Origin of the sequence: Anabaena azotica FACHB-119, from assembly GCF_014697625.1 — a bacterium.
Lineage (GTDB): Bacteria > Cyanobacteriota > Cyanobacteriia > Cyanobacteriales > Nostocaceae > Trichormus > Trichormus azoticus_A.
In genome coordinates, this window is sequence record NZ_JACJSG010000031.1 from 1 (window position 1) to 57,671 (window position 57,671).

At 41.7% G+C, this 57,671-nt stretch carries 62 protein-coding genes and 2 pseudogenes (1 of these 64 running past the window's edge); 28 read left to right on the forward strand and 36 right to left on the reverse strand.

Going from position 1 to position 57,671, the window contains the following annotated elements; genetic code table 11:
- From H6G83_RS21235 to H6G83_RS21245, 3 genes and pseudogenes are all read right to left on the reverse strand, one after another.
- A partial coding sequence (locus tag H6G83_RS21235) for a M10 family metallopeptidase C-terminal domain-containing protein (RefSeq protein ID WP_190475960.1) occupies positions 1–815 on the reverse strand: 815 nt, incomplete at its 3' end.
- A gap of 724 nt (positions 816–1,539) precedes the next feature.
- Positions 1,540–1,699 (reverse strand): annotated as a pseudogene (locus H6G83_RS21240) (transposase); the annotation flags it as partial.
- Between the two features lie 11 nt (positions 1,700–1,710).
- Positions 1,711–2,256, reverse strand: coding sequence for a PadR family transcriptional regulator (locus H6G83_RS21245; RefSeq protein ID WP_190475961.1), 546 nt, complete (start codon positions 2,254–2,256; stop codon positions 1,711–1,713).
- 322 nt (positions 2,257–2,578) lie between these two features.
- Here H6G83_RS21245 and H6G83_RS21250 point away from each other — a divergent pair, with 322 nt between their 5' ends.
- Complete coding sequence (locus H6G83_RS21250) at positions 2,579–2,983, forward strand: hypothetical protein (protein WP_190475962.1); 405 nt, start codon at positions 2,579–2,581, stop codon at positions 2,981–2,983.
- Between the two features lie 165 nt (positions 2,984–3,148).
- Here H6G83_RS21250 and H6G83_RS21255 read toward each other — a convergent pair whose 3' ends face one another.
- The 4 genes from H6G83_RS21255 to H6G83_RS21270 all read right to left on the reverse strand — a co-directional run bounded on the left by H6G83_RS21255 (position 3,149) and on the right by H6G83_RS21270 (position 5,730).
- Positions 3,149–3,442, reverse strand: coding sequence for a hypothetical protein (locus tag H6G83_RS21255; RefSeq protein ID WP_190475963.1), 294 nt, complete (start codon positions 3,440–3,442; stop codon positions 3,149–3,151).
- Between the two features lie 325 nt (positions 3,443–3,767).
- Positions 3,768–4,199 carry an NUDIX hydrolase gene (locus H6G83_RS21260; protein ID WP_190475964.1) on the reverse strand — a complete coding sequence of 144 codons (432 nt, stop codon included), beginning with the start codon at positions 4,197–4,199 and terminating at the stop codon, positions 3,768–3,770.
- 7 nt (positions 4,200–4,206) lie between these two features.
- The gene (locus H6G83_RS21265) at positions 4,207–4,659 is read right to left on the reverse strand and encodes a DUF3531 family protein (RefSeq protein WP_190475965.1); all 453 of its coding nucleotides are present in this window, start codon (positions 4,657–4,659) and stop codon (positions 4,207–4,209) included.
- 114 nt (positions 4,660–4,773) lie between these two features.
- Positions 4,774–5,730, reverse strand: coding sequence for a Sll0314/Alr1548 family TPR repeat-containing protein (locus tag H6G83_RS21270; RefSeq protein WP_190475966.1), 957 nt, complete (start codon positions 5,728–5,730; stop codon positions 4,774–4,776).
- Positions 5,731–6,124: 394 nt separating this feature from the next.
- Between H6G83_RS21270 and H6G83_RS21275 the strand changes: the two genes are divergently transcribed.
- Together H6G83_RS21275 and rsmG are read left to right on the forward strand one after the other, a co-directional pair.
- Entirely contained in the window at positions 6,125–6,799 is a 675-nt protein-coding gene (locus H6G83_RS21275; protein WP_190475967.1) for an ABC transporter ATP-binding protein, read from the forward strand.
- A gap of 328 nt (positions 6,800–7,127) precedes the next feature.
- A complete protein-coding gene (rsmG, locus tag H6G83_RS21280) occupies positions 7,128–7,865 on the forward strand; it encodes a 16S rRNA (guanine(527)-N(7))-methyltransferase RsmG (RefSeq protein ID WP_190475968.1) in 738 nt (245 codons plus the stop codon).
- A 538-nt stretch (positions 7,866–8,403) separates the two neighbouring features.
- Here the strand turns inward: rsmG and H6G83_RS21285 are convergent.
- Entirely contained in the window at positions 8,404–11,019 is a 2,616-nt protein-coding gene (locus H6G83_RS21285; protein ID WP_190475969.1) for a PAS domain S-box protein, read from the reverse strand.
- A gap of 402 nt (positions 11,020–11,421) precedes the next feature.
- Complete coding sequence (gene bchB / locus H6G83_RS21290; RefSeq protein ID WP_190475970.1) at positions 11,422–12,948, reverse strand: ferredoxin:protochlorophyllide reductase (ATP-dependent) subunit B; 1,527 nt, start codon at positions 12,946–12,948, stop codon at positions 11,422–11,424.
- A gap of 443 nt (positions 12,949–13,391) precedes the next feature.
- Here bchB and H6G83_RS21295 point away from each other — a divergent pair, with 443 nt between their 5' ends.
- Together H6G83_RS21295 and H6G83_RS21300 are read left to right on the forward strand one after the other, a co-directional pair.
- Entirely contained in the window at positions 13,392–13,772 is a 381-nt protein-coding gene (locus H6G83_RS21295) for a hypothetical protein (RefSeq protein ID WP_190475971.1), read from the forward strand.
- Positions 13,773–14,016: 244 nt separating this feature from the next.
- On the forward strand, positions 14,017–14,349 hold the full coding sequence (locus H6G83_RS21300; RefSeq protein ID WP_190476043.1) for a hypothetical protein: 333 nt from the start codon (positions 14,017–14,019) through the stop codon (positions 14,347–14,349).
- A 250-nt stretch (positions 14,350–14,599) separates the two neighbouring features.
- Here H6G83_RS21300 and H6G83_RS21305 read toward each other — a convergent pair whose 3' ends face one another.
- The 3 genes from H6G83_RS21305 to sat form a co-directional block, all read right to left on the reverse strand.
- Positions 14,600–19,810 carry a PAS domain S-box protein gene (locus tag H6G83_RS21305; protein WP_190475972.1) on the reverse strand — a complete coding sequence of 1,737 codons (5,211 nt, stop codon included), beginning with the start codon at positions 19,808–19,810 and terminating at the stop codon, positions 14,600–14,602.
- A 640-nt stretch (positions 19,811–20,450) separates the two neighbouring features.
- Positions 20,451–22,571: a caspase family protein gene (locus H6G83_RS21310; RefSeq protein WP_190475973.1), complete on the reverse strand. Its 2,121-nt coding sequence runs from the start codon at positions 22,569–22,571 to the stop codon at positions 20,451–20,453.
- A gap of 206 nt (positions 22,572–22,777) precedes the next feature.
- On the reverse strand, positions 22,778–23,956 hold the full coding sequence (gene sat / locus H6G83_RS21315; RefSeq protein ID WP_190475974.1) for a sulfate adenylyltransferase: 1,179 nt from the start codon (positions 23,954–23,956) through the stop codon (positions 22,778–22,780).
- 466 nt (positions 23,957–24,422) lie between these two features.
- On the opposite strand from sat, the gene H6G83_RS21320 reads away from it, so the two are divergent.
- The 6 genes from H6G83_RS21320 (at position 24,423) to H6G83_RS21345 (ending at position 29,851) form a co-directional block, all read left to right on the forward strand.
- Positions 24,423–24,659: a hypothetical protein gene (locus H6G83_RS21320; RefSeq protein ID WP_190475975.1), complete on the forward strand. Its 237-nt coding sequence runs from the start codon at positions 24,423–24,425 to the stop codon at positions 24,657–24,659.
- Positions 24,660–24,879: 220 nt separating this feature from the next.
- On the forward strand, positions 24,880–25,077 hold the full coding sequence (locus H6G83_RS21325; protein ID WP_190475976.1) for a hypothetical protein: 198 nt from the start codon (positions 24,880–24,882) through the stop codon (positions 25,075–25,077).
- A 333-nt stretch (positions 25,078–25,410) separates the two neighbouring features.
- Positions 25,411–25,653 carry a hypothetical protein gene (locus tag H6G83_RS21330; protein WP_190475977.1) on the forward strand — a complete coding sequence of 81 codons (243 nt, stop codon included), beginning with the start codon at positions 25,411–25,413 and terminating at the stop codon, positions 25,651–25,653.
- 287 nt (positions 25,654–25,940) lie between these two features.
- Positions 25,941–26,198 carry a hypothetical protein gene (locus H6G83_RS21335; RefSeq protein ID WP_190475978.1) on the forward strand — a complete coding sequence of 86 codons (258 nt, stop codon included), beginning with the start codon at positions 25,941–25,943 and terminating at the stop codon, positions 26,196–26,198.
- Positions 26,199–26,230: 32 nt separating this feature from the next.
- Entirely contained in the window at positions 26,231–28,381 is a 2,151-nt protein-coding gene (locus H6G83_RS21340; protein ID WP_190475979.1) for a peptidase domain-containing ABC transporter, read from the forward strand.
- Between the two features lie 78 nt (positions 28,382–28,459).
- The gene (locus H6G83_RS21345; protein WP_190475980.1) at positions 28,460–29,851 is read left to right on the forward strand and encodes an HlyD family secretion protein; all 1,392 of its coding nucleotides are present in this window, start codon (positions 28,460–28,462) and stop codon (positions 29,849–29,851) included.
- 12 nt (positions 29,852–29,863) lie between these two features.
- On the opposite strand, the gene H6G83_RS36005 is transcribed toward H6G83_RS21345, so the two are convergent.
- A complete protein-coding gene (locus H6G83_RS36005) occupies positions 29,864–29,989 on the reverse strand; it encodes a hypothetical protein (protein WP_277876391.1) in 126 nt (41 codons plus the stop codon).
- A 504-nt stretch (positions 29,990–30,493) separates the two neighbouring features.
- On the opposite strand from H6G83_RS36005, the gene H6G83_RS21350 reads away from it, so the two are divergent.
- The 3 genes and pseudogenes from H6G83_RS21350 to H6G83_RS21360 all read left to right on the forward strand — a co-directional run.
- Positions 30,494–31,153 carry a hypothetical protein gene (locus H6G83_RS21350; RefSeq protein WP_190475981.1) on the forward strand — a complete coding sequence of 220 codons (660 nt, stop codon included), beginning with the start codon at positions 30,494–30,496 and terminating at the stop codon, positions 31,151–31,153.
- A gap of 112 nt (positions 31,154–31,265) precedes the next feature.
- Complete coding sequence (locus tag H6G83_RS21355) at positions 31,266–31,943, forward strand: response regulator transcription factor (protein WP_190475982.1); 678 nt, start codon at positions 31,266–31,268, stop codon at positions 31,941–31,943.
- A gap of 173 nt (positions 31,944–32,116) precedes the next feature.
- Positions 32,117–32,992 (forward strand): annotated as a pseudogene (locus H6G83_RS21360) (CHASE2 domain-containing protein); the annotation flags it as partial.
- Positions 32,993–33,266: 274 nt separating this feature from the next.
- On the opposite strand, the gene H6G83_RS21365 reads toward H6G83_RS21360, so the two are convergent.
- Positions 33,267–33,452: a hypothetical protein gene (locus H6G83_RS21365; protein ID WP_190475983.1), complete on the reverse strand. Its 186-nt coding sequence runs from the start codon at positions 33,450–33,452 to the stop codon at positions 33,267–33,269.
- A 126-nt stretch (positions 33,453–33,578) separates the two neighbouring features.
- Here H6G83_RS21365 and H6G83_RS21370 point away from each other — a divergent pair, with 126 nt between their 5' ends.
- Both H6G83_RS21370 and H6G83_RS21375 read left to right on the forward strand, forming a co-directional pair.
- Entirely contained in the window at positions 33,579–34,532 is a 954-nt protein-coding gene (locus H6G83_RS21370; RefSeq protein WP_190475984.1) for a ribonuclease Z, read from the forward strand.
- Positions 34,533–34,606: 74 nt separating this feature from the next.
- On the forward strand, positions 34,607–34,888 hold the full coding sequence (locus H6G83_RS21375; RefSeq protein ID WP_190475985.1) for a DUF433 domain-containing protein: 282 nt from the start codon (positions 34,607–34,609) through the stop codon (positions 34,886–34,888).
- Positions 34,889–34,921: 33 nt separating this feature from the next.
- Here the strand turns inward: H6G83_RS21375 and H6G83_RS21380 are convergent, their stop codons facing one another.
- The 12 genes from H6G83_RS21380 to H6G83_RS21440 all read right to left on the reverse strand — a co-directional run bounded on the left by H6G83_RS21380 (position 34,922) and on the right by H6G83_RS21440 (position 44,173).
- The gene (locus H6G83_RS21380) at positions 34,922–35,326 is read right to left on the reverse strand and encodes a type II toxin-antitoxin system VapC family toxin (protein ID WP_190475986.1); all 405 of its coding nucleotides are present in this window, start codon (positions 35,324–35,326) and stop codon (positions 34,922–34,924) included.
- Positions 35,327–35,335: 9 nt separating this feature from the next.
- Positions 35,336–35,620, reverse strand: coding sequence for a hypothetical protein (locus tag H6G83_RS21385; protein ID WP_190475987.1), 285 nt, complete (start codon positions 35,618–35,620; stop codon positions 35,336–35,338).
- Between the two features lie 206 nt (positions 35,621–35,826).
- Positions 35,827–36,453, reverse strand: coding sequence for a hypothetical protein (locus H6G83_RS21390; protein WP_190475988.1), 627 nt, complete (start codon positions 36,451–36,453; stop codon positions 35,827–35,829).
- 772 nt (positions 36,454–37,225) lie between these two features.
- Positions 37,226–37,462 (reverse strand): hypothetical protein, encoded by a 237-nt coding sequence (locus tag H6G83_RS21400; RefSeq protein ID WP_190475990.1) that lies wholly within the window; start codon positions 37,460–37,462, stop codon positions 37,226–37,228.
- Positions 37,459–37,920 carry a hypothetical protein gene (locus H6G83_RS21405; RefSeq protein WP_190475991.1) on the reverse strand — a complete coding sequence of 154 codons (462 nt, stop codon included), beginning with the start codon at positions 37,918–37,920 and terminating at the stop codon, positions 37,459–37,461. Before H6G83_RS21405 ends, H6G83_RS21400 begins: the two co-directional genes overlap by 4 nt.
- On the reverse strand, positions 37,917–38,165 hold the full coding sequence (locus H6G83_RS21410; RefSeq protein WP_190475992.1) for a hypothetical protein: 249 nt from the start codon (positions 38,163–38,165) through the stop codon (positions 37,917–37,919). Before H6G83_RS21410 ends, H6G83_RS21405 begins: the two co-directional genes overlap by 4 nt.
- Positions 38,166–38,244: 79 nt before the next feature.
- Positions 38,245–38,829 (reverse strand): hypothetical protein, encoded by a 585-nt coding sequence (locus H6G83_RS21415; RefSeq protein ID WP_190475993.1) that lies wholly within the window; start codon positions 38,827–38,829, stop codon positions 38,245–38,247.
- A 125-nt stretch (positions 38,830–38,954) separates the two neighbouring features.
- The gene (locus H6G83_RS21420; protein WP_190475994.1) at positions 38,955–39,755 is read right to left on the reverse strand and encodes a hypothetical protein; all 801 of its coding nucleotides are present in this window, start codon (positions 39,753–39,755) and stop codon (positions 38,955–38,957) included.
- Positions 39,755–42,265 carry a hypothetical protein gene (locus H6G83_RS21425; RefSeq protein ID WP_190475995.1) on the reverse strand — a complete coding sequence of 837 codons (2,511 nt, stop codon included), beginning with the start codon at positions 42,263–42,265 and terminating at the stop codon, positions 39,755–39,757. Before H6G83_RS21425 ends, H6G83_RS21420 begins: the two co-directional genes overlap by 1 nt.
- Positions 42,258–42,869, reverse strand: a complete 612-nt coding sequence (locus H6G83_RS21430; RefSeq protein ID WP_190475996.1) for a hypothetical protein — start codon at positions 42,867–42,869, stop codon at positions 42,258–42,260. Before H6G83_RS21430 ends, H6G83_RS21425 begins: the two co-directional genes overlap by 8 nt.
- A 6-nt stretch (positions 42,870–42,875) precedes the next feature.
- On the reverse strand, positions 42,876–43,388 hold the full coding sequence (locus H6G83_RS21435) for a hypothetical protein (protein WP_190475997.1): 513 nt from the start codon (positions 43,386–43,388) through the stop codon (positions 42,876–42,878).
- Complete coding sequence (locus H6G83_RS21440) at positions 43,385–44,173, reverse strand: hypothetical protein (RefSeq protein WP_190475998.1); 789 nt, start codon at positions 44,171–44,173, stop codon at positions 43,385–43,387. The genes H6G83_RS21435 and H6G83_RS21440 overlap by 4 nt, the downstream gene beginning before the upstream one ends.
- Here H6G83_RS21440 and H6G83_RS21445 point away from each other — a divergent pair, their 5' ends adjacent.
- The gene (locus H6G83_RS21445; RefSeq protein WP_190475999.1) at positions 44,174–44,518 is read left to right on the forward strand and encodes a hypothetical protein; all 345 of its coding nucleotides are present in this window, start codon (positions 44,174–44,176) and stop codon (positions 44,516–44,518) included.
- On the opposite strand, the gene H6G83_RS21450 is transcribed toward H6G83_RS21445, so the two are convergent.
- A complete protein-coding gene (locus H6G83_RS21450) occupies positions 44,500–44,871 on the reverse strand; it encodes a hypothetical protein (protein WP_190476000.1) in 372 nt (123 codons plus the stop codon). The two genes, H6G83_RS21445 and H6G83_RS21450, sit on opposite strands and share 19 nt — an antisense overlap.
- A 195-nt stretch (positions 44,872–45,066) precedes the next feature.
- Between H6G83_RS21450 and H6G83_RS21455 the strand changes: the two genes are divergently transcribed.
- The gene (locus H6G83_RS21455; RefSeq protein ID WP_190476001.1) at positions 45,067–45,645 is read left to right on the forward strand and encodes a tyrosine-type recombinase/integrase; all 579 of its coding nucleotides are present in this window, start codon (positions 45,067–45,069) and stop codon (positions 45,643–45,645) included.
- A 135-nt stretch (positions 45,646–45,780) separates the two neighbouring features.
- Here H6G83_RS21455 and H6G83_RS21460 read toward each other — a convergent pair whose 3' ends face one another.
- From H6G83_RS21460 to H6G83_RS21495, 8 genes are all read right to left on the reverse strand, one after another.
- Positions 45,781–45,957 carry a hypothetical protein gene (locus tag H6G83_RS21460; protein ID WP_190476002.1) on the reverse strand — a complete coding sequence of 59 codons (177 nt, stop codon included), beginning with the start codon at positions 45,955–45,957 and terminating at the stop codon, positions 45,781–45,783.
- Positions 45,958–46,234: 277 nt separating this feature from the next.
- Complete coding sequence (locus H6G83_RS21465) at positions 46,235–46,924, reverse strand: hypothetical protein (RefSeq protein ID WP_190476003.1); 690 nt, start codon at positions 46,922–46,924, stop codon at positions 46,235–46,237.
- Complete coding sequence (locus H6G83_RS21470) at positions 46,921–47,718, reverse strand: hypothetical protein (protein WP_190476004.1); 798 nt, start codon at positions 47,716–47,718, stop codon at positions 46,921–46,923. The genes H6G83_RS21465 and H6G83_RS21470 overlap by 4 nt, the downstream gene beginning before the upstream one ends.
- A 197-nt stretch (positions 47,719–47,915) precedes the next feature.
- Positions 47,916–48,158 (reverse strand): hypothetical protein, encoded by a 243-nt coding sequence (locus H6G83_RS21475; protein WP_190476005.1) that lies wholly within the window; start codon positions 48,156–48,158, stop codon positions 47,916–47,918.
- Between the two features lie 49 nt (positions 48,159–48,207).
- Positions 48,208–48,456 carry a hypothetical protein gene (locus H6G83_RS21480; RefSeq protein WP_190476006.1) on the reverse strand — a complete coding sequence of 83 codons (249 nt, stop codon included), beginning with the start codon at positions 48,454–48,456 and terminating at the stop codon, positions 48,208–48,210.
- Positions 48,457–48,476: 20 nt separating this feature from the next.
- Positions 48,477–48,794 (reverse strand): hypothetical protein, encoded by a 318-nt coding sequence (locus tag H6G83_RS21485; RefSeq protein WP_190476007.1) that lies wholly within the window; start codon positions 48,792–48,794, stop codon positions 48,477–48,479.
- A 144-nt stretch (positions 48,795–48,938) separates the two neighbouring features.
- Positions 48,939–49,154 (reverse strand): hypothetical protein, encoded by a 216-nt coding sequence (locus tag H6G83_RS21490; RefSeq protein ID WP_190476008.1) that lies wholly within the window; start codon positions 49,152–49,154, stop codon positions 48,939–48,941.
- Between the two features lie 132 nt (positions 49,155–49,286).
- Positions 49,287–49,697: a hypothetical protein gene (locus tag H6G83_RS21495; protein ID WP_190476009.1), complete on the reverse strand. Its 411-nt coding sequence runs from the start codon at positions 49,695–49,697 to the stop codon at positions 49,287–49,289.
- Positions 49,698–50,260: 563 nt separating this feature from the next.
- On the opposite strand from H6G83_RS21495, the gene H6G83_RS21500 reads away from it, so the two are divergent.
- From H6G83_RS21500 to H6G83_RS36280, 10 genes are all read left to right on the forward strand, one after another.
- Entirely contained in the window at positions 50,261–50,611 is a 351-nt protein-coding gene (locus tag H6G83_RS21500) for a hypothetical protein (RefSeq protein WP_190476010.1), read from the forward strand.
- A gap of 28 nt (positions 50,612–50,639) precedes the next feature.
- The gene (locus H6G83_RS21505) at positions 50,640–50,777 is read left to right on the forward strand and encodes a hypothetical protein (RefSeq protein ID WP_190476011.1); all 138 of its coding nucleotides are present in this window, start codon (positions 50,640–50,642) and stop codon (positions 50,775–50,777) included.
- Positions 50,778–50,840: 63 nt separating this feature from the next.
- A complete protein-coding gene (locus H6G83_RS21510) occupies positions 50,841–51,044 on the forward strand; it encodes a hypothetical protein (RefSeq protein WP_190476012.1) in 204 nt (67 codons plus the stop codon).
- Between the two features lie 326 nt (positions 51,045–51,370).
- The gene (locus H6G83_RS21515) at positions 51,371–51,550 is read left to right on the forward strand and encodes a hypothetical protein (RefSeq protein WP_190476013.1); all 180 of its coding nucleotides are present in this window, start codon (positions 51,371–51,373) and stop codon (positions 51,548–51,550) included.
- 15 nt (positions 51,551–51,565) lie between these two features.
- Positions 51,566–51,925, forward strand: a complete 360-nt coding sequence (locus tag H6G83_RS21520; RefSeq protein WP_190476014.1) for a hypothetical protein — start codon at positions 51,566–51,568, stop codon at positions 51,923–51,925.
- A gap of 12 nt (positions 51,926–51,937) precedes the next feature.
- On the forward strand, positions 51,938–52,378 hold the full coding sequence (locus H6G83_RS21525; RefSeq protein ID WP_190476015.1) for a hypothetical protein: 441 nt from the start codon (positions 51,938–51,940) through the stop codon (positions 52,376–52,378).
- The gene (locus tag H6G83_RS36010) at positions 52,371–52,493 is read left to right on the forward strand and encodes a hypothetical protein (RefSeq protein ID WP_277876392.1); all 123 of its coding nucleotides are present in this window, start codon (positions 52,371–52,373) and stop codon (positions 52,491–52,493) included. Before H6G83_RS21525 ends, H6G83_RS36010 begins: the two co-directional genes overlap by 8 nt.
- Positions 52,457–52,849 carry a hypothetical protein gene (locus tag H6G83_RS21530; RefSeq protein WP_190476016.1) on the forward strand — a complete coding sequence of 131 codons (393 nt, stop codon included), beginning with the start codon at positions 52,457–52,459 and terminating at the stop codon, positions 52,847–52,849. Before H6G83_RS36010 ends, H6G83_RS21530 begins: the two co-directional genes overlap by 37 nt.
- A 2-nt stretch (positions 52,850–52,851) precedes the next feature.
- Complete coding sequence (locus H6G83_RS21535; RefSeq protein WP_190476017.1) at positions 52,852–53,331, forward strand: hypothetical protein; 480 nt, start codon at positions 52,852–52,854, stop codon at positions 53,329–53,331.
- A 367-nt stretch (positions 53,332–53,698) separates the two neighbouring features.
- Positions 53,699–55,099, forward strand: coding sequence for an IS110 family transposase (locus tag H6G83_RS36280; RefSeq protein ID WP_190476018.1), 1,401 nt, complete (start codon positions 53,699–53,701; stop codon positions 55,097–55,099).
- Positions 55,100–55,414: 315 nt separating this feature from the next.
- On the opposite strand, the gene H6G83_RS21545 is transcribed toward H6G83_RS36280, so the two are convergent.
- Positions 55,415–57,671 carry the 3' portion of a glycoside hydrolase family 31 protein gene (locus H6G83_RS21545; RefSeq protein ID WP_190476019.1) on the reverse strand. It continues 92 nt past the right edge of the window, so only the last 2,257 of its 2,349 coding nucleotides appear in the window; the start codon falls outside the window, past its right edge; the stop codon is at positions 55,415–55,417.

The following is a 57,671-nucleotide window of genomic DNA, read 5'->3' on the forward strand; positions in this document are numbered from 1 at the left end:
TGGTAGTTACCACTGGAGATGTTGTTGAAGCGTGCCGCAATGGTGGCAATTCCTACTGAGTCATCATTGAGGAGCAGTTGTAGGGTATTGTTGTCGCTGATACCCACAGTTCTGAGATCGATTTTGTCTTGTCCCTGTACAAAATCTGCAACTACATCCACAGACTGGGACGATGTGGCAGTGTTGAAGGTCTCGAACACAAACACGTCATTACCCGCACCACCGTAGAGGGTATCATTACCCGCTCCTCCTAATAATCTGTCATTCCCTTGTTCCCCAAACAAACGGTCATCACCGCCATTACCTTGAATAGTGTCATCACCTAAACCACCAAACAAATCATCATTGTTGTTTGTACCTGTGATATTGTCATTCACCACTGCCGTACTGAAAATAAAATCCGTGGTTAGCAGTTGGGTTTTACTAAAGCCATTGATTTTTAGTTGGTAGTTACCACTGGAGATGTTGTTGAAGCGTGCCGCAATGGTGGCAATTCCTACTGAGTCATCATTGAGGAGCAGTTGCAGGGTATTGTTGTCGCTGATACCCACAGTTCTCAGATCGATCTTGTCTTGTCCCTGTACAAAATCTGTGACTACATCCACCGACTGGCTAGATGTGGCAGTGTTGAAGGTCTCGAACACAAACAAGTCATTACCCGCACCACCAGTCAGCGTATCAGAACCAGATCCTCCTGATAATTGATCATTACCACCATTGCCTTGAAGAGTGTCATTACCAGCCAATCCCTGAATAATATCGTCTCCAGCTGTCCCTATTAAGTTGTCGTTGTTGTTGGTTCCTAGAATGTCCATGTTTGTATTTTCCTTTTGATTATCAAGATGCTTCTGGTATGAATTGATGAATGCTAGGATGATATGCAAATTTCATCACAACCCCATTTCATGAACACAATCAATAGTTGGCAGAGAGATTTGTTAGCCATCTCTGTCAATCACATTGCATATTCAGGAAAATTCGGTGGCAATTTATGATCTGGCAATGCCTATACAGAAGTTTTCTGCATAGCATTGAAAATTTGGAATTTAGACTAAGACATAAAAAAGAACTCAGGCAAACCGAGTTGAACAGCACTAAAACAAAAAAGTAGAAAAATTCCAAATCAAGGTTACGTTATTGGGGAGTAGCCAGTTTTAATAGTTTGCAGGACAGAATCTCCCATTTGCATACAGTTTTCCGGTGATGATGAATGGCATGACAAATTTCTCTAATATTAGTATTGCCTGGATATCTACCTGACTTAGTAAGTAGAATCAGCAGAAAAAGAATTGCCTAGTCAATTGGGAACATATAAGCTTGCATAATAACACTTAAAAAACATTCTGTCAGTACTTAAGCAACTAACACAATAATAGAGTGCATCAACGTTATTACTTAGATTAATGATTAATTCGGAGATTTACTTTATAAACTCTTGAGATTTACTTTATAAACTATTTACGCTGACTAATAGACCATTTTTAACGAAGGCAGGAGGCAGCAAGGTTTTAGATCCGATTGTTTCGATAAAGTAAATCTTTAGAGGGCTAGACGACGTAATATAATATGAGTCATAACGGCATATATGGCAGCTTCGCTCATTTCAGGGAGATGCTGGGAATCCTTACTCGAACGATGGTACTGGTTAAACTAGACAAATGTTCTTTCTACTATAAGGGCGCTTGGGTAAAACTTCAAAATAAATAGCCTCTAATTATCAATATTTTCGGTTAGCGTGGCGATAGCAGACTTGAGCCAGTCGATATAAACTTGCTCACGGTGTATGATTAATTCACACAGTAGCTGATGTATGATTTGCTCACGAGTCGCTAATTCATTGTCAACAGATGACAACTTAATGGCTTCATAATCGCTAATTTTCTCATAGTGAGCCGCTAGTTGTTGTTCTAGCAGAGTGGCGATCGCTTCATTAGGCAACTCAGCCGCAAAGTATAATTGTACAAGTAAAGTATCCCTGACTGTGGGCAAGGGTTGGGAAGATTGCAACCAGCGACCTAGTTCGGTTTTGCCCGCTTCTGTGAGAGAATAGACTTTGCGGTTGGGGCGATCGCGCTGAATCTCTACATGACAACTAATCCAACCCTGCTCAAACAGCTTATCGAGTGTTTTGTAAATCTGTGCTTGATCGGCTGGCCATAGATGTGCAATACATTTATCAAAACAACTAGTTTTGAGATCGTAACCTGTCATGTCTTGCTTTTGGAGGAAACCAAGAATTACATATGCGAGGGACATAACGGTTTTCCGAAAATAAGGTAGTGAAAACTATATTTGATAGCTCCCATATTTATTATGCTAATATATGAATATTCATATATAAAAAACAGATGACAGAAGAAAAGCATTCTCAACAAGAAAATTTGCTTTGTTGAGTGCATCTCAAGCGTCTAGGAGAGATGGTGAGGTATTACAGATCGTAAATTCATCAGATATAAACCACGCTTGGCTGAAATATTAATTCCTAAAATTACATTTAATAAATATGAGAAGTTTTTTGTTATGCAAGTCTCAAGAGAATTGTAGCTATTAAAAATATTGTAATGGAGGATATATTCCATTGACTTCTAACACACTTTTACAACGAATAAATCAACATCAGCACTTGAAGAATTTAAGAAATAAATTACTCAAGTTGCACAAGGTTTTACTAGACACTGAACGTATTACATACGAACAAGTGAGCGGAAGAATATCTAGTGGCGAGTTGCTACAACTAGTAATTAGCCATGAGCAATTTGCTTGGTTACACAGCATTTCTGAAGTAATTGTGCAAATTGATGAAATACTCACCGCAGATGAGCCAATATCCTCGGATAACATCAAACAGTTGATGATAGATATCCGTACCTTACTCTCACCCTCAGAGGATGGAAACACATTCGCCCGAAAATACTATACTGCACTCCAAGGTGAACCAGGGGTGGTACTAGCACACGCAGAAGTGTCTCAACTGCTTGCTTAGTTGGGAGAGGAGAAAAGGGCAAAACTTTCACTCTTTTTAATAAATCATGTAAAAAGCACTGTCAGAGATGTGGCAGTGCTTTTTTCTATCTATAGGAAGAGTAAATTAGCTCAGTGTCTTGTGTATGATAACCAAGGTTGGACATCTAGATTTTCTAGAGCAATCTCAAGGATTATCATGTCCTTGATTATGATTTGTGTGTCTGTCAGTTTCTAGTAGCCGTGAAATAAACACGTCTGGTTTTCTGCTGACAACAGAGACGACTTTATCGATGGCAACTACTTCGCTGATTTTGACAACCATCTCCCATAAAGTATCTTCCTCTGTATCTTTGTTGTGGGTTCTATGTTTGAACCACAACAGATCATCCCAAACCCCAATAATGGTTGCGTAGTACCATTTATCGCGTATCAGTATCCAGATATCTTTCTCTAGGTAGGTTTGTAGAATAGATTTCACAATTACTATAGTAGTAGTAAAACGATGAGCTAAATAGTATTTGGCTATGCAATGTTAGCGCAATAGTAAAATTGCGTAACTATTAAGATAATTGACTAATAATAATACCGGATATTCCCTATTTATGGCAAGAAATACGGAACCAGGGATAGTAAATAGCGGGGAAAGTCTCTTACTGTATGGGTTCTATGATTAGTTAATGCTTGAATAGATATAACAACTGCTAAAGAAGTTTATTTAGGGATTACTATCTTGCTAGTCATACCTATACTTGTAAAGACGTAAGTATACTCTACAAAAAGCTATGTAATTTACTATAACGCGCTTATAAATAATTAAAAAATTCCTTTGGCACTAATCTGAGTTCACCTGACTGAAAACGGGCAATATCTATCCACATGGCTTTATGTTTGTGGTTGTCCGATTCATGAAATACTAGACTATCCAATTGATAAAACTTGGGGTCAGCAAAATCACATCGATAAAGTTGAATAATTTCATGCCCCTTTCTAGCATTAAATATAAACAGGTTTTCTATACAACCTAGATAACGAATATTGGTTAATTCTGCTTTAATTTCTTCTAAAAATTCTCTTTTCAGGGCTGCCAAACTGGTTTCGCCAAAGTCTACACCACCGCCTAAAGCACGATAAAATGTTAATTGCTTTGCAGGGTCATAGCCTTCAGAAACAAAGATGCGATCGCCATCTTGAATCAGCCCCAAGACTATAACCCGAATTTCACCATGTTTATTCATTTTTAAATTAATTGTCGTAAATGGAGTAAGGGCTAGTTTCACTATCTTCAACAGGCCAATCTTCATTTTCGCCGCCAATGTAAAATTCTTCAATAGTGACGTATTCTTGACTCAGTTGAGTGAGGGCGTTGATTAAAATATCTATGGCGATCGCATCACTAGTTCCCAAGTCAAACCAACATCGCGCCCATTGTCCCTGATATTCAAACTCACCCATGTTGTGCATCAGCGCTAGTAGGCTTTTGTCATAACCTTGGGAGTCATAAGTCATATAACTTAAATCAACCCCAGTCTCCTGTACCTGAAGATTTTCGGCATTAAATGCGCCCAATTTCCCCAGATAAAACCAGGAATTAAACACTTCCTCTATATACTGCTTTTCCCTTTGAGATGGCACAGTGCTAAATTTGAGCCACATCCACACACTAAATTGATCAAATTCACGAAACTGAATGTGCATCTTGATTAATATTTAACTCACTTCCAATAAGCATATCAGGGGATAGGTCAGTTATCAGTTATCAGTTATCAGTTATCAGTTATCAAGTAATGTTAACTGTTAACTGTTAACTGTTCACTGATTAAGACTATTGACAGCACCATTGCGTTCGCTTTCGATTTGTTGTACTAATGATTTGGGAAGTTGAGACCTTTTGGTTAAGGCTTTGTCAAAATTGGCGATCGCTTCTCGAATTAGTTGCTGACTTTTTTCTCTTCTACCCTGCTCCTTGAGAATTTGGGCTTTGAGGTAATATAGTTCTGGGTTGTCGGTAGCCGCTTTGATGGCTCGGTTAGCATAATCTAAGGCTTGGGGATACTGTTTTAAATCACGATAAGCAACAGCAATGCCTCGATTAGTTAAATACTCAGGAGCTGCATTTGTCCGTAGACGATTAATCGCCTCATCTGGGTTAGCGAAAGGTAAACTGACAGATAGCATCAAGTCCATATAGCCCCGGAGCAAATTTAATTCGGGATCTCTGGGGGAAATGGCTTCCGCTTTATCCAAATATTCATAAACTAGCCTGAGCCGACTCAAAGCTTGGGATGCGCCTCTGAGGGTTCCTTCACGGGTAATAATTGCTGCTCCTTCTAAAAAATGCCCCACAGCAGTGTATATATTGCCCCGTAATTCGTCAGTTTTGACTAACTTCTGTCCTGCTTCTAGAGTTCGCCTGCTGTAATTATCCAGCCCACCCAAATCTTTATTAATGTAGGACAGAGATGCTTTCATGGCATAAGCTAGAGGTTCATCTGATTCGCTGGATATGGCTTGACTGAGGTAACGCTCTGCGGCTGGATAATCACCCTGTTGGAAAACCGCTTTAAAAGCCGCTTCTGTCTTGTCGCCAATTTGACGTGCTTGCCCTTGACTACGGAAGGGATCGCCAGCCCATGATGGGTTGATTGCCACCAGAGTCAGCGCGATCGCCAACGGCGGGGCGTAGCCCATCGCTGCACCAAAACTTGCCTGAGCAAGTCTAGTTAATCGGGATAATATTAAGTGAGAGGAGGAAAAATTTCTAGTCATTGTCAGCCTCAGAATAATTACGGTTGTAAAAGCTCTATATGTTACTTAAAATACAAAAAAATAATGATATTTTGCGTAAATTGCCGCTAAAATATGCCAGTTGCCAGATAAATTAGAACTGAAGATAATTTCCCATCCTCAATAGTCACTAGCTCTTAAGCCTGTCCCCTGTCCCCCGTCCCCTATTCCCTCCTATACCCCTTAAGCTTAGACTTTGGTAATAATATCAGGTTCCCAAAATTGCTTTAGTCAACACTTTTGGTAAATCTGTCACAATGGAATAATCAAGGTAATTCTTGCCAGTCAATAAAACGAAGAGCGAATTTTCTAGTTGCTCTAGTTGTAGTTAATCTTAGTTAGTGAGTTTCTTGCCAACTTCTAGTATCCTTAATAAATGCTCTATCTCCGAAATCTGAATTACCATCCCACAGCCTGCCCAACAGCAATTCTCAAATCCATCAACCTAGAACTACCTCCCCAAACACTGGGTTTGATTATCGGCCCAAGCGGTTCTGGTAAAAGTACATTATTAGAAATTTTATCTGGACTAGCTGAACCAACTTCTGGTGGAGCCTTCTGGCGAGAACAAGAACTCATAGCAGAACAGCTACAACAATTAGCTGGGATAGTATTTCAGTTTCCTGAACGGCACTTTTGTGGTGGTACGATTTTAGAAGAGTTACGTCTAGGACATCCTGAATTAGGGTCAGAGCGAGTTAGGCAAGCATTAAGCGAAGTAGGATTAGAGCATTTATCTCTTTCTGCTGCACCTTATGCTTTAAGTGGTGGTCAACAACGGCGACTGGCTTTAGCAGTACAATTAATTCGCCAGCCCAATTTACTATTATTGGATGAACCAACAGCAGGATTAGACTGGTCAATGCGTCGGCAATTAGTCAATCTATTAGCCAAACTGAAAAAAGATTGGACATTACTAGTAGTAACACATGATGCCGGTGATTTGCTGGCGATCGCAGATCATTGTTGGACACTCAACCACGGCGAACTTCACTCAGTAGACCCCGCAACGCTAGAGGGTAAAGCGAAGGAACCACAGCCTGCGGCGTAAGGGGAGTGGGGGGAGATGAGGGAGTCTGACAGGTGTAGGTTTTTTATTGGTGTTCCAAAAACCTTGGTTTTGGGTGTAAGGGTGTAAGGGTGTAGGGGTGTAGGGGTGAATAAAACAATGATTTTCTCGTTAGTTTTAGAGTCCTTACTCACTGCTAGATTAAAAACCTACACTTGTGAGGATGAGGGAGTGGGGGGAGATGAGGGAGATGAGGGAGTAACCCACCCCTAACCCCTCCCAGGAGGGGAACGGAGCAGGGGAGCAGGGGAGCAGAGGAGAAAAAAGAATAACTATGGACTATTGACTATGGACTATCGACTAATGACCAATGACTAACTCATTGCCAGAAATGGCGCAAATTTGGCAGCAAACTCTCAATTGGCAACCGACAGACTCACAGCAGGCGCAATTTCAGCAGCTTTATGAGTTAATTTTGGCAGGTAATCGCCAGTTAAATTTAACTCGCATTACTGATACCCAAGAGTTTTGGGAAAAACATCTGTGGGATTCGTTGCGAGGAATTGCACCACAGCAAGAATTTATCCCCTCTCTCCAAACGGGTGTGTCTGTAATCGATATCGGTACGGGTGCGGGTTTTCCTGGGGTTCCTGTGGCAATTATTGCACCTAACTCTACAATTACGCTGGTAGATTCAACGCGGAAGAAGATTAATTTTATCGAGAATATTTTGGGTGAACTGACTTTGACTAATGCCAAAACTCTGGTTGCTAGAGCAGAAGAAATTGGTCAACAAGTACAACATCGACAAAAATATGATATCGCTTTAATTCGTGCGGTTGGTACTGCCTCGGCTTGTGCGGAATATACTTTACCTTTATTAAAACAAGGCGGTTTGGCTGTAATTTATCGCGGTGCTTGGACACAAGAGGAAACGTCAGCTTTAGAAAATGCTGTCAAGCAGTTGGGTGGAAAAGTTGAATCAATCGAAAACTTCACCACTCCTTTAACTAACAGTATCCGTCACTCTGTGTATTTGCGGAAGGTAGGAACCACACCAGCTAATTTTCCCCGTGCTGTCGGTGTACCTACTCAAAAGCCACTCTAAATCATTAGGGTGTATGGGTATAGGGGTATAGGGCTAATAACTGATAACTGAGTTATGTGTCGCATAATTTTCATCACATTGTGACAACCATGACACAACCCCTTGTTACTCTAATTATTAAGTAAACATTCAGTTTGCTCCTCACACCATACCATCTCCCTCTGGCTGTTCAGCAGCAGAGGGATTTTTATTGAACTTGCGTCAAACCCCATCCCCTTCAAGGGTGGGGAGTATGTCAATTCGATATTCAAGGGTGATATCATGTCCGCTTAATCACTTATCATCTCTTGGGGGTTGGTAATTGGTAATTGCTCAGGACTTACGCAAGTGTCACAATTGGTGGTTGGTGCGTGACGCTACAAGTCTGATTACTACGTTCAAATATTTTAAGAGCGTCACACACCCTACAGAAAAAATATGCCAGTTGCGTAAGTCCTATTGCTAATGGTAGAAAAAAATTACCTAGTATACACCCTTACACCCCGCCTCAACAGAAAACTTTGATGCGTAAGTCCTGTTTGCAAACAAACCCTAGCTTCTAACTATTAATCAAACTACCGATCGCATCAATTAACGCATCAGGATCTACTGGTTTGGATATGTGTAAGTGAAAACCTGCGGCTAGTGCTTGCTGTTGATTAATTTCGCCGGCGTAGGCTGTTAAGGCGATCGCGGGGATATCTCCACCTGCTTGTGGCGATCGTTCTCTGATTTGACGCATCAGCATATAACCATCGACTTCTGGCATTCCAATGTCGCTCACCAAAACATCTGGTAAAGATTGAGATAAAGCCTCTAATGCTTCTTGGGCGGATGATACGGCTGTCACCTCTACTTCGTAATCTTCTAAAATAAAGGTCACTAAGTCGCGGATGTCTGGTTCATCGTCTACTATTAAGACACGCACGCCAGAAAGGCTAGGAGGTTGAGAGTTAGCTGATACTGGTATTTGCGCCTCTTCATTCATCGTTTCATTCTTGAGTAAAAGCGGTAAATTAACGGTAAACGTAGCGCCTAAGCCTTCGCCTGCACTTTTAGCCACAACTGTCCCACCATGCAGTTCTACGACTTGACGCACAATGGCTAGTCCTAAACCTAAACCGCCAAATTTGCGGGTGGTAGTGCCATCAGCTTGACGGAAGTAATCGAACACATAAGGGAGAAATTCTGGTGTAATTCCTTTACCAGTATCAATCACTTGAATCTGTGCTTGCTGATTCACTTGTTTCAGGTGGATTTCTACTTTACCACCTGCGGGTGTAAACTTCACAGCATTGGAAAGCAGATTCCAGAAGACTTGTTGTAGGCGATTAGCATCACCTATTACTTGATCTATATCCGAGTCGAATGTACTCCCAATCTTGATGCCTTTTGCTTCTGCTGCTAGGCGCACAGTGTCAATTGCCGCTTCAATCACAATTGGCAAACTCACAGGAGAAACATTCAGGCTTAACTTACCTTGCAGGATACGCGAGACATCTAATAAATCTTCAATTAATTGAGTTTGTAATCTAGCGTTACGTTCAATAGTTTCTAAGGCGCGGTCAGTAGTTGCCGCATCAAATTCTCTTGAACGTAGCAATTTTGACCAACCTAAAATCGGGTTGAGGGGGGTTCGTAGTTCATGGGAGAGAACCGCCAAAAATTCATCTTTGATGCGGTTGGCGATTTCTGCTTCCTTACGGGCTATTCTCTCAGCACATAATAGGCGATCGCGCTGTTGTTCTGCCAATTTGCGTTCGCTAATATCGAGGACAAATGCTACTCCTTGGTCATCACAGTCGTTGAGTAAAGCTATTCCTAATACAATCGACACTCGCCTACCATTGCGGTGAATATATTGCTTTTCGTAAAGGCGAGAAATACCATTGGCTTTGACTTCAGCGATCGCGCGATCGTCCAAGTGTTGATACTCTGGAGGGGTAAGTTCCAACCAATTAAGTTTACCTAAATTCTCAAACTCCTCACGAGTGTAACCAACTGTTTGCAAATAGGCATCATTGGCATCAGTGATGTAACCATCGATAGTCCAAAAAGCTACCCCTATTAAGTTAGACTCAAACAAACGGCGAAATCGACCTTCACTATTGCGTATAGATTTTTCAGCCCGTTTGTGTTCGGTAATATCACGCGAGACTGTAATTATACCCTCAATCTCCTGGTCAACGTTGCGTAACGGTGTGAGGATATATTCATAATAATGTGTTCCATCTGCTGTCTCATATTCAGATTCATCTTTAATCGGTTTCCCTGTTTCCAGAACAGATGTAAACTGCTGATTTACCTTATTTATTAATTCTTGGGGTAAATCAAGTTCTTGCAAAGATTTACCAATCATCTGCTGTGGATGAAGACCCAACAAAGCCGCACCGCCATGACTAACATACTGATAGCGACCTGCACGATTGAGGATATAAATGTGATCTACAGAAGTAGCGAGGATGGCATTGAGAACATTAGCTTGTTCTTGAACTTGAATGGCTAATTGTCGAGTATGTTCTTCTGAAAGTTTGCTTTCGGTAATCTCCATGCAAACCCCAATCATTCGCACAGGCTGTCCTTGGTCGTTGGAGAAAAATTTGCCCTTGGCTGCAATCCAATGTACGCTTTTATCCGACCAAACAACGCGAAATTCATGATAGTAATCAGTCTTATTCTTTAAGCAATCAGTAATTACCTGAGTAACTGATTCCCTATCTTCTGGATGAATACAGGATACAAACGTCTTATAATTGCCATCAAAGCTACCGGGAACAAGACCAAACAAAAGTTCATGATTTTCTGACCAAACTACTTTTTTCGTCAGAATATTCCAATCCCAAAAACCTAAGTTTGCTGCTTCCAAAGCCAGCCTTAATCGTTCTTCACTCTCACCTAAAGCTGCGTCTACCTGTTGTCTTTGAGAAATCTCTTGCTGGAGTTGTTGCAAGGTAGCTGATATATCTAGGCTTGGAACTTTTTCTTGATGGTTGTCGAGGGGAACATCAGCTATGTGTGCCTTTGCTAGTTTTGCTGCTAAATCTTCTATTTGCTGCTCAAGTTTGACTTGCCTATGCTGATAATATCTTTCCAATTGTTCCAACTCAGCTACACGCTGCCGCAGAGCTGTTAATTCATCAGCAAGTTTACCGTTAACTTGATCGACGTTTGGCATTGGGCAGACAACTCGCAATTTAGAATCTATAACTTGTAGTATGCACTCCTTAAATCTGATTGAGTATGGATTTTTTCAATTAATCAAGCAATCTTTCTTCAGGAATACAGAATTTAGGGTTATAAATTGTAACTTAAGATTAGTATTTGCTTTTGTCATCTAGCCTTGGAGGGAGATGAGGGATGGGGGATTGGGGATTGGGGATTGGGAAGAAGCAGAGGAGTAACCCACCCCTAGCCCCTAAGAGGAGGGGAACGAGGAGATGAGGGGGATGAGGGGGATGAGGGAGATGAGGAAGGAATATTCATATTTTCCAGTTACTAAACTAATATATCTTTCTCCCCCATCTCCCCCCACTCCCTCATCTCCCCCCAGTCCCCAATCCCCAGTCCCCAGTCCCTACTACGCCCCTACTGCTTCCTTCGCAGCATATAGTACCTCGGCTGAGATATCTTTGAAGCCGCGATCGCGGGCAAATTTCTCTGTATTCCGTTTCACTTTTCCGCGTACAAAACCAGGAATTTTGTTCAATTCTGCTAAACCATCTTTTGTCCAATTCAGGTCAGACTCAGCCGAAATTCCCTTGGTAATCACTTCTTTGGTATCATGTCCACCAAATATTTCTAATAGGTGGTCTTCCATTCCCAAGGTGAAGGAATTATAGATTAAATCTGTGATTTGATTTGTGCCTTCGTAGCCTAAGAATGGTTTGTAACCGATGGGGAAGTTTTGTACATGGATGGGTGCTGCAATTACACCACAGGGAATATCTAAGCGTTTACCTACGTGACGTTCCATTTGTGTACCGAAAATGGCGGAGGGTTCGACGCGGGCGATCGCATCCCCAATTGCGCCATGATCATCGGTAATCAGCACTTCATCACAATAGTCTTTTACCTCTTCACGAAACCAATCTGCGTCATATTTACAGTAGGTTCCCGCCCATACAACGTGAATTCCCATTTCCCGTGACAAAATTTTGGTGAGGGCGGCGGCGTGGGTGTTGTCGCCAAAAACTACGGCTTTCTTACCTGTGAGGTTTTGACAGTCGATGGAACGGGAGAACCAAGCAGCCTGGGATATATACAAGGTTTGCTCGTTGATGTATTCTTCGTAATCTACATTAGCACCTTGAGCGTTGATTACTTCCTGAATTTTGCGGATACATCTAGCAGTTTCCACTACACCCATTGGGGTAATATTTATACAAGGAGTACCAAATTCTGCTTCCAGGTAATTAGCCGCCATCAAGCCCAATTCGCGGTAAGGGACGAGGTTAAACCAAGCCCTGGGTAAATTTTTCAATTCGTGAACAGAAGCGCCTTCAGGAATGACCGCGTTGACCTCAATTCCCAAATCAGCCATTAACCTTTTGAGTTCGGTGCAATCATGGTTGTTGTGGAAACCCAGAGTAGAAATACCGATGATGTTAACTGAGGGTTTTTCTGTTTTGCTGGTGGGGAGTTCGCCTTTTTTGCGGGCTTTCTCGATGTAGAATTGCACAATTTGCTGGAGAGTGCGATCGCCTGCTTGCAGTTCGTTCACCCGATAATGGTTGACATCCGCCAACATCACGTCCCCTTTGGCTTCCAACTGGGCGCGTTCGACAAAGTTTTGTAAATCTTCTTGCAGAATGCTAGAGGTACAGGTGGGAGTCAAGACAATTAAATCTGGATGTTCCTCAGCATCTTTGCGAGTTATATTATCAACTACCTTTTCTTGGGAACCACGGGCTAAAACATGGCGGTCAACCACACTAGCTGTAACTGGTGTGAAGTCTCGCTCCCGCGATAACATTGAGCGCATGACGTTAAAGTAGTCATCGCCTAGAGGTGCGTGCATAATGGCGTGAACATTCTTAAAGGAACTAGCGACTCGCAAAGTGCCAATATGGGCTGGGCCTGCATACATCCAGTAAGCCAATTTCATTATGTTTTACTCCCTTGTTAACTTAAATAACGAGCAATACGGGGCTATAAGTGCTTGATTAGTTGATGCTGATTGTTCCAATTGCAATTGGCATGAAGTGGGGTCTTTTTAGAGGTTTAGGTGTGGAGATTCGCTCAAAACTACTTCCTGATTATGATTCAGCTTGTAATAGAAACAATTTAATCCTTGGCAAATTACATGAATCTTAAAGTTCAGCAAATTTTGTTATTAATTGCTCTGAGTATTAATTACTATTGTTAAATTAATTATCGTAAATAAAAGGGTTTAAGACCCCTACGTCTATACGTAGTATCAGTTTCAGTCGGGGTTTAAATCCCCGACTGTTCGCGTAGCGTGCCGTAGGCAAAATGTCTTTAATGCGCGAATGCGTGAATGCGCGAATGCGCGAATTGTTAACAAAACCGATTTAATGTGGTGAAGTTATGAAATTAGCAGATTTATCAGCAGAAACTCTAGAAAAAATTAAGTTAGTTAGATGGGATAGAATTATTGAGAAACATGAAGGCCCAGAAAATTGGGAATCTGTTCTGAGGTTCGAGGAGCCAGAATTTTTAGAAGTAGAAGGATATCCAATACTATTACCTGTAGATAAGTCACATCATCAAAATATAAGTATATTGCGTTCAATTTGGAGTGTAGATAACAACTCGGTAACTCTTTTCCTCTCAGATACTACCTATGAAGATGATCCTTTTTTCGCTGGGTTTATAGCAGTATGCGATCGCCCCAAAGATGAGAAATTTTTCTTGGCAATTTTATATCATGAATGGTTCATTATTGAAAGAGCAGAAGTCTTTGAATAAACAATTTTTAACAAGATTGAAAGCGTCTTAATTATCAGTAGGACTTACGCAACTGTCATAATCAAACTAACTGTAGGGTGCGTCAGTCCCAATAATTTCGTACAGATTCAAGGATTTTCCACATCTGACGCACCCTACTACTGTACCAGTTGCGTAAGTCCTAATTATTATCAGTTCTTATTCTTCCGGATGCGAATAGATAAAGCTGAATAAAGAACATACAGTGAAGATATATGCTCAAATTATGGAAATGCCCCAGCGCGTATCGGTTCGCTACAAAGACGCTACCTACAACATGGATGAGATACGCTTGAAAACCTTTCGGCTTGGGTTGCAAATTTGGGACGAACAAAGCAAACCCAGAAAAACAGAACTTTATGAGTTCATATTAGCTTGCTTGAAACAAGTTGACCGTCAAGATAGGTTTATATTTTCACTATTATTCATCGAGTTAGCAGATATGATTCGTGACTCTTCTTTAAAGAAAAGTATGAAAGAAGATTTAATTAAAGTAGCCTTTCGAGAATTTGCTTTTGCCCTCACAGACTTTGAAGATATTGCAGTTAAATCAAATTAATATCATGTCCGCTTAATCACTTATCATATCTTCGGGGTTGGTAATTGGTAATTGGTAATTGCTAATGGTAGAAAACAATTACCTATTAGCTATTACCCATTACCGATCAAAACAACCATATTATACAGCATATTTTGGGTAAATGAGGTACAAGCTTAAAACCCAAAATCATGTAGAGACGTTACATGTAACGTCTCTACAGTATTTCACGAATAGCGAAACTGCTGTAAGTAATTAGTTGAACTTAATCTTACTTATTTACTAAGAATTTCTTGATGATATTTGTTAGTTGCTTGAGTTTTACAGGTTTGGGGAGATAGTCGTTGGCTCCGACTGCTAAACAGTTTTCTTTGTCACCTGGCATGGCAAAGGCTGTGAGGGCAATGATGGGAACTTTGGTAAAATTTTGGTCTAATCGAATCTGCTTGATTGCCTCTAAACCATCTAATACAGGCATTTGAATATCCATTAAAATTAAGTCGGGAAAGTGGAATTTGGTGAGGGCGATCGCTTCTTGACCGTTTTTTGCCAAGATCACCCTGTATCCTATTGTCTCTAAATAGCCAGAGATAGTAAAAACATTAGCTTCGTTATCTTCTGCGAGCAAAATTAGCGGTGAATGCTCTACTGTTTCACTGACAGTAAAATTTAACTCAGGTGATACTTGCTTGACAGACTCAGACGAAAATTCACAGACATTGGTAGAGGGTAAATCAACAGTAAAGCAACTTCCTACACCGAGTTGACTGCTTACCTCCACCGTACCACCGTGCATTTCCACCAGTCGCTTGACCAGAGCCAACCCCAAACCAGTACCGTTATATTGGCGGTTGAAAGCACTATCAATTTGGATAAAGGGTTGAAACAGTTTTTTTAAGTTCTCTTGTGCAATACCAATGCCGGTATCAATGACTGCAATGCGAATGATATCTTGACAGGATGTTGTCTGTGCTTGAGGAGCGATGCTTTCGCGGGTAACTTTTAAGGTGACTTTTCCACCTTCTGGGGTGAATTTTACAGCATTGTTGAGTAAATTAATTAAAACTTGGCGGATGCGTCGCTCATCCACTAGCAGTTCTGGTAGATGAGGTTGAATCTTGACTTCCAGCTGGATGCGTTTTTGGAAAGCTTCCTGCTTAATAAATGCCAAACTGGACTGGCAAAGTGGGCTGATAGCTACGTGATTGTACTGTAAATCCATCTGCCCTGCTTCAATTTTGGATAAATCCAAGATGTCGTTAATTAATTCCAGCAGATGTTTGCCACTGCGCTCGATGGTTTGCAGCGCCAGTCCTTGTTTTTCATTGATGGCTCCAAACACCTGGTCTTGCAAGCCCTCGGATATACCGAGAATCGCATTGAGTGGGGTGCGTAGTTCATGAGAGATGGTAGCCAAAAACTCATCTTTCAATCGGGTAGCACGGGCGAGTTCATGGTTGGAAATGGCTAGTTTTTCGTTAGCTTGGCGTAGTTCTGATTCTGCCTTTTTGGCCTCGGAAATGTCTCGATGAGTACCAGTCATACGGAGGGGATTTCCGTCTTCATCGCGGACTACAGCTTTACCATAGTTAACTATCCACCTGTAGTCACCCGCTTTAGTTTGGACTCGATAGTCGAGTTTGTAGGGAACAGAAGCATCCTGAAGGTGAGCGTTGAGTTTTTCTAACATATAGGGCTGATCTTCTGGATGAACTAACTTTTCCCATGTACTGAAATCACTGGGTAACTCACTGACCTCAAAACCTAGCATTCTTAGCCATTGAGGGCTGAGATAGAGTTCGTTAGTTGTAATATTCCAGTCCCATAACCCATCGCCAGAAGCTTCTAATGCCAATAGTAGACGCTCTTCACTTAGCCGCATGGCTTCTTGGGCTAGTTCACGTTCACGAAGTGCAGCTTGCTGTTCGCTGATATCAACAACGTAACCAATAATTTCCACTGGTTTGCCGACTTGATCGCGAACAAGGCGATATTCATCTTTGATCCAACGGTAGCTACCATCTTTATGCAGGAAGCGATATTGGTAGAGGTGATATTCCCGTTTTTCGAGATGGGATAGCTCCACCAAGACCTGGGGTAAATCTTCTGGGTGGATGCGGTCTGTCCAGAAATCTGGATGTGATAACCATTCTTGAGGTGTATAACCGAGAACATTCTGTACATTTTTGCTGATAAAGGTGGCGGCAAAACTTTCCAATACTTGGCAGGTATAAATAACGGCGGGATTAGCGGAAAGGACAAATTCTAAACGTTCTTTGAGACGTTTATTTTCTAGTTCTTCTCGTCGGCGATCGCTAATATCAAAGTTAATGCCGATCATCCGTTGAGCTTGTCCCTGCGCGTCACGTTGTACCAATGCGTAGGCTTTGAGAAACCTGATAGTGCCATCAGTCCAGACTACCCTAAATTCTGGCTCAAAGTCTTTTTCTCCGGCAATGGCTTGCTCCATCGCCGCACGGACAGACAGCAGATCATCGGGATGCAGTCCTGCTTCCCATGCTTGGTAAGCACCTGTGAAATCTGCGGCTTTGATCCCATATAGTTGATACATCCGTTCATCCCAGACGAGATGATTATTGATGATATCCCAGTCCCAGATGCCAATTTGAGCAGATTTGATGGCTAAATTCAATCGGTCTGACAAGTTATTCAGGGCAATTTCCGTCTGTTTACGTTCGCTAATATCCAGTATTAATCCATCCCATAAAATATCGCCTTCGGCTTGTCGTTCTGGTTGGGAAATGCCTTGTATCCATTTCAAGCGACCAGATGGGGTAATCATCCTGGCTTCCCAAGAGAACTGCTGTAAGGAATTAGCTGAATGGGTGATCGATTCCTGCAATGAGGGGATATCATCTGGATGAATCAGGGCAAAGATGGCATCGGCATTTTCCATAATTGTTGCTGGCTCTAGTTCCAAAAGTTCTCGACAGCGATCGCTAATATATATAAACTCTTGGGAGCCGTCAGCATGGAGAATATATTGATACATTACACCAGGAACGTTGGCAGCAATGCGCTGGAATCGGGCTTCATTTTCGCGTAATGCGGCTTCCGCTTGTTTACGCACTGTAATATCCCGATCCATACCGCGATAGCCGCGAAATCTTCCCTGTGTATCAAAAATAGGTACTGCGCTCGTTTCTAAAGTAATGAGTCGCCCATTTTTATGTATATTAATATTTTCTAAACATTGAAAGGGGGCTTGCAGGTAAACAAATTCCCTAAACTTCTGCAATATAATTCGGGCTTCTTCTGGAGGCATTAAATCAAAGGGAGTTTTGCCCAAAACTTCCTCCGGGGAATATCCTAACAGGTTGGTGATTTGCGGACTAGAATAAGTGTAAACTCCTATTTCATTCACTTCCCAGACCCAATCACTAGATGTTTCTACGAGATTGCGGAAGCGTTCTTTGCTTTGTTCGAGTTCTAATGTGCGTTCGCTGACTTGTGCCTCTAAAGTTTGATTTTGTGCCGCTAAAATCTGTAGCAGGCGATCGCGCTCTTGTTCTGCTTTTTTGCGTTCGCTGATGTCTTGAGTCAGGATGATGCCTGCAATGACATGATCCTGCTCATCGCGTACAGGTATATGATGGGTAATGTAGTGGCGATCGCTAAAAGGAACCTCCCCAATTACTGATTCTCCCGCTAATGCTTGCTGGCACTGGGGGGCAACCATTTCGCATACCTCTGGGGGAAAGATTTCCCAAAGGGTTTTTCCTTCCATATTCGCCTTGTTTAAACCTACACTAGCCAGTCCTAAGCCTCCCACCAGCAGGTAGCGTAAGTCATGGTCAAATAACACAACTGCACCATTGGGGAAGTTATTTAATAGGGTGCGATAAAGTTGTTCACTGCGACGCAAGGCTTCTTCGGTTTGTTTGCGGGTGGTAATGTTGGTAATTGTTCCCACATAACCAACCACTTTGCCATCTAAATTTTTTTCCTGCACTGCTTGCCCAAATACCCAAGTTTCCACCCCATCCGGTCGCAAAAATCTATATTCCAAACTAAATACTTCACCTGTTTGAGCGCAGTGATACCATTGTGCTGCAACCATATCTCGGTCTTCGGGGTGTAAAGCGTTGACCCAGCCATAGCCAGATGCGGCTTCGGGAGTTAAGCCAGCAATTTGACACCAGTGTTCGCTAACGTATAAACAGTTCCCCTCTACATCGGTACGGAAAATCCCCACGGGGGCGGAGGCGGCCAAAGTGGCATAGCGTCGCTCACTTTCCTGTAGTGCTTGCTCAATCTGTTTACGTTCTGTAATATCTTCATAACTGGCGAGAACGCCAACAATTTCGCCATCAGGTTTGTATAGGGGTATTTTATTTATGCTTAACCAAATGGTGCGATTGTCCCCTGTTGTCAAGGGTTGTTCAATATTAAACTTAGGCTGACCGGACTCTATAACGATGCGATCGTCCGCTTGATAAAGTGGCGCTTGTTCCCGCCAAGGCAGATCAAAATCTGTTTTGCCAATGATTTGGGCTGCTAAAGATAGTCCAGCATCCAACAACAGTTGGCGGTTGCAACCTAAAAATCTGCTGTTGCGGTCTTTCCAGAAGATAGCCATAGGTAGGCTATCCATAATGACTTGCAAGAGAATTTGGTTTTCTTGCAGGGCTTTTTCTGTTTGTTGGCGAATCAGTTCATTTTGCTTGGCTTCGCTAATATCTCGCGCCTCGGCAATCAGCATTACCACTTGTCCTGACTCATCCTTGAGAGGAAGAAGCGAGAAATCTACGGTGACTTTGCGACCTCCTGCACCCAAAACATCTACTTCGTAGCGGATACGATCTCCTTGCGCGGCGCTGGCGATCGCTTGCTTTAATCTTTCTTGAGTTGTCGGGGAAATAGTCCAGCAATATATTTCCCAAAAAGGTCGATTGATGATATCTTCTAGTTTTACCCCGCCAAAATTTAAAGCTGTCTGGTTAGCCTCTAGTAAAATTCCCTCGGTTGTCAGCAGTCCCGTCAATTGAAAACTTTGATCGAAGATAGCTCGAAATCTCCGCTCACTAGCTTGTTGTTGTTGCTCTTGCATCCGTAGTTTTTGCTTCAGACGGCTTTTTTCTAATGTGGCATCAACGGTGTGGCAAAATCTCACACAGGTAAGATTTTCTTTAACTAAATAGTCCCAAGCACCAGTTTTTATTGCTCTAACAGCGTCCTTCTCATCTTCTTGTGTTACTAACATAATCACCGGAATTTCCCAGTCAGGAAATTGGCTTTTTAATTGCTGGAGAAATTCCCACCCATCTATATCTGATAGTTGATTGTCGAGCAGTATTAAGTCTGGCTGGTTTTCAGCTAGGTATGATATTGCTGCTGACCCTGTCTCAATCTCAACTACATTATAGGTGGCAATTGTATCCTGACTTAAGTAACGGCAGTATAATGATCTATCTTGTGGAGCGATCGCCAGAATTAAAACTGAGTAATGGGAGATTGACATATATGGTTAATTATACATAGTTTATTTTGTTGTTAATCATCAAGTTAAAAGATATTTTCGTTCCTCTATTTAGCAAAGCCTTAATTAAAAATATCGCATATTTTATTGTTCTATAATGGCTCTTATTTCCTTGAATGGCAAGAGTTTATAGCTGTTGTTATCAAAAAGATTTTTTCTAATTTTCAGTAAAATTACATACAGCATCGCTATTCGTGAAATACTGTAAAGACGTTATATGTAATACCGTTTCTTGATGAAGATGCACTTTATTCTGCGCTGTAGAGATTGGTATGCCAGTCTCTACATTGTTTATTCGGCGCAACTTCATGGAGAATTGGTATTATATTAAGTTCGGTTAATTACTTACGATATGGTTAATTTAGTTGGTAATGGGTAATAGCGAATAGCTAATTGTTCTCTACCATTACCAATTACCAATTACCAATCCCCGCGATATGATAAGTGTTTAAGCGGACATGATATTACTTGTATTCAAGAATTAAGTATGAGTCCTATATAATTACATAGTATTTAATTCTTATTTAATTTTTTATAGGACTTACGCAAGTGTCATCATCAAACTAAATGTAGGGTGCGTCAGCCCCAATAATGTCGTACACATTCAAGTTCTCAACTTTATTTACATGACCTGAAAACAAAAGTTGAAACTTGCCCAATTATTTATATCTAAAATATAGGAATCAGTGGCTATACCGTTCATTTCGGCTTTGATGTCGCTGCTATTATGCAGGTCTTGCAACAATGCTTGTCCAACATCTAGGGGGTTGACTATTGTGGCTATGGGTTGTTGGTCGCCTGCGGAATATTTGGCTTTTTCTAACTTGTCTAAAGTGGTGTTGAAGGGTGTGGTGCTAAAAATTAGTTGGTGTTGGTATACGTAGGCTGGCTCGGAAATTACCCATCCTGATGCAGGTGTTGTTTGTGGTAAAGTTATAGTTTCATTGGGGGCAATCATTACTTGTTGGAGTTGGGGTTGATTGTCGGGTTGGTTGGGTTCTTGTGGGGTTTGCCAAGGGTAAAATGCGATCGCAGTGCGATGATTCCGCAATCCCAACAGCATAAAATATATTGGGCGATCGCTTAAATTCTGCACGCGGTATTGTATCTTGCTCCCAACAGGAATCACAGGATTAATTAGTGATTTTTTATAGGTGGTTTCAGCGTGAAGATGACGTACTGTTTGTTGCATTACCACCCGTGGCGATATACTGCTCACAATCTCTAATGTCACCTTGACAGGTAAGCGGGAAGAACCTTGATTTTGAGTGAGTCGCCATAACTTCGCCGCTAATAAAGTGGATAATTTTTCTGATAAACGCTGTGCGGCTACTTTCACCGCTTCCCCGACTCCGCCATCTGTGTTAGGAATGAGTTCACCACCTAAAGTAAACAAACCGTAGCGACTGGGAGTCTGCGGTAGTTTGCCAAATAAATAATCTGCTGGTTGTTCTGTGGCTACTACAGTAGAAACATGAGCAACTCCAGCAAAGGCGCTAGTAGCATCTACTCGCTCAATTCTTTCTAGTCTAGTATCTAAACCTAAGATTAAATTAATATTGCGGGGTAATATACGCACATTTTCTTGAATGACTTCACCGACTTGTAAGGGAGTTGTGTCAGCAACTTTCAAAACTTGGGCTTTTGCTGTTAATCCTGTGCGCGATCGCAATACAAGTTGCGTTCCCGTTGCTAAACTAAATCTAGAATTAGCACCATAATATTCCAAAACTTGAGGAGGTAGCCCACCTAACCATAGTTGGGCTGTTTTACCATCTTCTTCTATCGCCAGTACCGCCCCTTCTCCACCTGTGCGGCTATCTGTGAGTAAATTTTCTACAGTCACTAACCCCGGTTGATTTTTCTTCTTACTCAACAACCCAGGCTGCTGTTTGCTTCCCAATTGCTGTATAGAACCAGCCACTTGGACAAGGCTGACTTGAATGGCTGTGGCTGGGGTTGACTCCCAAAGTTGCTGTGTCAAAGCATAAGTAAATAAACCTGCACTAAACCCAGACATCAATACTTCCCTAGCTGCTTGTTGCGGCCCCGAAGTGGCGGATAGTACTACAGGCGCGTTGAGTTCCGGTTTTTGGGTTTTGATTTGTTTGAGAAAATCGAGTTCTGCTGTTGCTAATTGCGTTTCTGCTGACTCTTGACGGGCGCGAGTTCGCAGTCCTGTTGGTTGAGTTGTACTCTTGAGGGAGTAACTTGTATCTAATACGGCTGTTACATGGTCTGTAGGGAGCGATCGCAACAACTGTAATAAGGTATCTTCTAATAAGTAATTAGCTATGTGAGAATCTGGTGGTGCTTGATTTTCATCAGTTGTGACTAAAGCGTTTTGTAGTATATCTGACTCTCCTGGTAACTGAGTACCGTAGCCGCTAAAGTGGAAAACCACCACATCACCAGATTTAGCTTGCTTGACAAGATGCTCCAAAAATGCTGCTTCTATAAATTCTCTGCTAGCTTGTTCCTCAGTTAAGGTGAGAATATCGCTAGGTTGAAAGCCAAACCGATGCACCAACAATTCTTTTTGCAGTTCAACATCGGTGAGACAACCACTTAGCGAGGAACTTCTGCGGTATTGATTAATGCCGATGAGTAACGCCAATTTGCGCGGTGTAGGTTGGGCTAAAGCTTGATAATAGCGGTTTCCCATCGTCAACCACTCAGTTTCAGTTATACCCAACACCGCCAGTATTGAACCAATCCGTTGTACAAAAGTCCGACGCTTCATAAAAACAATCAGTCCTCAGCTCGTCAGCTAACAGCTTATAGGGCTGAGGTCTGGAGTGTAAAGTCAATCAGTTATCAGTTATCAGTTATCAGTTATCAGTTGTCAGTTATCAGTTATCAGTTATCAGTTATCAGTTATCAGTTGTCAGATTTTGTTCACTGTTAACTGTTAACTGTTAACTGTTAACTGTTAACTGTTAACTGTCCCTACGCTAACACCTTGACTCGCATAGCCCGCGCCAACTCTGCGGCGACTTCGGGGCGGGAAAATTCTGGTGGGGGTAGTTCACCGCGACGCAGCATTTCTCTAACTTTAGTTCCAGAGAGGTGGACTCGTTCTTCTGGGCTGCTGGGGCTGGTTTTGGTGGTCGCCATTTGTTTGGTGCGGGTGCAGTAAAAGGCGTGTTCAAATTTCATTGGTACAATGCCTAATTCACCGGGCGCAAATTCATCGAAGATATATTGAGCGTCATAAGTACCGTAATAGTCACCCACACCGGCATGATCTCGACCGACGATAAAGTGGGTACAGCCGTAATTTTTGCGGACTAAGGCGTGGAAAATGGCTTCACGGGGGCCGGCGTAGCGCATGGCGGCGGGATTAATTGCTAAAATTACCCTATCTTGGGGGTAGTAATGTTCTAGCAAGATTTCATAACAGCGCATCCGCACATCGGCGGGGATGTCGTCTTCTTTGGTCGCCCCTACCAAGGGATGTAAAAATAAACCATCCACGGTTTCTAAGGCGCATTTTTGAATATATTCGTGGGCGCGGTGAATGGGGTTGCGGGTTTGGAAGCCGACTATGGTTTTCCAACCCTTGTCTCTAAACATTTGCCGAGACGCAACTGGGTCAATTTGATAATTGGGGAATAGAGGATGAGAACTGCGTTCCAGTAACCAGATATCACCAGCTAAATGGACAGCACCTTGTTTATACAGGACTTGCACTCCAGGGTGTTTGGCTTCATCTGTGCGGTAGACGTTGATGGCTTCGCGGGTTTTGTCGTAGCGATATTTTTGGGTGAGTTGCAAAACCCCAATGTACTCGCCTCTGGGGTTATCTAAACGCACTAAGCCACCTTCTGGTAAAGAAGCTGCTTCTGCTTCGCTAACTGAGAGTGTGATTGGTATTGACCATACAAGACCGTTAGCCAAGCGCATTTCTGTGACGACGCGATCGTAATCTTGCTGGTTCATGAACCCTGTGAGGGGGCTAAAACCGCCGATCGCAATCATTTCTAAATCAGAAACAGCCCGTTCGTCAAGTTGCACTCTTGGCAAAAACTCAGCTTTGGAAAGAAACTCTTCTCTTTGTTCTGGGCTGGCTATGCGATTAACCAACTGTCCACCGTGCGCGGCAATGGCATCTGGATGCTGACTCAATTTCAATCCCCTCTTAAGCGATAACTACAATTGTTGCAAACTGTATACTAACTAACTTATCAAAATGCTGGTACACAAAGAAAAAAATTTGAGAAATGAAGATAGGGGATGGGCGAAAGAGGTCAGAAAATAGGAAAATATACCAATTATGGCTAATTGCTGACGATATGGTTGGTTTGATTGGTAACTGGTGATTGGTAATTGGTAATTGGTTTTTACTATTACCCATTACCAACCACTACAATATGCTCATTCTCTAAACGAACTATATCTTAAATTGGATTTTTCAGAAATTATGATTGACTAAATTGCGTATTTGAGTCTCCTGAGTCAGGTAGATAAGTTTACAGAAATTACAAATGAATTAACTCTTCACTCCTCGATATTGTAGTAAGCAAGCAAGGAGTTGAACAGCCAAATACAGGCAATCAACTAGAAGCTTACCAAGTGCAAAACTACTTTATTAATGGAGACAATTTTCATGTTATCTCTTGCACAAAATAACCTGTTCACCGAAGTTGCTATTGAAGAATCCGCTACTGTTAGCGGCGGTCAAGTCGATAATTTGTTTAACCTTGATCAATACCTCTACATTATAGGTGCTGGTACTACTTTTGGTAACGCAGGATTGACTACAGCCGAAGTTCAGTTTGCTTTTGAAAGTGCATTTAATACCGGCGGAACAACTGGCATAGGTCTATAGTTTTCTCAAAAAGAATTACCTTGAAAATCTCAAATACTATTTCTGGCTTTTCAAGGCTGATTCAATCACATAATAGCTGACTAATTCATACCAGTTCTATGAGAAGTTGCAATAAATAACCCCTGTAGAGACGTTGTATGCCAATCTCTACAGCAACCCATAAACTGCATCTTCATAAAGAAACGGTATCATCACAATCTTGTTAATGGAGTCAAATCTCATGCTAGTTATCAATAATAACCTGTTCACCGAAGTTGCTGTTGAAGAATCTGCTACTGTTAGCGGTGGTCAAGTTACTAACTTATTTAATCTTGATCAATACCTCTACATCATCGGTGCTGGTACTACTTTTGGCAACTCTGGATTGACTACTGACGAAGTTCAGTTTGCTTTTGAAAGTGCATTTGGTTTCGATTAAAATTCATAATTAATGTTGATGAAAGGCTGGCATTGTCAAGTTAAGAAACAAGCCAGCTTTCTCCTAGCAGCACAATAATATTTCAGGGATAATTATAGGACTTACGCAAGTGTCATAATCAAATGAACTGTAAGGTGCGTCAGCCCCAATAATCTCGTACATATTCAAGGATTTTCCACATCTGACGCACCCTACCCTAAGTGCTAGTTGCGTAAGTCCTGAATTAATTGAAAAATTGCTAAATACTGGAACATTGTCAATGTTTCCAGTATTTAGATTTACTTCCCTGAATCAAAATGCCAATATCTCTTGTATTTTCAAGGAAAAAACAGCATGATTACAAAAAGCATTTTGTTTAGATTGGTAACTGTTGAAGAAGCTAGTCTTGTTAGTGGCGGTTATTATAATAAGTCACAACCTGAGTTTGGACTCACATCTACGGGTGAAACTACAACTGGTAAAATCATGAACGCAGACGGAAATGGCAAAGATGTAACTATTTACGAGTCGAAGAGTTCTAGCAGTAAGAAGGATGAGGTTCCCTATTCAGCAATGGCTTTATCACCTTTTCCTTAATCTTAAATTTTTCCAGTGATTAGTCACAAATTCCCTAACTAATTACTTACGTTTAACAGTGAACAGTTATTAGGGGCGGGTTGATTGGGAAATTCATGGGAAAAACAAATATCTTCGTTAAACCCGCCCGTACTTAAATCTCTAATTGGTGGAAGGCGTAGGGAGAAGCTGCTTTATTCTCCAACATACGCCCTGGCTGACTGATAACTGATAACTGATAACTGATTTAATTAATCTTCCAGGTTTGTCAAATATATTATCGTGAAATCTATTCCTAAGAGGAAGCGATGAAAGAACAAAATCCCTTGTTTAGTCCACTATCTTCTGAAGAATCTGCTGCCGTCAGTGGAGGAATAGGAGTTAGTTTTGACTTAGATACTTACTTATATATTTTAGGTGCTGGTGTTGTATTTGGCAACCCTGGGCTTACTCCAGACGAGGTTCATTTTGCTTGGATGAACTCATTTGTTTTTGAGGATAATAACAGCCTTGGTGTCAGCAGCATAGTTAGAAGAAATTCTAGGAGAACAAGTTTCTATTACTAGATTTTTTGCAAGATAAAATAGGCATTTTCGTTATGAAATATGTTTACGTTTTACAACACAGTCAAGAGGATTGTGGTGCTGCTTGCATTGCGGCGATCGCCAAATATTATGGACGCAATTTAACTCTCAGTCGCATTCGGGAAGTTGTCGGTACAGGACAATTTGGTACGACTTTATTAGGGTTACAAAGAGGCGCACAAACCCTCGGTTTTAAAGCACATTCTGTAAAAACTTCCCCAGAACTTTTCCACCGCATCAATGAAGCACCATTACCAGCTATTATCCATTGGAAAGGCAATCATTGGGTAATTTTATATGGGAAAAAGGGGAAGAATTATGTAGTTGCAGATCCAGCCGTGGGGATTCGTTATTTATCACAAAAAGAGTTAAGCGAAGGCTGGAAAGATTTGTTAATGTTGTTGCTAGAACCCGATGCTGAATTATTCTCGCAAATAGAAAGCGATCGCACTTCTGGTTTCTGGCGTTTCTTTAAGCGTGTCTGGAAGTTTCGCGCTATTTTAGCACAAGCTTTACCCTTAAATCTACTGCTGGGAGTCTTATCATTAGCTTCCCCTTTTCTGTTGCAAATTCTGACGGATGATGTTTTGATTCGCGGTGATACTAGACTACTGACGACGATGGCGATCGCAGTAGTAGTTATGAATATAATTTCTAGTAGTTTAGGTTGGGTTCAATCTAACTTAATTGCTCACTTTGCTCAACGTTTACAACTCGGTTTAGTAATGGAATTTGCTCAACAAATTCTCCGCTTACCTCTCAGTTATTATGAAACTCGTCGCAGTGGGGAAATTGTTAGTCGTCTCCAAGATATTAACCAAATTAATCAATTAGTCGCTCAAGTTGTCATTACTTTACCAAGCCGATTTTTTATTGCAGTGATTTCTTTTAGCCTCATGGCTTTCTATAGCTGGAAGTTAACTATAGTAGCTTTGTTAATAGCTGCAATTATGACGACATCTACCATTGTCTTTCAACCGATACTCCGAAATAAAACCCGTGAACTTTTAGTTCAAGAAGCAGAAGCACAAGGTGTTTTAGTTGAGACATTTAAAGGTGCGTTAACTCTGAAAACGACTACATCAGATACACAATTTTTGGAAGAATTTAATAGCCGTTTCGGTCAACTGGCTAATTTAACATTTCGGACAATTCAAATTGGGATTATCAATAATACATTTTCCAGTTTCGTCTCTACTGTTGGTGGGATATTTTTGCTCTGGTGTGGTGGTAATTTAGTGATTAATCCCGCCGAAAATTTGAGTATTGGTCAACTGTTGGCTTTTAACTCCATGAACGGTAATGTGCTGGGATTAATTGCCACTATCATTAGTTTTGTAGATGAATTTACCCGCGCTAAAACTTCTGTACAACGTCTCACAGAAGTGATAGATACTACACCAGAAAATGCTAATGATGGGAAAAAACCTTTAGCGAAAATTACAGGCGATGATAACATTATCTGTACAAATGTCAACTTTCATTATGTGGGAAGAGTTGATTTATTAGAAGATTTTACTTTAACAATACCCGGCGGTAAAGTAACAGCAATTATCGGTAAATCCGGCTGTGGTAAAAGTACCTTAGCTAAACTAATTACTGGATTATATACTCTGCAATCAGGTAATATTCGCATCGGCTTATATAACTTAGATGACCTTTCCCTTGATTGTCTGCGTCAGCAAGTAGTATTAGTTCCTCAAGATGCTCATTTTTGGAGTCGTTCAATTGTAGAAAACTTTCGTTTAGGAGCGCCTTATGTTACTTTTGAGCAAATTGTTAGAGCTTGTAAAATTGCTGATGCTGATGAGTTTATTAGTAAATTACCAGAGAAATATCAAACAATTTTAGGAGAATTTGGCGCTAATATTTCCGGTGGACAAAGGCAAAGATTAGCAATAGCAAGAGCCATAGTTACAGAACCGCCAATTCTGATTTTAGATGAATCTACTGGTGGACTTGACCCTGTAAGTGAAAGTCTTGTATTAGCACAGTTATTACAACATCGTCGAGATAAAACCACAATCTTAATTAGCCACCGTCCCCAAGTAATTAGTCGGGCTGATTGGATTGTTTTTCTAGAGCAAGGTAGGTTAAAAATGCAAGGCTCATTAAAAGATTTACGTACCAAATCTGGAGAGCATTTAGATTTCTTAATTCATTAGTTCGTAGTCAGGACTTCAGTCCTTATTTGAGGACTAAAGTCCTGACTACAAACTAAAATTATTTACACAGTTTTGCTTATGCTTTATATACAAAATCAGAAATATATCCCACCGTTTCAAGAAGATGATGCTTTACCACCTGTAGGTATTTGGACATCTTTATTAGGGCTATTTCTTGTAGCTTCTGTTGGTTCGGCGATCGCACTCTCTTCTTGGGTGAAATATAATGTCACAGTCAAAGCCTCTGCTGTTGTCCGTCCTATTGGTGATGTGCGGTTAGTACAACCAGAAATGGAAGGGACAATTCAAAGTATTTTGGTTGCAGAAAATCAAGTTGTCAAACAAGGCGATGTCATTGCACGTTTAGATACTGACCAATTACAAATCAAAAAGAGTCAATTGGCGGGTAATATTCAACAAGGTAAATTGCAACTGATCCAAATTGATAGTCAAATCGGTTCTTTGGATAGTCAGGTAAAGGCTGAATTAAATCTTTTAGCAAGAACAATTGTTTCGGCGCAAGCAGATTTAAATCGCAATCAGCGAGATTATCAAGAACGTCAAATTACAACAAAAAGTGAATTTCTGGCTGCTTACGCAAGTTTGCAAAAAGCCGCAGCGCAAGTACGCAAAGCCCAAGCAGATTTAGACTTTGCTAAAGTAGATCGCGATCGCTATCAACAATTATCAGAAATTGGCGCTATTGGTAGGCGGGAATATGAACAGAAAAAACTCGTAGTGGAACAAACCAAGTCAGCCTTGGAAGGTGAGAAAAGGTCGATGGAAATAGCCCAAGCTAAGTTACAATCAGCCCAAGTTGCTGTTAATCCTAGCATGGCAACGGTAGCGATCGCCCAAGAACGCATCGCCCAAGAACAGGCTAAAGGCGCTTCCACCATCGCCACCTTACAAAAAGAGAAACAAGCTTTAATCCAGCGTCGGGTAGAAATGCTATCCCAACTCAACCAATCTCAAAAAGAATTGCAACAAGTAGAAAAGCAACTGCGGAGTAGTGTAATTCGTGCTACCAGTGATGGAATTATCCTCAAGCTAAATCTGCGTAACCCTGGACAAGTGGTGAGTCCTAACGACGCGATCGCCCAAATTGTACCCCAAAATACGCCTTTGGTAATTAAAGCGATGGTTCCCACCGCAGACATTAAAAAAGTAGCGGTAGGACAAAAAGTACAACTACGAGTTAACGCTTGTCCCTATCCAGATTACGGGACTCTCCCGGCTGTGGTGAGTGCAATTTCTCCTGATGCAATTACCCCCCAATCTCACAGTTCAGGCGCAGAAAATGCTAGTTATTTTGAAGCAACTATCCAACCCCAAAAGAGGGAATTTGGAAATAGCGATCGTCATTGTTATATCCAATCAGGAATGGAAGCAGAAGCTAACATTATTTCCCAAGAAGAGACAGCACTACAATTTATACTGCGAAAAGCCAGACTAATTACAGATTTGTAAATTAAGGCTAAATTATTCTTGGCAAAAATTACTATCAAAATCTAATTTCATCTGTAGGTTGTGCAGTGCAGCGCCAAAACCATGATGTACTACCCCACCCGATTGATTTTGACAAGTCGGGGATTTATAACCTATCATGATTTGCGTGGTGGACTACTACTCATCGGCGTTTATCGGCGTTTATCGGCGGTTAATTATTTTTAATTTTTACCGTTGCTATAAATACATTTAGGTAAATCTAGTTTCATCAAAATAAGTTTTTGATGAAACATCTTTATTGATCACTATAAAGATGAATTATCAAATCTTTACTGCAACAGCTTTCTGTTGCCTGTCCCCCTCCGGGTATGCCAGTTCCCTACGGCGGGAAACCCTCCCGCAGCACTGGACTCACCGCCTACAGGACTGGACTCACCTGTAACCTATCACCTGTCCCCTGCTATACCTATTTCATCTTTTGCCGCTTTTCATCATGGGAATAACTATCTTGGAAGACAAACTTGTAAAATTTAGACAGTCGATTTGTCATAAATATATCATGAATTACTTAATCATCTTATTTTAAGATAACAACATAGCTAACACATTAGTTTTGTGGGCTGAAAATGTTGTAAACAAATTATACTTTTAAGTATCTGAGTTATGACTATAATTTCTTTCCTGACACCCTACCATAGAGTTCAAAAGGCATTACAATGGTGGTCTTACAGGCAGTCAGCGAGGCTATTGTTGGAAGCCGAACAAATTCGGGATGGTCTGTTACAGGAAACCTTCACAATGCGGCGTAACTTAGATTTATTATTTCTCGATAACCTGAGCTTACCAAATGACAAAGTTCAAGACTCACTCAAAAGAATTGAAAACTTTCACCATTCTTTAGTAAAATTAAGCGATCGCTTATTTCCTGAATCTCTCCAAGATAGTTTTCCTCTAGCAATTGAGTCTTTAGTAGAATCCTGGTTATTATCTAATCCTCACCTCAATTTTCACATAGATATGCCAATATCTTGGCGACACGAACCTGGTGAGCGTGGCTTAATTATTTTAACTCTCTTGCAAGAATTATTAACTCTCACCTTGTCAGAGTTACTAAGACCAGTTTCAATTTATATCAGCTTAAAATCTAAGAACGGCTTAGGAAAGCTTACTGTCAAAATCAATTATTCTCAGACATCATCGATTTTTTTTCACTCTAGTCTCATAGAATTAGATTATCTCTCACGCAGTTGCCAATTATTAACAGCAGGTAAATGTATTTATCATATTCACAATCTTACAGTTTCCTGGTGTTTTTCTTGGTAAAACTTACAATACATTCGCCAAAATTCTTCTTGCAAGTACCGAGAATTAACGATTTGTATGTAATGAATATTTAATTAAGGCACAAAATTATTCTTCAGAGGTGGTGTTGACTATGACAAACAATACACCAGAAAAAGCATTCATCCAGTTTTTAGTAATTGATGACCATCAATCAGTCCTTAATGGTACAGTAGAGATATTAAAAAGACATTATCCAGAGGCTGAATTTGTCACCGCCATTAATGCAGAAAATGCTTGTCATCAAATAACAAGTTTACAACCAGACCTGCTAGTTATGGATCTTTCGATTCCCGAAAAATCAGGAATTACAGCACGTCCAGATACAGGAGTGCAATTTCTCAAGAAATTAATGAAAAACTATTGTGATTTGAATATCATAGTTCAAAGCGCCCATATTAGAACATTAGTCAGAATTAGACCTGATATTGACAGTCATAAAGGAGGCTTTACAGTAGCCGATAAAAGTCTTTCTACTCAAGAAATGTTAACGAGAGTTGATTGGGCTTTGCAGGGTTTAACTCATACAAAAGATATTAAAGGCATCCATACAGGGATAGAAATTAAACCAGAGTGGTTTAAGGTGTTAATTCTAGCATTTGAAGAAGGGTTACAAGATAAAGCGATCGCCGAAAAAATGTGTATATCTGAGCGCATGGTGCGGCATTATTGGAGTAAGCTGCAAGATGCTTTAGATGTTTATCCTGACGATGGTAAAAATATTCGCATCCAAACTGAGAAACGAGCTAGACAAGAAGGGTTAATTGACTAATTTAGGGGACAAGAAACAGGTTACAGGGGATAGGTAAAAAACAATATGAGGTTTTTTAGTCACTAACAGTTAACTGTCAACCGTCAACCGTCAACCAAACCTAAAGACTAGGAGAAAAGCCAATGCAGCCTGGACTTAGGAACATTATCAAAAGAGACATTTTCATCTGGTATTTATTAATAGTTGCTTTAGCAATTGTTAGTCTATCTATTATTAGTTATTGCCTCATGGTTTGGGGTTGGTGGGTTCCTATCATACCAGCAACTTTTGGTTTGATCATCAATGCTATGGAACTCATAGCATTGTATAAATATGACCGCGCCTTACGCTTGGGGATGAAAACTCGCCAAGCGGTGATAGAAAGCACATTTGAAACCATCCATAATGGCCCATTACAAAGTTTAGCCAAAGTTTTGAAATTGGTTAAGCGTAGAGATATCACAACTCAGGAGTTACTACCGCAAATAGAACAAGAATTAGAAAAATTAAACTATGAGCTGAGAGGAATTTATGATTTTTTACAGCAAGAATATCCCCAGCAAGATAATAAGCTTTATTTAAGCAACAATTTAGTCATTAGTTTGCAAGACAATTTCCATGAAATTCTCTATCAAGTTTACAGCTATACCTTAGACAGGGATTTTCCCTGTTTTAAAACTATTAAAGTAAAAATCCATGCCTTTGAACCCATAGATGAAAGATACTTAAATATTGAACAGAAACGAGGTATCGCTAGATTTTTAGAAGAAGCATTATGTAATGTCGGTAAACACGCCACAGGAGCCACCAAACTCCAAGTTACCTGCTCATTATTCGCAGGCTGGTACAGCTTGCAGATTATAGATAACGGCTTAAACGCAAACCCATACAAACAGGGAAGAGGAACCCAACAGTTTATTAATTTAGCACGACAACTCAAAGGAAAATTCAGGCGATCGCCCCTATCCCCCCAAGGAACCATTTGTGAATTATCCTGGCCTGTCATTTCCAAGCCCTGTAAAGGTTACAAGAAATTCTTACGTTCAAACCAACGGGCTACAAGTTATTGACCCTGATTTATTAATAATTGCTTACACACAAGCTCAAAACACACCAACATACTTTGATGTTGATGCTATAGGAAGAATGTTTCAAGCTGGTGGATAAGACACTGTTTAAATTACTGACTTAACTGATCTCTTGCACCTTCTTAATAAGTGGGTGGCTCCCTGCACTCCCCACCCTACGAAATAATCTTGTTCAAATTTTCTTTATTCATGGCTTCATTAATTTGCCATGCAATAACACGTTTTGTCGCAATCAGGTTAATTTTTTCCATAGGACTTACGCAACTGGCATATTTTTTTTCTGTAGGGTGTGTGACTGGCGATAATATTTGAACGTAGTCATGAGACTTGTAGCGTCACGCACCAACCACCAATTGTGACACTTGCGTAAGTCCTGTTCCAGTGTCCCTTCTTCTTCAAACAAGTTATCAACAGATGAACCAATATGAGGATTTCTTTTCATCCTTGTACCTCCAGATTTCCTTTGAGTTTTAACCAGTCCCCAGTCCCCAGTCCCCAATTTACCCTGAACCATGCCACTATAGAAAACATAGCTTGAACAATAGCAAGAGGAAGGCTAGAAAACGCTGTGCAGATTACATTTTTAGGGACGAGTTCTGGTGTACCCACAAGAGCGCGCAATGTATCCAGTGTTGCCCTCAGATTACCGCAACGGGCGGAGTTGTGGTTGTTTGACTGTGGGGAAGGTACTCAGCATCAAATTATGCGGAGTGACCTGAAAATGAGTCAATTATCCCGAATTTTCATTACCCATATGCACGGGGATCATATTTTTGGCTTATTGGGGCTTCTTGCTAGTTGTGGCTTGGCGGGTAATGTCCAGAGAGTAGATATTTATGGGCCAGCCGGATTAAATGAGTATATCCAGTCTGCTTCTCGTTACTCCCATACACATTTTTCCTACCCGATTAAAGTTCATGCTGTTCGCCCTGGTGTGATTTATGAAGATGAAGAATTTACCGTGACTTGTGGCGCTTTACATCACCGCATTACCGCCTTTGGCTATCGCGTAGCCGAAAAAGACCGCGCCGGACGTTTTGATGTGGAAAAAGCCCAAGCCTTGCAAATTCCCCCCGGTAGGGTTTATGGACAACTCAAGCGGGGGGAAACTGTCACCCTGGCTGATGGGCGTGTGATTAATGGTGCTGAGTTATGTGGGCCTACGGAAATTGGGCGGAAGATTGCTTATTGTACAGATACAATTTACTGTGATGGTGCGGTGGAATTAGCCAAAGATGCAGATGTGTTAATTCACGAGGCTACTTTTGCTCATCAAGATGCAGAGATGGCTTTTCAAAGGTTGCACTCAACAACGACAATGGCTGCACAGACGGCTTTGGCTGCTGGCGCACATCGGTTATTAATGACTCATTTTAGTCCTCGTTATGCGCCAGGAAACAGCATAGAGTTAAAGGATTTGCTGCAAGAGGCTCGTGCTATCTTTCCTAAGACGGATATGGCTTATGATTTTATGGCTTATGAGGTTCCGAGGCGCAGGGACGTTGTTTTGAGTGAGGTTTAAGTACAGAGTTCTGCTGATTGTAATCGAATTTTTGTTAAACAGATGATAAAGAATAGCCAACTTAAGAGGTTAGTATGGTTCAAACAACGGAATATATTTATGTTGTTCGGGATGATAAGATTCTACATGGAGAACCTATCATCAGAGGAACTCGGACACCCGTCAGAGCAATCGTCGAAACTTGGCGAATGGGCATTGCACCAGAGGAAATTCCCAAAGGGATGCCACACCTGACTTTGGGGCAAGTCTTTGGAGCATTAACTTACTACAGCGACCACCAGGACGAAATTAATCAATATATTGAAAAAAATCGGATTCCTGGCGAATTGATCGACCCATTGGTTAGAGATTTGTGAGTAGCATATTTGTTTGTCCGCACCAACGCAGTGTTAGGAGGCTGACTGTAACAACCTAATAAAGCCCTCCTGCTCAAAATGTCGATCAGTGGTCAATGCCTCTGTCATTCCACGTTGACGCATCAAAACAAAACTAACTGCATCACACAATGAATAAGTTTTATCTTGCCGTTCCATCAACAGTTTCATAGCTTCTCTATGCAGTTTCTCACCTACCCAAACTGTTTCGATATCTGGATTATCGAGCAAATCCATCACAAATGTCAGCACCGCAGGACGAGGAAACCGACGTATCAATGCCAAAGCAATCAACTCAGCTAAAACATAACTATGAGTCAAAAACTTTTTGTTGATTATGCTAAGAAACTGCACTGCTTCTTGATGCTGTGGCTCATTTTGATGGATATAACACAGTAATCCTGACGTATCTAAAAGCACAAACCGACCTTACCCTTCATACTCACTTACATAAGCTCTTGCAAGATCAGCATCAATGCTTTCATTGTCTGCACCTGTTGCATATCCAAGACTAATAGCCCCAGCATGACTTCTAAATCTCTGCCGAGCTTCTTCTTGCTGTTCTACTGAACGCAAAACCCTACTTACACCATTGCTTTGATGGGAGAGTACAGTAACGATCCATTCTGTAATGGATAAACCTACAGCATTAGCTTTTTGCTGTAAATCTGCATAAACTTCATCACTAAATTCTAGAGTTAGCTGCTGACTCATGGATACTGAAGGTTTTGACGGGTTTATCGATAATTATAACGTTTGTTCCATAGCTCAATGAACTGATTTTGGGTTTGATGCTGACAGATATGCTTGACGTACTGTCTCTACCAAAAGCTTAAGCTACCTAACGGTCGTGTTCAGCGGACGCGAAAACCTCTCGAACTCCACGAAGAAAACTGGTACGTTCCGCTGCAACACGGTTGTTATGTTTTTGTTTTTGCGTAAAGTTCATCAACATTCATTGCTCGATATTCTTCTAGCACTCTTTGATGAACATCTTTTCCTATGCTTTCGATTACATCATATAGCTTTTGACATAAGTAGCAGAAACAAATACAAAACTCCTCCGAAGGTTTACTATGCTTTACATTAAAATGACTAACTGCTACTACACTTTTACCTTGTGATTCAGGTTGCAAAATTACTACTGTACTAGCTCTTTCGTATTCATTTACACCCGCGTGAGCAAAATACTCATTTCTCATATTCAAAATAGAATTATGAAATTCTATTGCATCCTCATCTACTCTCCGAACGTGATCTTCTTCAATTTTACTCCTACGCCCTTTAGCAGTAGCAAAGCATTTTCCATAGGTGACTATTGCTGACATCCATAATGAGTATGCGACTTCGCTATTCTCAATATCTTTGATCATAGACATAAGCTCATGAGCATGATTCAAGTCGTGCATGATTTGAGTTAAACCTGATAAACGCTTAGCCAAAGCACTATCAGCCACCAAATATGGATGCTCTATGCCACTCTTATCCTTAAATCTCAGAGTTGGTTTATTTTCATCATTCGACTCAAAGGCAACAGGAAAAACCACAATTAATCTCTCCTATGGGTGAGATCCTAACAAACATAACTATTTATTATACGGAAACTTTTCGTATAATCTTCTTATCAATCCTAATATATCAAGCGTTACAACTAACTCCTGTCTGAATATACGGAAACCTTCTCTTTTACACCCTTCTATCTCTATTATACCGAGTCTTTCCGTATAACTACCCTTCATGGGAGAATTATATGGAATTTTTCCGTATATCTCTTGCTGTTATCTAGAATTTTTCCGTATAACATCCCAATTTAGATTATTAAACGGAATTTTCTGTACAACTTCCAATGGAACAACGTCCAGTATATTTGTTGATTACCTAATGTTCTCTCATGGAGCAATTTATTTTCTTCTTCCCAACGTCTAAGTGTAGACGAAGAAACACTTATTAAATTGCTACATTTAGATATTTCTACATAAACTTCCTCACAATGGTTAACTATGAGGAATCCCCAGCATGAATAATCCCAAAATCAAAATTGGCTCAATCAAAGCTGAAGGTAACTGTTTTCAGTGTGGTAAGTATTCGGGCTTAAAATTTTCTGGCACAGACTGGCTTTGTCCCAAATGTTATAACAATGTCAACAAACGCTCGTAGCGGATTGACTTAAAATTTTATGAAAAACAAGAAAATAGTAGAAATACTAGCTAACATTAACAACGGTTGCCCTCACTGCCATTCGCCAGAGATTGAGTACGATGTGTGTCAAAAGTGTTACATATGCTTTGACTGCGATCGCAAATGGAAGGCAAAGACCGACTAATTTTTAATTTTCGCCTCAAGACCCTCTAAGCGATAATCCTGCAACCTATTAGCTGCCGTCGTTTCTTGCCTGATAAGCTTTAATTCGGCCCTTATCTGCGACAATTCATTCCCAGCTGCAAATCCGCCAGAGAGCAAATATAATGCGCCCTGCGTAACAACTGTAACAACGGTAACGAGCATTATCACTCTTTCAGAGGTGATAGCAGGTGGGCTTCTGTCATTGGTATTCATAATAGTGCATCAATTTTACTTTCAATTCTTGCTAAATCCGAATCATAATCGGGGCCTGTGTACTGCCAAACAGCAAGCCCGACACTTTCAAACCAATCGGGAACTTTAACCGAAATACTGTAATTAGTAGATATTCTGGGGTAAAGGACAAGGTTAATCTTGTCTAAAAACAGTGGTCTTCTACTGGTAAAACTAGCATCCTGACCATTATCAAAAACTGATAACCCGGTGCTAACAGATTGACGAACATATCCGGCAAACTTCCAAGCACGCCCCTCCGGCACAACCGTAGATACTCGCATCGCCAGCACAAAAGTATCTAATAGCACAGGGATTGAAATATCAGGGATAGGTACAACTTTGTACCCTCCCTCTTGCTTTGGTAGTAGTACGGCTGCGGTATTCCCGTTATAAATTAAATCCCAGTTATTAGAATTACCAAGTTGTAATTCCCTCATAGAAAAAGTTCTACAGTCACAGTTTGGTTAAATGCCAACTCTTCCACTGGCTTAACGTGTGTATAAGGGTCAACGCCGTAGTGGTCAAGAGTTTCAAAATAGGTTCCTGTATCAAGTTTGCCCATCAGCCAATCAGCACCGGCTTGATTAATGATGATCATGCCGTCGATGTCTCGCGCTTCGGCGGCCGTCACCATTAGCAAATCTCGGTAGTCAGGAAGCGATACCAAGATTTTGTTCTTCATAGTCCTCTTGCATAAGTAGTTTTTATCGGCGTTTATCGGCGGTTAATTATTCAAGCTTGGGACTTTTGCAAAAAGTCTATTAAAGAACTTCTGGTGTAAATGCAATGCGATTTCCATCAGATGTGAGGAAAGATTTTATAGCCTCCTGATCTCCAATTTCACTAACCGCTTGATCATAGGTTTCTGTATCCGATTTAGCACCAAAAGGAGAGGACACTGTTTTAGTGTCGTATCGCTGGTATTCAACTTCGGTTACACGCGATTTGTTGTCTGTTAGGGCTGTACCTCGGTCGGTGAGGGATAATTTAGCGGGCTTATATCCTTTTAGCCCATCCAGTAAAACCCCACCTTGGGGGCTAGTAAAATCAGATGCTTTTGTTCTGTCGGACTGCCCGGCTGCGGTTCTGACTGTGCTGATCAAGGTCGCTTGTGTGCTGCCTGTTTGATTATTGTCAAGTAACCGGACAGGCAAGTAGATCCTACCAACTAGTCCGAAACTTTCTACATAACCTTTGGTACGCCTAGCTTTCACTCTTACTGATGTACCGCGCTGCTGTTTATATAATGCTTGCTTTTGAGCGCGCGTTAAGTCTTCCCAGGCCCGTAATTTAGTTAAAGCTTCGTTAAGCTCTTTGCCTCTGCGAATATCACTAAATCTACCCATATTTTCTTAGAAGTGCTTTTTGACTACGAGTCAATCATAGAGGGCGTTTTGGCTTATAATTTTTCCGCGAACCCTATAGGGGTTTGTGAAGAAATAAATTATAAATTTCGACCACAATTAACCCACTAATTCGGCCGGTATATGGGATTAGCGTATTCCCCTGATATATCGCACAAGCAGCGTACTTGAGTGTCGCCGTGCAGATTTATCATTGCGTGAGTAAATTCTACAAACACAGTAGGCCTCCAAACTGGTTTTTCTTTGGTTTCACCAAGGATTACAATATTTCCTGGTGTTGGGTCACTATTTCTGCTTGGTTTGGTAAATTTAAAAAACTTTTCGTCAAAAGTTAAATTTCTGTGTTGCAAAATTTTTTTGACGACTGTTTCTCCTATTTCCTCAGTGTGTGAATAGATTTGCAAATGTAAGCCTTCTTCTGGCTGAGTGTACCAAGCGATGATTTTACCTTTGTTGAATCGGTAACCAGGTTTTGCAAAGTCATCATAGATGCTTTTACCTAATGCTTTCAAATCGGCTTTACTCAAACTAGATGATGATTGATTCATCAGCCGATAAGATACCCTTGCAGTTTTACTAGTCTTGTTTTGTGGGGTAGCCTGCTTACTTTGACGGAAAAATAATGTGACTTCAGGTTTATATGTAACATCGGCATCAAAAACCGTTTTAGGAATGCCGACTATATCCCCAGATTGTTTTAAATGAGATTTTTGAATAATCTCACGGAAGCTTCGCATTTTTACTTGAGCAATTTGAATAGAATCCTTTGCTCCAATCAACAAAATATCTCTAACTTCTTTGCGTTTAGGAAACTCATCAGCGTCTTTAAACCAATCGAAGACTTCACGATTGTAAGAATCGCCTGAGCGTAAAAACTTTCTTATTTGCGCCCATACTCTAGCCGTCACTAGATTAAATCCTCCCAAGAGAATGACTTCGCCGGAAGGGCTTCAATTTCTTCATCACGTTTCTTAGTTTCTTCCCCTAATAATTTCTTCACTTCTGCTTCCATCTCGGAAGTGTTTTGTTTGATTTGGTTCGCACTTTCTACGGCCGAACGGATTTCAGAAGTGATGGATTCAATAGCTTCTAGTGTTTCACCTACGACGGTTATACCATCAGCAAGCTTGCCCATTTTGCCGAATATCCCACCTTTCAATCTAAGAGTCTCCGGTGTGGGGTTCCAGTTGTCCTCGCCAATGAGTCCTTCATTTTGCAGCGCATTGAAACCACGTCCTGTTAAGGTTGCAGTTGTGCTAATAGCATCGTTCAGACTACTTCCTATACTACGAATTTCATTTAAGCTGTTCGTCGCAGCTTGATAAATTCGGTTGTAGCTTTGCCACTTGGCTTTAATTTCTGCCCATTCGGCAACGCCAAATACCGATTTCATTACATTTTCAATCGCACCGTTAAACACTTCTTGAGTGTCAACTGTCTCACCCTCTGGGTTAACTATTAATGATGGGATTGCAAATATATTGTCTAGGATTGAAAAGAATGTTTGCGAAACGTTATCCGATAACTGAATGCAATTATGAATTGCTGCTGCCATCGTTACTAGATTGGCTATTTGATTAATAGCTTGATTTTGAGTAATTTGAGTTGTTAACCTGCTCAACCCCCCAGGGACTTGTGCGCCTAACTTGCCATCTATCCTTTGCAAAAGGATTAACTGCGCTGCATTCGCACCCGTATTTACACCATCTAAAACACTGCCAAGATTATTCCTTACACCATTAAGAATATTGCCCGTTTGGAGGCCCAAGGCATTACTCAAACACCCCCCAGAACGAGTTGTTTGGCATACCCCACTGGCCGCAGCTTCTCTTATTCTTGGAAGTGTAGGGATAGCTGGGGTAATGAGTGCGGCGGTTGCGGCGGGGACGGACGGCACGGCAGAAATAAGCTGATCCAATTTATTCAATCCTTCTTTATTCAAGCGTTCGTTCTCCCTTTGTTGCGCCTGTATTCCTGGGATTGCTCCGGCTACAGAATTTACTCTGTTGTTAATTTGAGGAACAGCTTGTGCCAAAACCTCTACCCTGTTATTTGTGCCGGATAAATCGCGTTGATTTTGCGCCACAAACTCGTTAAATCTTGTATTTGCATCGGCTGTAGATAGTCGCTTGAAATCTTCAAGCTTACGGTCAAACTCCTGAGATAAAGCACTTTGCTTTAAATCACGTATTCCTAATGCTTGATTATTTTGTGCAACAAATTCATTAAATCGGGCATCAGCATTGAGCGTTGATAATCTTTCAAACTCCTCTAATTTTTTATCAAATTCTTGCGATAAAGCAGACCTATTAAAACTCATTCCTCCTAAACCTAAAGCCCGGCGATTATCAGCAACAAGTTGATTGAATTTTCTATCTAATTCTTGCTGCTGACTACCTAAAGCGTTGAATCCGCCAGCGAGAGCCGGAATGCTATAGCTGAATCCCAATACTTGAGCATCAATATATTCCACTCTATTAGTTAAATTGTCCACTTTGCTATTAGCCTTATCCGCCTTATTTTCAGCAGTTACTGCTTTATTAATGGCGTTTTCTGCTTTGTTGATAGCATTTTTCGCATCTTCAATTGCTTCGTTGGCTGTACTAATCGCTTTATTAGCTGTGCCAATAGCAAGTTCAGCTTTAGAAATTGCTGCTTTAGACTGTTGATAGGATTCATTCGCTCTTTGGAGGGCGGATTGAGCTTCCCCAATTGCCTGATCAGCTTTGTCAGAAGCTTGATTAGCTGTATTAATGGCGGCATTCGCTCTAATTGCGGCTTCTCTGGCTTGCTGTCCAGCTTGAATGGCTAGATTTTGAGCATTGTTGGCTTGAGTAATAGCATTATTGGCGGTTTCCGTGGCTTTGTTAGCCCTATTCACAGCGTCTTTAGCTGTAGATTCTGCATTATCTGCTTTAGAAATAGCTCTGTTCGCTGTGCTACCAGCTGCATCTGCCTTCCCAATTGCTGTAATAGCGGTATCGCGGGCATTTTGGGCAATGCCGCGAACTGCGGCGATCGCATTTATTAGTCTAGAGTAATCGTCATTAAATGCAGCGATGCCGTTTTCAACAGCATCAATGCGTCCGCCCAACACGTTGATCGTCCCAAGAGTTAGCAATATGTTCGCTACAGTTAAAGCCAGTCCTGCAACTTTAGCGGCGGCGCTTGCCGCAGTACTAGCAGCAGATTGTGCAATGTTTAATGTGGCTCGTGCTAGAGATGCAATCGCGTCTATTTGCTGAAGTAGTGGTATTAGCCTTTGGGCTACTAATGCCATTACTGCTGGAATTATCAATTGTTCGGCCCCAGCAATTGAAGCCTGGATTATTCGCTGTTCATCTACAGGTTTCAGCTTCGCGACTTCTGCCTTTAGCGCTGCTAATTCCTCCTCAAGGCCTTGACAACAATCAGCCACGATTTAATCTCCTAATTGTATTAGTAATCGTTCTGATTTCTGCTTCCAATGATGCACAGTCCATGCAGCAATATCCGGGATAAGTTGATGTTTTATGCTCCTCTTGTCCGTCAGGACAATTGCCACAACTCACACTAAAAGTAACGGGACAATCTCCCTGGTCTTGAAAAATAATTAACCCATTGTGCAGTATTTGAATGCTGCATCTTTGTTTATTCGTGCTGGGGCATTTAATTGAATAATTCGGAAATGCCCATTGATCATTTATCTTCCCCACTGTTAAGAAAGCTATCAATCGCCTCGAACCATCTGCATTTTTTGGATAAGAAGTTTGCCCACAAGGAATGTAGTACAACTCCCCGTAGCCGAATCGATCCGTTTCGGCGTACCAATCATGCACGATTGCTGCACAATTAAAATTTGTGCAACTAACGCTCCTGTAATTAATCAGGAATCCCTCATTCAAGTAAGTACTTGTAGCTTCTAAGGGGAGATTTTTTGCAATCACTTCAATAGGTGAGAATTGGCTACGATAGATTCTCTCTTTTTGATTGTTGAATTTATATTTAACTGTGGGCTTATCGCCGGACTGACAGTAAACCATGTTTAATCAAGTAAAGTTATCTGGGTCAAATGAATCATTAAAATATTGAATTTCGTATCCGTCAATTACACTTAATCGAGCCTTGCATTTTATAACGATGTCGATATATTCGTGGTTGCCATCTAAATATCGAGAAAAGATGTAAGCTTCAACTGGCACACTAGCGTTAGTCGGGAAGTTAATTAATAAACGATTAATTACTCCCAACAATAATGATGTTGACGAGTTTGTAAGCTTACTCGTTAGGTCAGGTAATTCCGTTTTTTTTATATTTAGCTCACTGGCATTTTGAGAAGCGTTAGAACCCCAGATTGCTTGGAAATACGTTAGTCGGTCAAGGAAGGGATAAATATTGATTACACTCCCTGGAATTAGGGGAACCCCATTGACCAAAACTTGGCTAGAAATCGCAAGATTGTTAAATATGAATACAATGCCAACACTAAAATCAGGCGTGTTAACATCAATGCCATTGACAACTGGATATCCAACACTAAAACTATAATTGTCGAATGTCATTGCGTTCGGAGGCAAAGCCCCCCAGCAACATTATTAATAGTTGTCCAGGCTTGATTAGTGCCTGTTATGGGAATGCTTGTAAATCTGGGCAAGCCAAGAACGCAACCATATCCAATATCATTAGATGTTTGACATCCGATACCATTGTTAGAGATTGATTTCAAAATTATTCCCCGCGCCAAATCATTACCATCACCAGTGGGACTAGTTCCACTAAGATTTGAGTCGTTTATATAGGTCGAAAAATCTGGGTTGCTGTAAGGATTTCTAGTGGTCGTTCTTAAACCGCTAGGATTATTTGATGTCCAAATAAATCCATAGGGATAAGAATTTAAATCCCATCGGCTGGGTCTGTTCTCTGGAAAGATTAATCCTAAAGGAGCGAATAGTGAGTTTTGAGTCACAATAACTTGCCTAACTTCTGGCTGGTTGTTAGACACGCTATTAAAAGAATTAAAAGTTATATTTATGCTATTTAAAAAAGTTGCATAACCAACTTCAGTACTCGCATCCGTCCCCGATGATGTTCCTGTATTCCAGGTACTAACTAGCTGCTGGAATATCCCTAATGTATTCGTAATACGAAGTCTTAAGAATATCGCTCCATAGGTTTTGCTGTTATCAAGAATTGTTCTATAGACTAATATCTGGTCTGTCCCGCTAGTGAAAATTTGAATGGGGGCATCAAATCCAGCGTTAGTGAATGCAGTTTGCAAAGCAGACACTAGGTTTGATTGTGTGATGGGGGCTGTTAAGCTTGTAATTGTCCTTGTGGAAATTGCCATATGAATACCAATTATGATGACGCTAGACTGGCACTTGATGCCCTCGGAATGGGCGGGCTGCAATGGAAAATCAGACAGCCCGTAACCGATGAAAACAGCCAAGCGATTTACAACGAAATAGATTACTTAATTAGAGAGCTTGAGAGAGTGAAAGAGCAGTTGCTGCCCTTTACGCTAAATCAATTACTGGCTAGTTATATTCAACAAGTCCTTGTTATCAAAGACGATTTGTCTCCAAGCCAAGCTAGACAAATCGTCAACAATTTATTGACTAAAAACTTTCCAATCACTGACGAGAAAATTATCAGTGAATTGATATTAATGAATCAAGCTACTATGTCGTAATCATCCGGGTCTACTCCCGTGTCTTGCTTGATTTTTCTAACCTTGACATTAAAGGTTGTTACATCGTAGTAATTTCCGTTGGCAAAATCCGTCGTAGTAAACGGATCTATTGCGATGGTCATGTTTATCGCTGGATCAGCAGTCTGCGCTGCTGTCGTAAAGTTGCCTGCTCCAAACTCAAGCAATGCTACAAGCAGAGATGTGGCTGAATTAGTTGCCTTTGGAGTAGGCACGGAACTATTAGGTGGGCAATTCAGCCCGGTTGCCCCCAAATCTGCTTTTTTGATTATCCAGTCTGTCGCGGTCTGACTGGTATTCTGTCCGGCTAGGGCTGTTAAAGGTAGATTCGGCATCGATTAATTATTAATAATGTTAATAATCTAGTTTTAAGTGGTTACTGCAAATCTGTAAATCTTCCACTTTTATCGTAGAAGTAGCATATTCACTGATGTGCTACGACCGTTGCTGGTACTACGATTGAGCAAATATTTGTTAATACTAAATATTTACGTTATTCCAGTTTTATACATTTATTTGGTTAAAGTTGAATGCCCAAAAATAAAAGAAGAGGACAAGCGGCGATTATATCGGATGAGCAATTTATAAAAATTCGCAGGCAGGTCAAAACTGAAAAGTACAAACTACTTTTTGACCTCGGGTGGTACACAGGGGAGCGTTGGGGGGCGCTCATTCAATTAAAGGTTTCCGATGTTTATGAAAACGGTAAGCCCAAAAACATCATTATCTTTCCTGCTATTATCCGCAAACATCGGCCCGATGGGACGGCCGACACTTTAGAAATCGCAGTGCATGAAAATTTGGCTGAATCGCTTTCAAGATTCCAGCCGGGAAATTCAATTTGGTTATTCCCATCTCGATGTGGCACTAAAGCCATTAGCTGGCGAAATGCTTACGACATTCTCAAAAGAGCAACGGAGGCTGCGGGGCTGGGGACTAAGGGGATATCGTGTCACACTATGCGCCGCAGTTTTGTGAATCGTCTGCGAAAAAACGGCGTTGACAGGGCCGTGATACGGAAAATCACGGGACATCGTGACAATAAGGGGCTAGACCCTTACATTGAGGCGGATATAGATGAAGTGAAAGCGGCGATCGCTACACTTTGAAATTGGGCGATCGCCAACTTTTAACCTACACCACCCCACACCACCATGAACACAAGCAGCGAAGAAATACTATATTTAAGAATTCAAGTGTTTAACCAAGAATTTCAAGCTGGAGACTATGACCATCCGGTAGACCTAGCTAGGGAACTTGAGCATTTGGCTAACCTTGCATGGGATGAGGTTGACGCTATGTATCCACCAAGCATTAAAATTGAGCCATGATTTTGATAGGTAGCGATCGCCACATTCCTGGGCGATCGCATTTTTGATGTATACTGCTTGCTGATAATACTCAGTAAAACAAGAACGCATTGCAGCTAGCGAGTAGTAGTGCAATGCGTTTTTTCTACTTATTGAATCTTACTCTCAATAATATTTTTAGCCGCATGGATGCAAAATAAAATATTCTACGAAAAATCAATAGTTTCAATCCTCCGCACAGGCCCCCAGGAAGCTGCGCCGCGGTCTAAAATGTTATTGAGAATGCTTGAGAATAGAGGTAAGAAGAAAGGGGAAAGGGGAATGGGTATAAGGGTGTAGGGAACTGTTGACTAATGACTAATGACTAATAACTGATAACTGATACCGACTACCGCCAAGAGCGGATGAGTTTTTCTATCACAGCCGGGGGTGAACCCTCGGCGATCGCACTCCTCACTTTCTCCACCCTCCCAATTGCGATCGCACTTTTCACATTCCCCCCTGGTATGTGTCGATGATGCAGTTTACGCCCCTCCATCCAAATGTATCGGTAATATATATGTTCTTTCCCGCACCTAACTACGCGGTACTCTTCCAGCCAGTGACAGTGTTCTGGAGCAGATTGTTGAGTGCTACTTGAGGGTTGCTCCAGAACAGTAGAATAAGGGTTCCAGACATTGGCGGGTTGCTCCAGAACAGTTGTTATATTTTCTGTTATGTTTTCTGGTTGTGTATCCGTTTTATCAGAACGTTCAAATTGTTTATCCCATTGCCGACAATGTATTTTGGTTCCATCGATGTCAGCTTGGAATGTGTAAGGTTTGGGTGCGCCGTCACGAATGGCTACCAGGGTATACAACAATCCACCATTAATTTTGGTTTTGAAGCGATCGCCAATTTTTAGGGACTGGGGATTGGGGACTGGGGATTGGGGACTGGGGATTGGGGACTGGGGACTGGGGACTGGGGACTGGGGACTGGGGACTGGGGGAGATGAGGGAGTAGGGGGAGATGAGGGAGTAGGGGGAGATGGGGGAGATGAGGTAGACAACAAATCAAACAATGTCAACTGTTTCATATCACCTCCGCCAGTGGACGCAATTCGTAATGTGGATCATGTGGTCGTCGGTTCGTGATTGGAACACGACAATGAATTTGACCATTCATTGTAGGTAGGTGATTAAAATCGCGCTCATCGTGACAGACCAAACCTTTTTGGCAGGCAGTGATAAATTTTTCTCGTAGTTCCTCAGTTGATTGGGGTGGTTTTGTCCGTTGCTCCCCCTTGATTTGTTTGATGATGCTCATCAAGTAACTGCACGGCTTTTTAATGTCTCCCGCTTTTGGATACCTAGAAAGCGCAAGGCGTAAAATTTCCGGCTCCACTTCAGTCGCCAGTTTTCCTAATTGCGGTGTTAGCTGACCGGTTGTCTCCCTAATCTCATTGAGCAGTTGTTGATGTTCTTGTTCTGGTGATTCGGGTGGCTCCGGTGACTCTGAACTGATCTGATTTAACTGATGATCATGATCACTGATCTGATCTGAATCTGAGGAGCCGTCAGCAGTTACAGGCACGACGGATTCATCAACATCACTCCACAAGTTGGTTAGTTTTTGCCAATTTAAGCGGAGGAGCTTAATGTGATTGTCGCCCCTGATTTCCTCCGGCTGGTGGATGAGGCTGTCGCGCAGCTTGCAAAATTTTTCTCGGATAACATAACCAAGCTGCTCAAGCTTGGAGATGATGCCCTTGATTTTCCACGGGGTAAATGTCCGGCCTGCTGCTGCTTCCCAATCGTCGTTACTGGGTAACATCCAATTTTGGTTTTGGTTATCTTGATAGCCGTAGCCAGTAGAGTCCCACAATCGCAATTGTTCGAGAATGAGCGCTGCCGCAATTGCGTCCCCAATGCAGTGTGATGCGAGTATTTCCGCTACATGAGGCCTGAAAGTTAAGCCATTAGGTGAGTTTATAAATAGATTGTTTTCTGTCATAATCCGAAAAATAGATGCCACCACCCCGTCTTGGGGTGGCTTTTAATTCGTGATTGGTTGTTAACTGTCAGATGTCAGTTGTTATTCGCCGAACGAGACATCCTGATATTCCATGCGGCTTTTTCCAAGATGTAATGTATTGACGGGTTAGCCTTTACTAGTTCTGGTAGTTCTGCAATGAATTTGGTGGTTAATCCCAGTGCTTCAGTTGTGGTTAGATCAGGGTCAATTGTTCTAAGAAAATCCGCAAATTTTGTAAGTTCCCGTCCGGCTGCTACAGCCAGTGATATTTCTAAGTTTTGCTGTTCGTTATTCATAGTTAGTTGTCAGTTGTCAGTTGCAGTCGTTGATTAATTTTGTTGCCAGTCATTTAAAACTATCCGGGTCAAAAATCTCCCCAAGCTTTCTAAACACGCCGCATCGTTCACGCTGTTCAAAAATTATGAAAGTCCCCGGTTTTCTGGTCAGCGATCGCTCTAAATTTTCTAGAACCAAAAACTCAAAATTGTGTTTGAGCATAGCTTCTCGCAAATTCTTGTCTGTGACCTCATCTGCGGTTTGGACTGCCAAGACTTGCCATGTCTTCTTTTGAAAAATTACGGTGTTATTAGTCATTAGTCATTAGTCATGGGTTATTAACGTCGGCGATCGCGCTCCAAATCCCAGATGACTTTCTCAATACACCACCGGTCTGATTTGCTAGGATTTTTCCTTTGGCAATCTGTGACCAATCGTTCGGCGGTGGCGACATCGAACTGTACCCTTATTAACAGCTGATGCCATAACCCGGCGTAACCAGGATTGGTAATAGCCGCTTTGGCTGCTTTGGAGTGGAAGCTGTCCTGGTGCGATCGCTGAAATTTGCGACGTAAGTTTTGACGATTTCTGGGTTTAGGGTTGTGCTTTTGGTGTGCCTTGACAACCTGTGCGGCAAGTGACAAGGCCACTAACATTAGACCTAACCAGATAAGCAAGACTATGATGTGCATATAAGTTGGTAGAGCAACTTATCCACCATGCGGGGTATCTCCTGATAGAGACATCGGGAAAACCTCGCATTTCAAGCTTTATAGTCACTTCATAATTTGCATCACTACTCAATTACAGTCGTTGATAAGCTTACGAGCAAATTTAATATTGAGGTTGCTTCCCAGATGAGCCATTGTCAGCAACTCTATACCTGGGTGTCTCTTGAGTTCGCCGTGCTTTCTCATGTCGCTGGTAAATGATATTACCGCCATATCGATATTCCCCTCGTTTAGATAGTACAAGGCACGGGATTTTGCCCAAGCTAAATGCTCTTCTCTGTTCATAGTCAGTTATCAGTTAACAGTTGACAGTTATCAGAAGCGATCGCACCAATGTAGTGCCAAGCGCTCATTAGTCAGTTATCAGTTTCAGTGGCGATCGCAAAAAACCGCCCTCACCCATACAGGCAGGACGGTTTACTCTGGTTCTTCAGTTTCTGTTTCTGTTTTCTCTATGAACCCCTGGATTTTTTGCTCTACCAAATCGCAGGCTTTCATGAAATCAGTTTCGTTCTCTTCAGCCTCATCAAGTCTTGTTTTTAGCCGTTGCTTGTGTGCGCGTACATAAGATAAATGTGCATCCCTAATCATGCGAACGGCTTCTAACACTTTTCCAGGATCGAAATCTCCTCCTCCGATAAGGGATTCGACTCTACTAAGTAAATTTTCTCCTGAGCTATGGCTGCTATCAAGTCCGCCCTGCTCATACCCATCTGCTTGGCCTTGTGGTTGAAGTTCTGCCAGTCGCTCTCGCTGATAAACAGGCTGACGTTCTTCGCGTCCTCCGCTAGTTTCTTTGGTCTTCCCATCTCCGATCATTTTGTTCACGTCAACCCCATTTTACATATAGAAAATCAATTTCTCATATAGAAAACTTGACAAGAGGTTTTCTATATGATTAACATAACATTAGTTTTTCACATAGAAAACTATTTTTTACCTCCCCCCTAACTCAACGGTGGGCAATGCCCACCCTACTTAAACCTCAACAGGGAAAAACTAACGCTGTAGCCAGAAAGTCGATGAAGGGCAGTTCGGCTACCAATCAGTCCCAGTGCTGAGGATGAGTTGAAAGTTGACAGATGAGGGAAGTTGTCTAAATTTAGTCGCGGGCTGATAAAAGCTGGTGACTGTAATCTGTAGTACGCGCGTATTCCTAACAGACCTTAGTAGGGCATCCACAAACCGCCAAAGGCAAAAGTGCCGACGTGGTGACGCGGGGCATTGTGGTTATAAGACCTGGGTGAAAATCCCTTTGGGGCTGGCGTGTAGGTAATGGCTCACGCACAGATTACAGCATGAAGTAGCACTTCACCGTGTGATAGTGCAATGGATAGCAGTTTTTTATACAAACGCGCAAAACTCGGCGACCGGTCGCACCTTTATTAACCATGAAACCCAAATATGTAACCAAAAAGAAACGGATCAGGGAATTAGAAAAACAAGTCGCCGAACTGCAACAGCAGATACTCAGGCTGACGGAGCTACTAGACTCTAATCTGACAACGATTTACGCCAACCGCCCCCGGCTGGCGCGGGCAATGGCGCGAGAATTTAGGGAATTTAAGCGTATTCATCAATCAGAGAATCCCCCACAAGAAACCAAAAAAACGCCCCGGTGCAAAGTGAGAAATTTACCACTAGCACCCCGTGCCGACTTGGTAACTGCCAGGGATAGTAATGGGCAACTCATCGCTACACCCAAAGCCCATCAAGTTTCGCAGTTTAGTAAAGGAGAGTAACAGACGAAAATCAGTCAATCGTCAATCTATGCACTTGAATTGTGGTTATTCGCCGACTCACCTGTCGGCGTTTTCTCCACCGTTGATGTTTGTCTATTTGAAATGTCCTGCCGATGGACTACACCCCATCGGCTTTACTCCCCATGAGGGGCATTTTCTTGAGTAAGTTAAACCATGACCGTCCCCAGCGTAGCCGGGGACTTTCCCACACATTTTTAAGGAAATCAACATGACCGTAACAATTCAACAATTGCTCGAAAAAGCCCAAAACCTGTCCTCTGACGGACGAGTCATCATTAAAAAAGGAGACGAAGAGATTTCAATCAATGAAATTTTCACCAGTACCCAAAACTTATACATCGAATTAAATGACGGCAAGGTCGAAGTAGAGGACGGCGACGAAAATGAGGATGAGGAAGAGGAAGAGGAGTAGTCGTTCACTGATCACAATCTTTAGGCAAGGTTCTCAAGCTTTCCACGCTGTTATGTGGAGGAGCAAAGGTAAAACGAAAGCAGTTTTTTTAAAAATGTACAGATGGGGAAGAGGAAATTCTTTCTACAGAAAATGTCCTTTTCCCATACCAGAAGAATGCTATACCGTTTGGCGAGAATCTTGTGATGCAGTGTACACACCAATTTAGTAAAGGAGCAACCCCAGACGAAGTTCCAACAACGTAGATGACCCTTTGTAGACACACCAGCGCAGGCAGTTGCTGGCCAGCGCTGGTGATTTTTTTGAGATGAGATAGGAAATACATTATGACCTACCGCGACGAAATTAGACCCTGGGCAATTTATCAAGTCATGCCCGATTGTCAGAATGTCTGCGTTACACGTTTACGCAAGAAAAGCGATGCTGAAGCTTACGCTAGCATTCTGCGGCAAGGCGGCGGCTCGTTTCAGGTGGTTTTCGACCAGCCGGCTGAAGTTAAGTCCTAATTTTAATCGCACTACATGATTAATTTACCTTGCTGGCTAACATCACAAGATAAATATGTAATCAAGAATCTAATTGATAATGATGAATTTTCACATTTCCAAAATCATGAATCAGTTGCTTCTGAAAATGATTATTTCTGGGAATGGCTTAAAGAGCCGATTCACGGATACAAAATCATCATTGAATACGATTCTTGCTTTGTGATTTGCATCATCAACGGATGTGAACTCAATCATTACATGGGTGATGATTTAGACGAACTACAGATAAAAGCAACCTCCTCTCGGATAAAAAGGAAAATTAAAAAATACGTAACCGAGTGGGAGACGCAACAAAACAACCACACACAATTAGCACTGAATCTAAGTGTATGAAAGGAGATTCATGTGGATGACAATAAATTTTTAATGGAGAAAGACGGCTTTATAGTGAACAATATTGGATTAACGATTGCTGTTAACCACCTAGCGAACTTCACTAGGCAGTCGCCACAAGCATGGATATCGCTGATTACGAAACAAGCGGGAGAGCAATGCGACAGTTTGTCCCAGCAAGAGAAAGATTTATTTATTCAAAACTATTTGCAACTTAGCGAATCTTTAAATAATGAATCATCGCCTGATCCGGCTTGGGATTATTACGAAACTTGGCAACTGCTGCACAGGATGAAGCAGATAGCCGAATCCGGCATAGCACTCATTGCCGACAAAGAAAACGCTGACCGGGAAACTGACGCAAAACTCAAACAAGCAATTGAACCATTACTGACTCAATTAGAAGAAAGCATTGACGACCTTAGCGCCGATACCATCCTTCACGTTGAGTAATTATAAAGCGATCGCCTACAAGGAGAAGCTAGGCGATCGCTTGTTAACATCTACCAAGTTCAACAGTAACATAAACCAATGCACCTTAAAAGCATCACCTACAGGCGGGTATTAAACCCGGGGAATTACGAAAACAAACACCTAGAACTGTTTGCAGAAGTTTCAGAAGGAGAAGATGAAGATGCGGCAATCCTACATCTAATGGAATTGACTGAGCGTAACATCCGTTCTCAAATTGGCAAACAATTTCAAAAGCAGATACTCGATTTAGAAGCACAAAAAAACAACTTAGATGACCAAGTTTACTACTTAAAACGAGAAGTAGCAGAACTTCAAAAAATCAAAGCTGAACTAGAAAAACTCCAACCTCAACAAGATAATTCAACGCAAACAGACGAACCAAATCCAGATAACATCCCTTTTGATGAGGGGGCATCGTCCCCCGAAACTAATATTAATGAAGGATTTTAGTTATGAATGACAATCAATTCAATCAAGAGGAATTTGATAGATATAAAGCTGCTTTTTGTCAGCTTAATAATAAGAAAACTATTCCCCTCGTAATTAGTGAACAAGTTGCTTTTTTTCTCGTTGCTCAACTGCAATTAGCTTTTAGGCATCCAAATAATATTGGTGCAGCTAGAGATGCAGTAAGAGAATCAATTCAGCCAATAGTTGATTACTTTACTGGTGATGTTAGGGAAATTCTAGAAAGAGGCTTTCATCTAGAATTTGACCTTGATGTAAATAACACACCACAACCCGATCCAGTTTGGGACTATTACGACCTTTGGATAACTTTGCACGAAGGGAAGCAAAGAATTGATGAGATGATAGCAGCAATTGCCGATAAAGAGCAGGCTGACATTATTACTGACAACAATGTCAGAGAACTGTTAACTAAAACAGTTAATGACTTTGACCACAGGCTTCGTTATCTCCGCCTTTCCTAAAAAATATGCTGTTCGGAATTAGCCCCAGAAGCAAAGATGAGCTTGAGGGATTACTTCTAATCCCTCAACCGCCTGACGATGGCTACCTGACTCAGTAGCCGAAACTAGGGCAACTGCCCTAGTCGCGGGTTGAGTCGCGCAACTCAATTCGTCTCTGATTTATCAGAGTGGAAATGTTAACAGCAGCACGGATTTTTATGAGGAATTGACCCTATGGGTTTCAAGCATTCACGAATCCACTGCTGTTAATATTCCAACCGTGCCAGGTTTAAAAGTGAATTGTTATCTTATCGCTAATTTGGGTGATTCCTGACCTATTTTAGCACGGTTATTGCTGCAAAAAACACCCGCGCTGAACCTTTGAAAAGTGAAAATATTAGGTCTTGATGTATGTAAAAACAGCGTAGTTGCTTGGGAATTAACATCACTTCCCAAGAACTTTAGAAGCTACTTTCGAGATAATAAACGTCCGAAAGATAACGACCCTTTAACATTTAAAGCTAATGCCGATGGGGTCAGCAAATTACTAGCTCTAAAGCCCGACGCTATTATTTTGGAACCAACTGGAGTTCATTACAGTTGGATTTGGGCGCACATTTGCGAAACCGAAAATATCAGGGTTTTGTGGGTAGGTCATGCTGAGGCCACACACTACCGAAAACAAAACAAGTTACCTGATAAAAATGACCAAGCTGATGCCTTGGCACTCGCAGCTTACGCCCTACTACATTGGGGAGATGATGAATTTTTCCTGCAATTTGAAGCAGGTAGAGTGGCGCTAATGCGCCATCTGTGGTTGCAACTACAGTCACTCAATAGAATTCAGTCTCCAATTATCAACCGCGCTCGTCAGCAATTAGCCCGTGAGTTCCCTGAAGCTGCACTCAGTAAAAGTGAACCATCCAAAGTTGATGGTCTACCACCCCTATGGGCGTGGCTTGCCGGGCGCGAACGCTCACTCAAGCGCCAAAATACTCACTATGACCGACTTTACAGAGACTCTATCGCCAATCAGTACAACGTAGGCATCACCACTTTTACTAGAAAGCTGTCTAACCTGTTGTGCGATTTGGCGGATTGGGAGGGGGAAATTCAAACTGAGGTTTTAGAAATTCTCAACTTCCCTGAGTTTATCCCCTACCGTAAAGTTATGACCATGTTTGGCATTGGTGTTAGGCCGCAAGCGCTACTCATTAGCCAAATCTACCCGGTCACGAAATTTGATTCTGTAGGACGGTTTAAGCGGCGGCTGGGTATGGCGAAAGATGAGTATAGTTCAGGTGACAAAGAAACCATGAACACTGGAGCTGGTTCTAAACTGTGCCGCTCACAGTTGTACTTATGGGTTCTCGACCAAATCGCGCCAGTCCACGCCAGACCCAATAACGAAATCGGCCGGAAGCTGGGGGAGTTCTACGACTCCAGAAAGTCCCAATTTCAGGACAATCCAGAACTTTGGAAGCAAAAAGCTGTTACCCGACTTCAGCAGGTGGCATTAAAAGAGTTCAAGCGATCGCTCTCTCAAAACTTAATCCCGATAGTAAGTAAAGAACTCCAGCCGCAACTTGAGGCCACACTTAATCTCACCCTGCAAACCATGCAAATGAGTCTGGTGACATCGATAGCAGCCGGAGATATTGCCCCCGGTGTAAAACACAAAGATGTTAAACGCGGGTTTGGTAATTTGGTTATCTCTCAGACTGCGGCCTATGGCTGTCGGTTGCTGTTTAAGGAACTCAAGCGGGCTGTGACTAATGACTATAAATGATAATGTGGTTAAATTTTTGAGAGCGGCAAGGAAGCCACAGATATACATACAGAAATCAGGGCGTATGTTGATTTGGTTTCTCTGGCTTCACATAGATTCTTCCCGCAATGGATTTTTTGTATATTGGATGCCCACCTATGCTGATTACAGGCTAATTTTTCAAATGGGAGGCAACGACTAACAATCGTTCATGATCATGATGACTCCCCTCGCGGGGAGTTATTTAACACCAGTTAACTATCTAAAGTGAATGTGTAGACAAAAATGCTGCTATTTAGTCATCTTCTTTACGTCTGTGCGTCAGATGTAACTCGCTTAATCATTTAAGCTAAAAACTAACCGTCTTCCTGTACCATCATCAACAAAACGCTGTTCTCCCACACCTACTAATTCGACAATTATTTCCCTTGCTGTTGGTGAATAGTCTCCCTCTCTCGCCCCTATTTCGACTATATTTTTTCCTTCTTGGGTATAAACACGGTAATTCGTTGTGCTGAACTTGCCTGTTTTATACTCGAAACTTTGTCCATCATCTTCATAATGGGTAAACTCACCCTCACCTACCCAAACGCGAATGGTTAATGAGGTCAGGGGTTGTTCTTCTACATATTGCATGACTGGAGCCATCGGGATAATTGCGCCAGCACGGACATATAAGGGCATCTTTTCTAGGGGTGCATGGGCTAAAATGTGTGTCGGGCCTGTAAAGGCTTCACCTGTCCACCAATCAAACCAACGACCTGTGGGTAAGTATACTGCTCGATATTCCACGCCTGGACGGTATATTGGTGCTGCTAATAATGAAGCTCCCAGCATGACTTGATCGGATAAGGTGAAGGTGTGGCGATCGCTCGCAAAATGATACAGTAGGGGGCGGAGAATCGGCGCTCCAGTAGTTGCTGCTTCCCAAAACAGCGTGTAAATATAAGGTAGTAGTTGATACCGTAGCTGAATATACTCACGGCAAATTTTCTCGACGCGATCGCCAAATACCCAAGGCTCATGTCTGGCTGTACTCATTGCCGAGTGTCCCCGCATCAATGGATACAACATCCCTACCTGCATCCACCGGGCAAACAGTTCTGCGGTAGCGTTCCCCGCAAAACCACCAATATCAGCACCAACAAAAGCTACACCCGATAGCCCCAAGTTACACAGCATGGGTATAGACATTTCCAGGTGTTCCCACAGAGATTGGTTGTCTCCCGTCCAAACTGCTGACCAGCGTTGAATACCTGCGTAACCAGAGCGTGTCAAAATAAATGAACGTTCAGGCGATCGCAACTTTTCCATCGCTTGAGAAGATGCTTGCGCCATCATCAACCCATATAAATTGTGAGTTTCCGCATGGTTACTTATCTCATCTGCTGGGCCTTGGGGCGCATCGAGGGGGAAAGCAATCTTATTACCAGGGTCGCCAAAAGGACGGTCATCTAATGCTGGTTCGTTCATATCATTCCAAATCCCAGCCACACCCATATTAGTCAAATTTTTGTGCAAATCTCCCCACCAATTTCTCACTTCAGGACGCAAAAAATCAGGAAACACAGCTTTATCAGGCCATACATAACCATGAAATAATTGACCATTGGTTTTCCTGACAAAATAATCGTGCTTTAACCCCTCATCAAAGACTGGGTAATCAGCTTCCGGTTCATACTTTACCCCAGGGTCAACAATTGTCACCGTCTTAAAACCATCTTGTTTGAGGTCATCAATTAAAGCTTGCGGTTCACTAAAACGCTTGTGGTTCCAGGTAAACACCCGATAACCATCCATATAATCAATATCAAGATGAATCACATCACAGGGAATTTGACGCTGACGAAATTCCTGCGCCAGTTGACGCACTACATCCTGTGATTCGTAACTCCAACGACACTGATGATAACCCAGCGACCATTTTGGCGGTAAAGACATCCTTCCCGTTAGCTGGGTGTAGGTAGAAATAATATTTGCTGGTTCCGACCCATAGATAATGTAATAGTCTAGTTCGCCTCCCTGGGTTTCCATCCGCCACACACCGGGTTGCTGAACACCGATATCAAACTGACTCCAAAAAGTTGTGTTAAAGAAAATACCGTAACCTAACCCTGGACGCAACGCCATGAAGAAAGGAATGGCTTGATACAAATTATCTGAGAGAACATCGTAATCAAGAGCATCTAACGTCCAGTTGGTTCTGGTTGTAGCTATTTGGTCAAGTAAACCACTACGTTCACCGAAACCGTAAAAATGTTCTTCAGCCGCAATTTTCTTCCATCCTGCAACAGCACCCTTACGCCAGCCTACACCCAGATTCACATCCTCAGCAAACCCTTGTCCTGTCAAATCAAAGCACTCAACCCGACAAGGATGGCGATGTACTACCACCCTTAGCTGCTGTGTGGTAATTTCCACAACATCTGCTTGTTCTTTGACCTCAAACTCCACCGCCGGCCATTGTTCATCTTCCTGCGTCACCGCCCATGATCTACGAGGTAAGAACTTACCAGTAGGCGTTACCCTGACGCGAATTAGGTTTGCTGCGAGGACGCTAATTTTTAAACAGGGTTCGCCACAATGGAATAGA

Coding starts and splice junctions, on each gene's coding strand:
- H6G83_RS21465 (WP_190476003.1), bottom strand. CDS start 46,924: ATGAAACAGTTGACATTGTTTGATTTGTTGTCTACCTCATCTCCCCCA.
- H6G83_RS21300 (WP_190476043.1), top strand. CDS start 14,017: ATGGAAATGCCCCAGCGCGTATCGGTTCGCTACAAAGACGCTACCTAC.
- H6G83_RS21270 (WP_190475966.1), bottom strand. CDS start 5,730: ATGACTAGAAATTTTTCCTCCTCTCACTTAATATTATCCCGATTAACT.
- H6G83_RS21295 (WP_190475971.1), top strand. CDS start 13,392: ATGAAATTAGCAGATTTATCAGCAGAAACTCTAGAAAAAATTAAGTTA.
- H6G83_RS21325 (WP_190475976.1), top strand. CDS start 24,880: ATGCTAGTTATCAATAATAACCTGTTCACCGAAGTTGCTGTTGAAGAA.
- H6G83_RS21430 (WP_190475996.1), bottom strand. CDS start 42,869: ATGGTTTACTGTCAGTCCGGCGATAAGCCCACAGTTAAATATAAATTC.
- H6G83_RS21435 (WP_190475997.1), bottom strand. CDS start 43,388: ATGACATTCGACAATTATAGTTTTAGTGTTGGATATCCAGTTGTCAAT.
- H6G83_RS21375 (WP_190475985.1), top strand. CDS start 34,607: ATGGTTCAAACAACGGAATATATTTATGTTGTTCGGGATGATAAGATT.
- H6G83_RS21345 (WP_190475980.1), top strand. CDS start 28,460: ATGCTTTATATACAAAATCAGAAATATATCCCACCGTTTCAAGAAGAT.
- bchB (WP_190475970.1), bottom strand. CDS start 12,948: ATGAAATTGGCTTACTGGATGTATGCAGGCCCAGCCCATATTGGCACT.
- H6G83_RS21450 (WP_190476000.1), bottom strand. CDS start 44,871: ATGCCGAATCTACCTTTAACAGCCCTAGCCGGACAGAATACCAGTCAG.
- H6G83_RS21415 (WP_190475993.1), bottom strand. CDS start 38,829: ATGGGTAGATTTAGTGATATTCGCAGAGGCAAAGAGCTTAACGAAGCT.
- H6G83_RS21330 (WP_190475977.1), top strand. CDS start 25,411: ATGATTACAAAAAGCATTTTGTTTAGATTGGTAACTGTTGAAGAAGCT.
- H6G83_RS21260 (WP_190475964.1), bottom strand. CDS start 4,199: ATGAATAAACATGGTGAAATTCGGGTTATAGTCTTGGGGCTGATTCAA.
- H6G83_RS21320 (WP_190475975.1), top strand. CDS start 24,423: ATGGAGACAATTTTCATGTTATCTCTTGCACAAAATAACCTGTTCACC.
- H6G83_RS21535 (WP_190476017.1), top strand. CDS start 52,852: ATGAATGACAATCAATTCAATCAAGAGGAATTTGATAGATATAAAGCT.
- H6G83_RS21455 (WP_190476001.1), top strand. CDS start 45,067: ATGCCCAAAAATAAAAGAAGAGGACAAGCGGCGATTATATCGGATGAG.
- H6G83_RS21475 (WP_190476005.1), bottom strand. CDS start 48,158: ATGAATAACGAACAGCAAAACTTAGAAATATCACTGGCTGTAGCAGCC.
- H6G83_RS21335 (WP_190475978.1), top strand. CDS start 25,941: ATGAAAGAACAAAATCCCTTGTTTAGTCCACTATCTTCTGAAGAATCT.
- H6G83_RS21340 (WP_190475979.1), top strand. CDS start 26,231: ATGAAATATGTTTACGTTTTACAACACAGTCAAGAGGATTGTGGTGCT.
- H6G83_RS21520 (WP_190476014.1), top strand. CDS start 51,566: ATGATTAATTTACCTTGCTGGCTAACATCACAAGATAAATATGTAATC.
- H6G83_RS21460 (WP_190476002.1), bottom strand. CDS start 45,957: ATGCGTTCTTGTTTTACTGAGTATTATCAGCAAGCAGTATACATCAAA.
- H6G83_RS21510 (WP_190476012.1), top strand. CDS start 50,841: ATGACCGTAACAATTCAACAATTGCTCGAAAAAGCCCAAAACCTGTCC.
- H6G83_RS21310 (WP_190475973.1), bottom strand. CDS start 22,571: ATGAAGCGTCGGACTTTTGTACAACGGATTGGTTCAATACTGGCGGTG.
- H6G83_RS21500 (WP_190476010.1), top strand. CDS start 50,261: ATGAAACCCAAATATGTAACCAAAAAGAAACGGATCAGGGAATTAGAA.
- H6G83_RS21365 (WP_190475983.1), bottom strand. CDS start 33,452: ATGAAAAGAAATCCTCATATTGGTTCATCTGTTGATAACTTGTTTGAA.
- H6G83_RS21505 (WP_190476011.1), top strand. CDS start 50,640: ATGCACTTGAATTGTGGTTATTCGCCGACTCACCTGTCGGCGTTTTCT.
- H6G83_RS21445 (WP_190475999.1), top strand. CDS start 44,174: ATGAATACCAATTATGATGACGCTAGACTGGCACTTGATGCCCTCGGA.
- H6G83_RS21265 (WP_190475965.1), bottom strand. CDS start 4,659: ATGCACATTCAGTTTCGTGAATTTGATCAATTTAGTGTGTGGATGTGG.
- H6G83_RS21490 (WP_190476008.1), bottom strand. CDS start 49,154: ATGAACAGAGAAGAGCATTTAGCTTGGGCAAAATCCCGTGCCTTGTAC.
- H6G83_RS36005 (WP_277876391.1), bottom strand. CDS start 29,989: ATGATAGGTTATAAATCCCCGACTTGTCAAAATCAATCGGGTGGGGTA.
- H6G83_RS21275 (WP_190475967.1), top strand. CDS start 6,125: ATGCTCTATCTCCGAAATCTGAATTACCATCCCACAGCCTGCCCAACA.
- H6G83_RS21480 (WP_190476006.1), bottom strand. CDS start 48,456: ATGACTAATAACACCGTAATTTTTCAAAAGAAGACATGGCAAGTCTTG.
- H6G83_RS21405 (WP_190475991.1), bottom strand. CDS start 37,920: ATGAGGGAATTACAACTTGGTAATTCTAATAACTGGGATTTAATTTAT.
- H6G83_RS21440 (WP_190475998.1), bottom strand. CDS start 44,173: ATGGCAATTTCCACAAGGACAATTACAAGCTTAACAGCCCCCATCACA.
- H6G83_RS21305 (WP_190475972.1), bottom strand. CDS start 19,810: ATGTCAATCTCCCATTACTCAGTTTTAATTCTGGCGATCGCTCCACAA.
- H6G83_RS21285 (WP_190475969.1), bottom strand. CDS start 11,019: ATGCCAAACGTCGATCAAGTTAACGGTAAACTTGCTGATGAATTAACA.
- H6G83_RS21400 (WP_190475990.1), bottom strand. CDS start 37,462: ATGAATACCAATGACAGAAGCCCACCTGCTATCACCTCTGAAAGAGTG.
- H6G83_RS21485 (WP_190476007.1), bottom strand. CDS start 48,794: ATGTTAGTGGCCTTGTCACTTGCCGCACAGGTTGTCAAGGCACACCAA.
- H6G83_RS21515 (WP_190476013.1), top strand. CDS start 51,371: ATGACCTACCGCGACGAAATTAGACCCTGGGCAATTTATCAAGTCATG.
- rsmG (WP_190475968.1), top strand. CDS start 7,128: ATGACTAACTCATTGCCAGAAATGGCGCAAATTTGGCAGCAAACTCTC.
- H6G83_RS21385 (WP_190475987.1), bottom strand. CDS start 35,620: ATGAGTCAGCAGCTAACTCTAGAATTTAGTGATGAAGTTTATGCAGAT.
- H6G83_RS21530 (WP_190476016.1), top strand. CDS start 52,457: ATGCACCTTAAAAGCATCACCTACAGGCGGGTATTAAACCCGGGGAAT.
- H6G83_RS21350 (WP_190475981.1), top strand. CDS start 30,494: ATGACTATAATTTCTTTCCTGACACCCTACCATAGAGTTCAAAAGGCA.
- H6G83_RS21245 (WP_190475961.1), bottom strand. CDS start 2,256: ATGTCCCTCGCATATGTAATTCTTGGTTTCCTCCAAAAGCAAGACATG.
- H6G83_RS21410 (WP_190475992.1), bottom strand. CDS start 38,165: ATGAAGAACAAAATCTTGGTATCGCTTCCTGACTACCGAGATTTGCTA.
- H6G83_RS21355 (WP_190475982.1), top strand. CDS start 31,266: ATGACAAACAATACACCAGAAAAAGCATTCATCCAGTTTTTAGTAATT.